The sequence below is a fragment of the Vitreoscilla stercoraria DSM 513 genome, from assembly GCF_000382305.1.
Lineage (GTDB): Bacteria > Pseudomonadota > Gammaproteobacteria > Burkholderiales > Neisseriaceae > Vitreoscilla > Vitreoscilla stercoraria.
The window spans coordinates 1-56,827 of the sequence record NZ_KB908025.1; the positions used below are offsets into that span (position 1 = coordinate 1).

The window sequence follows — 56,827 nt, forward strand, 5'->3', positions numbered from 1 at the left end:
ACAGACGGCTTTCTGATTTTAAAGTTTATGTTTGACGACCATAGCGAGTTGGTCCCACGCCTTCCCATCCCGAACAGGACCGTGAAACGACTTAGCGCCGATGATAGTGTGGATTACCCATGTGAAAGTAGGTCATCGTCAAATGCCCCATTTAAAGCCCTGATGCAAACGCATCAGGGCTTTATTCTATTTATTTTTTCAAATATTCATAATAAATAAAATATATATTGAAGATATTGAAGAGTTTTTTTAAATAACTGATTGTGCACCATGAAGAAAATATTACCTATAGGCTTTACTTTATTCGCACTGTTTTTTGGTGCGGGTAATTTAATTTTCCCTTTAAAATTGGGTTATGAAAGTGGTCCATATTTTTGGCCTGCATTGATTGGTTTTTTAATTACAGGGGTAGGTCTGCCTTTATTAGGTTTGATTGCAGGCTCTTTATCAGGTAAAAGTATTGCTGAAACCCTATCTGAAAGTGTTCATCCGTGGTTTTCTGTGGTGTTTATGGTTGCCATTTATTTGACCATCGGCCCATTGTTTGCCATTCCTCGTACAGCCACTACTTCGTATGAAATTGGTTTGGTTCCAAGCTTTGGTTCATCACCATTGGGTTTGTTTTTGTTTGCCTTAGGTTTTTTTGCAGTGGTTTTGGCATTGAGTTTGAATCGCTCGAAAATGGTCGATATTATTGGCAAATGGTTGACACCTGCTTTATTAATCACCATTGCAATATTGTGTGCCACTGCATATTTCCAGTTTGATCAGGCAGTGTCTGATTCTACGCCTATATTTGTTGAACAATCACCTTGGGGAGTAGGCTTTTTAGAGGGTTACTTGACCTTAGATGCAATTGCAGCGATTGCATTTGCCATGATTGCTTTGTCTGCAGTGAAGGCTGTGGGTATTCATGATAAAAAAGATGTAGTACGTTATTGTTCATTGGCTGCCATCATTGCAGGTGTTGCTTTGGCTGCGGTGTATTTGGCTTTGGGTTGGGCTGGCAATCATTACCCAATTGATGCGGCAACCATGTCCCAAATTGAAGCTGATGGTACGCATTTAGGTGTATATTTATTGGTGAATATTGCCTCAGCGACATTTGGTGTTTTTGGTCCTATTTTGGTTGCCGTTATCGTATTGTTGGCTTGTTTGACAACGGCAATTGGCTTAGTCATTGCTGTTGCTGATTACTTCCATACTCAGTTTCCTGCGGTCTCTTATAAAGCTTATGTGTGGATTTTTACCATCATCAGTTTTGTGTTGGCGAACCAAGGTTTGGCACAAGTCATCAGTTTGTCCATTCCCGTATTGTTGATTTTATATCCAATCGGTATGACAGTGATTGTATTGTTATTGTTGCATCCAGTATTGAATTCTAGTCGCTGTGTGTATCAAGTCACGGTTGCTACAGCGGTAGTGGTGAGTTTGGTGAGTCAATTTGCACCAAATGTGGTGGCATCTTGGCCTATGGCTTCTGCTTCACTGGCTTGGTTATTGCCTGTGGTGGTGGTCTTTGTATTAGCGCAATCATTGAGTAAACTGATGAAGAAGTAAGCATTTGGCTTGATTGTGAACTTTTAAAGCGTTCTGGTTTCTTACAGGACGCTTTTTTATTGTTAAAGGCGCGACTGATGACCATAAACAGGAGTACAAAAATGAACAAATGGGCTAAAGCTTATATTTTAGGTTTAAGTTGTATGTTAGCGCTGGGTGCTTGTAGCAATGTACAAACCAAGGCGATTGAAACCAATGTGACTCAAGCAGATTTGAATCCTTATGAGCGTTGGGTACTGAAAACAGGGACTTGGGTGACTCGCAGTTTGACCAATGTGGACGGCCGTATGTACAGTGGCAAAGAAGAGGCTGTTGCTCGTTTGGCAGGTGTGACTCGTTTTTATAATAATGGTACGTTTCGTATGGTGACGATGGATACGTCTTTGACGTATGAAGGCAATTGGTCGATTTCCGATGATGGTAAGATTTTGACCTTAGTCGGACTGGGCACAGAAGGTCGTCCAGGTTTTCGCATTCAGTCTGAATTGTTAACACTCAATGATGTCGAGTTCAGTTATCGTACTTATCCTGATGCTAATAAACCTCGGCAATATGTGGATGTAAAAATGGCGCCTGCAAGTATTGCAGAGACCCGTATTTTGACCAGACAATCTTCGGTTAATCCGAACAGTTTTTCATCTAGCGCTAATTAAATACCTATGTAAAAGCGTCCTGTAAGAAGTTTACAGGACGCTTTGTAATGCGCCTATTCTTGACCTAATAATTGCTCACGGGTCAATAAGAAGACAAAACCATCGCCGCCACTGGTTTCCATCCACATGAATGGCAATTCAGGGTAAGCGGCTTCTAAGACTTCGCGATTGTGTCCCATTTCTACCAATAATACCCCATGAGGATTCAGGTATTTAGCGGCCTGTAATAATATTTGGCGTGTGGCATCCAAGCCGTCTTCGCCAGAGCCCAAAGCCATTTCTGGCTCATGTAAATATTCTTCAGGCAAAGCTTCAACGCTTTCAGCATCCACATAAGGTGGATTTGAAATAATCAAATCATATGTTTTGTCGATGCCTTCAAATAAATCAGTGTGTATCAATTGCACGCGATCTTCTAAGCCATAACGTTCGATATTAATTGCCGCCACTTCTAAGGCATCTAAGCTTAAATCGACCGCATCGACTTGTGCAGCAGGGTAGTGATGTGCCATTTGAATGGCCAAACAGCCACTGCCAGTACACAAGTCCAAAGCATTGTGTACCAATTCAGGGAATTCAATCCAATGTGCTAACGGCTCACCTAATAATTCATATATGAATGAACGAGGTATCAGAACACGTTCGTCGACATAAAAATCAAACTCGCCTTGGAATGCTTCATTGGTCAAATAAGCCAAAGGCTTGCGTGTATCGATGCGTTCTTGCGCCAAATCTAAAATGGCTTGCTTTTCTTCAGGTAACAATTTGGCATCATAGAAGGTGTCCAAAGTATCCATCGGCAAATTCAAACTGTGTAAAACCAAGTAAGCTGCCTCATCAAAAGCATTGTCATTGCCATGGCCATAGAATAAATCAGCAGCATTGAAGCGGCTGATTAAAAAACGAAACACATCTCGTACTGTGTGTAAGTGCTCAGCAGCAGAAGAGTACATATTCATCAACTTGGTTAATTTTTAGAAGTTCGTATTATAGCTGATGACAAGCTGAGACTCTATCTGAGATTGTTATCATCTTATTTAAATAAATGCAATACCTTTTAGGTTCCAGAATTATGGTAATTTTTGTGTTATCTCAATGTTAATGACATGAAAATTAGGTATACTAAGGGCATAAAATTTGAATATCATCACAATCTATCATGTTGCCAAAGCAATGGGTTTTGTGAAAATAAGGGAAAAAAGCGCTCTAAGCAATTAGAGCGCTTTTTATTTATTAAAATTTGATTTTGATGCTTTTCAGAGCGCGTGTCATGCGTAAATGCTAACGCTGATGGCTTAGGCTCTATTATAATCTGAATGTCTTTTTTGATTTGAAAAGTGGTATCCATGCCAATTCCGACATTGACAGATTTGGGTGTTACCGACAAATGGCAGCAAAAGCTGGCCAAATTGCACATCCATAATGCATGGGATGCCATCTTGCACCTACCTTTGCGTTATGAAGATGAAACCAAAATTACAGCGATTGCTCACGCTAAAATCGGTGAGTCGGTGCAAGTAGAAGGGATTGTTTTACAGCAAGAAGTTCAATTTCGTCCTCGTAAGCAATTGTTGGTACACATTCAGGACGGTATGGGGGCGACTTTGTTTTTGCGCTTTCTTAACTTCTATCCCAGTCAGCAGCAGCAAATGGCCAAAGGACAACGCATTCGTGCATTGGGTGAAATCAAACACGGATTTTATGGCGATGAAATGATTCATCCTAAAATTCGTGCGGCAGAGGGGGCTGTTTTATCCGATACTTTAACGCCTGTTTATCCAACAGTCAGTGGCTTGACACAGCCGACTTTGCGTCGCTTTATACAAACGGCTTTGGAAAAAGTAGACTTGTCTGACACCTTACCTAAAGCCTTATTGCATCGTTTGAATTTACCTGATGTGGCTGCCAGTTTGCGTTTATTACATCAACCTCCATCCAGCATGAACAGTGCACAATTGCACAATGGTCATTTGCCTGCATGGCAACGTTTAAAATTTGACGAATTATTAGCACAACAATTGTCGATGAAGCTGGCTTATCAGCAGCGTTGCCAAGGTTCTGCCACACCTTTAATTGGTAATGGGCGTTATGCACCCATTTTGTTAGAGGCATTGCCGTTTGCGTTGACTGCGGCACAGCAACGTGTGGTGCAAGAAATTGGGCAAGATTTGCAGCAAACCTATCCTATGCACCGTTTGTTGCAGGGCGATGTGGGTAGCGGTAAAACGGTTGTGGCGGCATTAGCCGCGTTACATGCATTGGAAGCTGGGGCACAGGTCGCGATTATGGCTCCGACTGAAATTTTGGCGGAGCAACATTTTCAAAAATTCAAGCAATGGCTAGAGCCTATGGGTATTGAAGTGGGTTGGTTGGCGGGCAGTACGCGTAAAAAGGCCAAAGACCAAATCAAAACAAGTTTGGTTGATGGTTGTTTGCGCGTGGTGGTGGGAACGCATGCTTTGTTTCAGGACGATGTGGTTTTTGCGCAATTGGGTTTGGTGATTGTCGATGAGCAACACCGTTTTGGTGTAGGGCAGCGTTTGGCCTTGAAAAGTAAAGGTCAAGATGTGCATCAATTAATGATGTCTGCCACACCGATACCAAGAACTTTAGCCATGAGTTTTTTTGCAGATTTGGATGTGTCTATTATTGATGAATTGCCACCGAACCGAACACCCATCAAAACCAAATTGATTAATTCAGGGCGGCGTGCAGAAATTGAAGCTTTTGTTCGCCATACGATTAAGCAAGGGCATCAAGTATATTGGGTATGTCCTTTGATTGAGGAAAGTGAAACTTTACAGTTGCAAACTGCGGTAGACACGCATGTGCAGTTACAGGCCGCTTTTTCTGAATATGCCGTGGGTTTATTGCATGGTCGAATGAAAGCAGCAGACAAAGCCGCACAAATGGAAGTTTTCAAAGCCAATGAAATGCAGATTTTGGTGGCTACGACTGTCATTGAGGTGGGAGTCGATGTGCCAAACGCCAGTTTGATGGTGATAGAGCATGCTGAGCGTATGGGTTTGGCACAATTGCATCAGTTGCGTGGGCGTGTTGGGCGTGGACAAGCTGCTAGTGTCTGTGTGCTGATGTTTACTGAGCCTTTGAGCGATTTGGCTAAAGCCCGTTTGAAAGTGATGTATGAATATACCGATGGCTTTGAAATTGCCAGACAAGATTTGGCTATTCGTGGTCCTGGTGAGTTTTTAGGCGCCAAACAAAGCGGTGTGCCTTTACTAAGATTTACTAATTTAGAAGATGATTTGGAGTTATTAGAGCAAGCGAGAGATGTTGCACAATATTTAATTATGCATGATCAAAAAGTGGTTGAAACCCATTTAAATCGTTGGCTGGCCAGCCGTGAGGCATTTTTGGGTGTTTAGTAAAATTAATTTTATTCATATATCTGATATAAAAAAATAATTAAAATAAAGATGTGTTTTTATGCAGCAGCAATATTATTGTGACCTAAGTGATTCATAGCGACCATAAATGCATTTAAAAATATGATGCGCTCATCCGCTTCTAGTAACATAATCAGTTCTAAGCAATATTTTTTATTACCTTCATTTAAGCGTTTGATTTGTTTATAAATAATCTCTTGTAAGCTGAGTTCAGCTTGTTTACCTTGAATTAATTGTAAGTGGTTCATGACATTATCCTCTAAGAGCTTTGGTATTGAGTGATTCTTTTGTTTGTATAGAGCAAAAGCCATGCCAAATTTTTTTATAATGGTTTTTTGATTTGAATCAAGATGTATAAATTCATTTGTGATAAATGATAAATGATTTTTAAGATTTAGAGTGAATATTTTGATATTGATTTAACAAAGGATAAACTACTGTTTAAGTGGCAATCATTGATGCATAAACCACACATTGATCAATAATTTTGTTTCGTATGGAAGAGACAGAATATTGTAGGCTCGACTCGGATATAATCGAAATCTTTGCTTGAAATAAAGGTTTTGAATTCATGGTGATTTCGCGTCGCGGTGTGGTGGCGGTGTTGACGGCCAATGTGTTGTTTGGTGTGATTTATTTATATGGTTCATTCATGCAACCTATGCTTGGAACCGATGTTTTTGCGTGGCGTATGGTGTCGATGTTAGTGGCATTAACAGCATTGATGTTTATGCTGAAAGCTTGGCCAGAAGCTAAGGCGTTTATTGTACGCATGAATGAAAAACCAGTGCAGTGGTTGTTGTTTTTACTGTCAACCGCAGTGGTGGCTGTGAATTTTTGGATATTTATGTGGGGACCTGTCAACGGCTACGGTATTGATGTAGCCTTAGGTTATTTTTTGTTACCATTGACGACTATTTTGATGGCTTTGATGGTGTTTGGTGAGAAATTAAACACTTGGCAAAAATGGGCGATTACATTTGCTGCGATGGGCGTAGGACATGAGTTGTGGGTGGCACAATCTTTGTCTTGGGTCGCGATGTTGTGTTGTTTGTCTTATCCTTTTTATTATGGTATTCGTCGGCATTTGGCAGTGCCTGCATTGGTGGGTTTGTGGTTGGATTTGGTGTTGATTGCACCAGTGGCCATGGTGTATTTGCTGGTATATTCGGATAGCTTTACTTTGTTGGCGGCACAATGGAAATTTATTCCTTTGATTGTCAGCTTGGGCATTATCAGTGCTTTGGCAATGTTTGGCTTGTTGTATGCCATGCGTGCATTGCCCATCACTTTGTTCAGCATGCTGACTTATGGTGAGCCTATTTTGCTATTTGTATTGGCCATCTTATTTATGGGTGCACCATTGACAATCGATGCGATGATGACTTATGGCATGATTTGGTTGGGTTTGTCTTTGATGATGTGGGACAGTTATTTGCAAATGCGCAAATCTACTGGCACAGAAACATTGAAAACCGATGAAGAAGATGATGATTCAGTCGTTGTGGGTTCTAATTGATTATCGAATACAGAAAATAATGGCGGTCTGAAAGCTGCCATTATTTTTTGATGGCAGCTGCAAAAGGTAAAATCCAGATACCTGAAGAGACTAAAGCCATTGTGCCTAAATAGCCACCAGGCAAAGGCAAATAATGGTAAGACAAAGCAAATAAAATGGTATAAATGAGCCAGATGATGTTCACGCTGCGCATATTGACCCATTTGTTATTATTCATGCCACAAAAACTACTGCCTAACCAGAATGCTTGCCAAGTGGTATCGAGTAATTGCCATGAGTTAGGTAATAAAGATGCGATAGCAATAGCACTTAATGTGGCACCCGCTGATGCTGCAACGGGCACGATTTGGTGGCGGTGAATGGCATAGTAACAGCCCAAATTGGCCAAAAATCCCAATAAAGCGATGCTTAAATAAGGTATAAGCATGAGTGTAATCCGATTAATAGACAACAAGTCATAAAAGCTTGCGTACCCAAACGCCCACCCAAACCGACCAAGTAGTGGTTGCTCAACAAGTAAATGCTGCTTGCCAGCATGGCTGCAATGATTAAAATATATGGTTCTTGTAAAGAGACATCCAGCGCGATGAAAGCACCGATATAAGCACAATCTAAAAACAATAAGCGGCTGATTGGGATAAAATTTAACAGTGATATTGGAATGATAAACCAAATCAATGCATTGAGAACGACGCAAGTAATGATATTGAGAGAAGTCAATAAGTGTAATTGGCGTGTGGACAAGCAAGCTATATAAATCAGTAAAGACAAAAGTCCAAATAGCCGCAACGATTGGACACGAGATAAATTAGATATCATGTAAATAAGTATAGCACGCCATAAGGCGTGCCAGTGGTTAAAATGCTTATGATTGAATAGATGAAGTCGTTTTTTGTCCTTGCACAATGTGCATGCCCGCACTGACCAAAGAGCCAATATCCGCCACGTTAGACGGCATGATCAATGTGGTGGATTCTTGAGCTAATTTACCAAATTGTTCCACATATTGTTCTGCAACTTTCAAATTCACCGCCTCCATACCACCGGGTTGACGTACTGCTTCGGCAATCAAATTGATGGATTTGGCTGTGGCTTCAGCGACCAATAACAATGCGTGTGCTTCACCTTCTGCTCGGTTAATTTGGGCGACTTTGTCGCCGTTAGATTCATTGACTGAAGCTTGGGCATCGCCTTCTGATTTTTTGATTTCAGCTTGACGTTGACCGTCTGCCAAGTTGATTTGTTCGATTTTACGACCTTCAGATTCGGCAATGCGTGCACGTTTTTCACGTTCGGCAGTAATTTGCTGCTGCATCGAGCGCAAAATTTCTTGCGGTGGCACCAAATCTTTGATTTCGTAACGCAAGACTTTCACGCCCCAAGACACAGCAGCTTCATCTAAAGCTGCCACCACAATACGATTAATGTCATCACGCTCTTCAAAAGTTTTGTCCAATTCCATACGACCAATCACAGAGCGCAGCGTGGTTTGTGCCAATTGGGTAATGGCTAAAATGTAGTTGCTGCTGCCATAAGATGCCAATTCAGGATCGGTCACTTGAAAATACAGGACGCCATCTACCGTTAATTGGGTGTTGTCACGTGTGATACACACTTGGCTAGGCACATCTAATGGAATTTCTTTCAAAGAATGGCGATACGCCAATTTGTCCATGACTGGTATTAAAAAGCGCAGACCAGGTTCTAAAACGGTATGAAATTGTCCCCAACGCTCGACCACAAATGCTTCTTGTTGTTGCACGACTTTGAAACTTTTGAGACCTAAAAAAACCACGACAGCCGCAATAATCAATAGAAAAATAGAGAAATCCATGTGCAACACTCCTTATGATGTAGAAGAGGGATAGAGGGTGATTGGATGATATTGGTATACAGACTTTATCATGGTGTTTGATGAACAGATTCGATGAGTTGAATGTATAACAGATTGCCTTGGCGAGTATAAATATAAGCTGTTTGATTGGCTTCCGCCTCGCCTTCATTTAATTGTGCTTGCCAAGTGGTACCTCGGTATTTGACTTGATAAATTTGGTGATGCAAATGTTTTTCTATGATGACAGTTTGACCGATGTCCAAAGGTAAGTTAACGGCTTTGGTGCGTTGAGAGCGGTTTTTTTGAAAGCGGCGTGCCAAAGGAATGCCTAGCAAACACAAAACGGCAAACAAACTTAAATTAACGCTCAATGGTGTGCCAAACAGCCATTCGGTCAATCCTACACTGGCCAAAGCGGCAGCGACAACCAAGAGATAAAATGTTCCTATCATGACTTCTAACACAATCAAGACCACTGCTGCGATGAGCCAATACATGATTTCTCCTTTGTGATGGAAGTGACTTTATTTGAGTAGATTGTCGCATAAAATGAGCGATATGCGTTGATTTTCTCAATATCTTAATATTTTTTTTGCATAAACAAGCGTCCTGTAAATAGTTACAGGACGCTTGTTAGACCATATGGTTTTTATTGTGCTGCAGAAGCTGTTGATGCTGCTACTGGCGCAGCAGGGCCGCTGCCTGAAGCGCCATTGTTGGCAATATTCCATTCCACTGGATATTTATAACCTGCAAATTTGACCAAAGCGTATTTTTTGAACTCTTCAGATTTATAAGCATTCACAACATCTTGTGCCCATTTGCTGTCTTTATCTGCGGTACGGAATGCACCCCAGTTGACATAAGCATAGCTTGGCTCTTGGTACAAAGCTTCGGTCAATTTCATGCCGCTAGACATGGCATAGTTACCATTGACAATTGCAAAATCAACGTCTTGGCGTGAGCGTGGCAAGTTGGCCGCTTCCATTTCTACCAAATTGATTTTTTTGATGTTTTCAGCGATATCAGCTTTAGAAGCTTTTAAAGGATCAACATTGTCTTTCAATTTAATCCAGCCCAACTCGTTCAACATCACCAATGCGCGCGCAAAATTAGATGGGTCGTTAGGCACGGAAACAGTCGAACCTTCTTTGACATCGTTCAAAGAAGCCACTTTGCCTGGATACAAACCTAAAGGTGCGGTTGGCACTTGGAAACCTGTAACCAAATCCAATTTGTGTTCTGCAATGAAACTGTCAAAATAAGGTTTGTGTTGGAACACATTGACGTCTACCGCACCTTCAGCCAAAGCTTGGTTAGGAGTCACGTAGTCAGTGAATTCGGTTAAAGTGACTGTATAGCCTTCTTTTTCCAAAATCGGTTTGATGGACTCTTTCACCATATCACCAAAGTCGCCTACGGTCGTACCAATTTTGATGTCTTTTTTCTCAGTATCCACGCTCACAGAGCTGGCTGCGCCAGAAGCGGCAGCAGGTGCAGCTGGAGCGGCTTTTTCACCACCACAAGCGGCCAAAGCCAAAGTGATTAAAGCAGCGCTTACAGTCCAAGTTGTTTTCAAGCTCAACATCTTTTATTTCTCCTAAGTCACGTTTTAACGTTTGTTCAATGCTTTAGATAAACTGTTGCCAGCGGTTTGAATCACCACTACCAAGAATGTCAATAAAATCAATACTGCATACATCACTTCTGGCATGTAACGTTGGTGGCCATAGCGTATGCCCAAGTCACCAATACCACCACCACCAATCAAACCCGATGCAGCGCTTTCGCCCAATACGGCAATGATTAAAATGGTGACGCTTAAAACCAAACCTGAGCGGGCTTCATTCAGCAACACTTTGGTTACGATTTGGCGTGGTGGTGTGCCCATTGCTTCTGCCGCTTCAATCACACCGCGCGGTACTTCATTCAAATTTTGTTCTACCAGTCGCGCAAAATAGAAAATGGCGGCAAGACTTAAGGCCACGGAGGCGGCAAAAGGACCAAACGAAGTGCCGACAATGGCACGAGTCACTGGCATCAACGCAATCATTAAAATCACAAATGGGAAAGCACGCATAAAACTGATGATCCAGTTTAAGCTTTCATTTAAAAGGCGATTTTGAAATAATTGTCTGTCACCTGTTAAATACAACCACACACCCAAAGCACCACCTAAAATAATGCCAATACTAGAGGCGATGCTGACCATAATGGCCGTTTCTGTCATGGCTTTGATGAATTCTTCTCGCAAAGCCCACACGCTGTCCCAACCTGAACCCATAATCAATCCTCCCGTACCAATTCTTGACCCACAGGCGATTGTGGATACAATTGGTTGTTTTCCACATTCACCACTTCCACCAAATGACCATTGTCCAATAAGGCAACACGGTTACAAATACGGCGAATCACGCTCATTTCATGAGTCACGATAACGATGGTAACGTTAAAGCGTTGGTTGATGTCTTGTAGACACTCCAATACGCTGCGTGTGGTAATCGGGTCTAAAGCAGAAGTGGGTTCGTCTGCCAAAATGACGTGCGGACGAGGTGCCAAAGCGCGGGCAATGCCCACACGTTGTTTTTGACCACCTGATAATTGCGATGGGTATTTGTCTGAGTGTTCAGACAAGCCGACAATATTCAAACATTCTTGCACGCGTACATCGATGTCAGCTTTGCTCCAACCGGCTATTTCCAGAGGAAACGCGATGTTGTCGGCAATGCTGCGATTGGACAATAAATTGAATTGTTGAAACACCATGCCAATATTTTGACGGGCTTGGCGTAGGCCTGAAGCACTTAAAGCGGTTAAGTCGTGTTCATCAATGAGCACACGACCATTATCAGGACGCTCAAGCAAGTTGATGAGGCGCAATAAGGTGGATTTACCTGCACCAGAATAACCCATCAGGCCAAAAATTTCGCCTTGTTCAATGGTTAATGACAAAGGATGCACAGCATCGAACCAAGATTTATCACGGCGTTGAAACCGTTTGCTAACTTGGTCTAGAACTATCATGTTGACTCCAAAAATATAGCCCGTTGGGTAAGCAACGGGCTAAAGCAATTGAATTTGCGACACAAATTCAGTCGCTTTAGCAGTTTTAACGCCCGCAAGCTGAATTCAAATCGGCGTTTTAAAAAATTAGACCGATATTAAACAATGGTTAAGGTGTCTTCGTCAATTACCAATTTGTTCTAAGGGATACAATCAATGGTTATATCTTTAATGATATTCTTTAAGCATATCAGCAAAAAATAGCGTTTTAATCTGCAAATTTGGGTTTTAATACAGCGCTGATAGGAAGGTGATCAGACAAACCACTCCAAGGTTCTCCATCATGCACCACGGCTTTGACTACTTCTAAATGGCGCACATACAAACGGTCTAAACTCAAAACAGGCAGTTTGGCAGGGAAGGTTTTAGCCAAATGACCACAATGGCTGACATAGGCTTCGGTTAAACCCAAATGGTGGGCAATGAGGTGGTCGGATTTGAATTTCCAATCATTGAAATCCCCGCCTAAAATCAATGGCCAAGATGGGTCTATGGTATTTAAAACATAATCGGCAATGGCTTGGTATTGCTTGATGCGGTCGTGTTCCAATAAATTCAAATGTGCACACAAAACCACCAGCGGTTTGCTCCAATTGGGCGGATAAATTTCACAATGCAAAACGCCACGGTGTTCGAGGCGGTTAACGCTGATATTGACATTGTGTTTGGGGTCTAGAGGAAAGCGGCTTAAAACAGCATTGCCATGATGGCGATTGGGGTGGATGGCATTTTTGCCATAACTGCTGTTGAGCGATAAAAATTCACCAAAAAATTCATGTTGCGATTGATCGGGAAAATCATTGAATTGTAAAGTGCGTTGCAAATGTTGCCCTTGTACTTCTTGCAACAATAAAATATCTGGATTCAATTGCTTTAAGGCCGCTGCAATACCATTGACTTTGGCATAACGGTTCAAAGGCGACATGCCTTTGTGTATGTTGTAAGTGGTGACGGTGAAAGTATCGCTCATAGCTTGCCTATTGAGAATGGTAAATACTGCTGTGCGTTCGCGCTGAAAATATAAAACATGGCATTGATTGGCATCATCACGTTGGTTTGATATGAAAGCGTCCTGTAAACATTTTACAGGACGCTTTGGATTATTGTGACACCTTATTTTTGCCTTGTTGGATTAATGCGGCAATGGCTTGTTGGTTAGAAGGCGAATAAGCCATGCTTAAAGCTGTGTCGGCATCGACCCATTGGTAGGCGCTGTGTTCGCGTGGGGCAATGGTGATGGTGGCGTTTGGAGCGATATTGACTGAAAAAACATGTTCGGTATTGGTGCGGACATTGGGTGCATAACGATACCAATATTCAGGGTAAATATCATAATCATAGCTTAAATGCCAATCGTCTATGTCCGATGCACTTAAACAGACACCTGTTTCTTCGCACAATTCTCGTACTGCTGTTTGCAGCGGGGTTTCATCCGTTTCCAAGCTGCCGGTAACCGATTGCCAAAATAAAGGATTGTCGCTGCGTTGCAATAATAAAAATTGTTGGTATTGATGGTGGATGACCACCAATACCGATACAGGCCGCTTGAAGGGTTTTGGGGTGGGATTCATTTATTCTTTCGGTGCCTCAGGTTTTTGTTGGATGGCGGCAGGCTCATTGGAAATGGCACTTTCTTTAGAAGTGGGAATAGACACTTTTTGCATCAATTCCAATTCATGTTCATTGTCTTTGACAATGCGTACTTCGCGTTGAGGATAAGGAAATTGAATATTAGCGGCATGAAATTGTTGCCAAACATCCAATAAAATATTGGAATTTAATGCGCCAAAACCATTTTCAGGGTCTTTTACCCAAAAGCCGACATTTAAATTAATGCCGTTTTCTCCAAAATTCACCACAGTGGCCGATGCCTCACCTTCGACACGCTCTTGTTTTTCGACAGCATGTTTTAAAATATTCAAAGCTTCGACCACATTGGTGTCGTAAGTGACTTGAATCGGAATCGAGCGCCACAAAGATTTGCCACTGAAAGATTCGTTAATCACCATGCTGGCGATGAAATTCTCATTAGGCACCAAGGCTTCCGCACCATCGGAATTTTTCACAACAGTATAGCGGGTGGTGATGCGTGTGACATAGCCTGTGAAGTTGTTGACATTGATACGATCGCCCACACGCACCGAACGGTCAAATAAAACAATAAAACCAGATACATAATTACTAGCGACTTTTTGTAAACCAAAGCCCAAGCCTACACCCAACGCACCACCAAATACGGACAAAATGGTTAAATCAATGCCGACCAAAGGCAGGGCAATTAAAAACGACAACACAATTAAAAAGGCTTTGGCAATATTGGACAATGCAATGCGCAAACTCATGTCCATACGCGTGAAGCCCATCAAGCGGTTTTCCAATATTTTGGCCAACCACATCGCCAAAACCATGATGATGGCGAGCCATAAAAGACCATTGAATATATTAAATAAACTCAAGCTGTTTTCGCCCACGCTGAGTTTGATGCTTTGCGTCCAATTGATGGCCACTTCGGTGATGCCTGTAATCCACATCAGGAACAATACCCAAACGGTGGATGAAAAAATGGTTTCGTAGCGTGGACCAAAAAATTTTAAGGGTAAGGTAAAGTGCAATATCGCCGCAATCAGACGAATCATCCCCATCCAAGCTGCCGCGATGATGATAAGACCAAACCACAATAATTGATGGTTAAAATATTCACCGACTTTGAGAACGATGGAGGCGGTCATGCCTAACAATAACGGCCATGCAAGTCGATTGGCCAAATGTCGGAAAAAACTGATTTTAACGGGACCTGCTTGCCCTACATTGGCATCGTTAAGGTGTTTTTTTTGTGCGCGGTCGATTAAAAAATAACCTAGAAACATCAAAGCAGCTGCACACAGAAATTCAATCCAGCCGTGAGTGGAACTCAAGCTGCGCTCAATCAATTGACTGGTCCAATCTCTTCTGGCGATAGAAGAGGTGAATAAATCAAAAATACCCCATTCGCTGATTTGTCGGGTGATTTCACCGAGTTGTTCGGGAATATTTTCAATATTTTCTTGTAAAGTAGGAGGGGTATTGGGTTCAGCCATGTGTAGAATGCCTTTGAGATACGGTAAAACTGGGTCAAAACCAACTAGGAGAGGGCAAAGCCATCGCTGTTGGGAAATGAAACATACATCATTTTAGCAGTGTTTAACCAGGTTCTGTTTGAGGAGCTAGCCAATTAACACAGGCTTACAGGACGCTTTGATAATCAGGTTTGGACAAAGTTCGAGACAAATTGGGTATCAAATAGGGCGAATAGGTCAATTTTATGTGTTCAAGTCTTGTGTTAATTGAGAAGGGGCGCTATAATTTTCGGCTTTACTAACCTTGCCCGCTGCTGAAACGCATGGAAGCGGGATTAAATAGCCACAAGGAGTTAACATGCGTCATTACGAAATCGTGTTTATCGTTCATCTAGATCAAAGCGAACAAGTACCTGCGATGGTTGAGCGTTACAAAAACATGGTGACTGAAGCCTCTGGCGTCATTCACCGTTTGGAAGACTGGGGTCGTCGTCAATTGGCTTACCCAATCGACAAAATCCACAAAGCTCACTACGTTTTGATGAACATCGAAGCGACTCCAGCTGTTGTAGAAGAAATCGAAACTGCTTTCCGTTTCAACGATGCTGTATTGCGTCATTTGACCATCAAAACCAAACACGCTGTGACTGAAGCATCTCCAATGATGAAAGAAGAAAAAGCGAAGAATTTGTTGGACACTTCAGCTAAAACTGAATCTGAGTCTTCTGAAGCGTAAGTGTTCAATCAGCTGACGCTCAGTGCCGAAGTGGGTGAGGCTGCTGATATTCGATATACCCCTGCGGGTATACCGATTTTGATGATGAAGTTAACGCATCAATCCCAGCAGCAAGAAATGGACATCTTAAGACAAGTGACTTGTGAAATAGATGCCAAAATCACCGGCGACATGGCATTGAAATGGCAAAATTCAGTTGGTCAAGTTGTTGAAGTTCAAGGTTTCTTGGCCAAACGCAGTTTGAAAAACAACCAATTGGTTTTGCACATACAACATATTGAAATGAAAAAAGGTTAACGACAATGGCTCGTAATACATTCAAACGTAAAAAATTCTGCCGTTTCTCGGCTGAAGGCATCAAAGAAGTAGATTACAAAGCAGTAGATATCTTGAAAGATTTTGTTGCTGAAAATGGCAAAATCATTCCAGCTCGTATCACTGGTACTAAAGCTAACTACCAACGTCAGTTGTCAACTGCTGTGAAACGTGCTCGTTTCTTGGCTTTGTTGGCTTACACTGATCAACATAAATAAGAATAAAAAGGAATTTAAACATGCAAATTATTCTTCTTGAAAAAGTTGGTAACTTAGGTGGTTTGGGCGATGTAGTAACTGTTAAAAACGGTTATGCTCGTAACTTTTTGATTCCTACTGGTAAAGCTCGTCGTGCTAATGCAGCTAACTTGGCTGAATTTGAAGCTCGTCGCGCTGAATTGGAAGCAAAACAAGCTGAAATCTTGGCTGCTGCTCAAACTGCTCAAGCTCAAATCGACGGTAAAGAATTCACCGTTGAGCAAAAAGCAGGTGTTGATGGCCGTTTGTTCGGTTCAGTAACCAATGCTGACATCGCTGAAGCGATTACTGCTGCTGGTGTTGAAGTGGCTCGTTCAACTGTACGTTTGCCAAACGGCCCATTAAAAGCGGTTGGTGAGTACGAAGTTGAAGTGGCTTTGCACCATGATGCTGTTGCAACTGTAAAAATCATCGTAGCGCCTTTGGCTGCGTAATTTTATTGTTGTGAATTCAAGGCTGCCTGATGATTCAGGCAGCCTTGTTGTTTGTTTGGCGGGCAGATTTTGGTACACTGTCTGACAAGAATGTCTGAAGGTTAATCCGATGAAAAAAATTGCAATTTTAGTCTCTTTGTTGGCCTTGGCTGCTTGTGCGCCAAGAGCAGTCGAAACCACGCAAAGTGGTTCAACTGTCAAACCAGCCCCTCAAATAAACCAACAGCCTGAAATTTTTTCAACGGTGACGTATCCCGCAGGCACTTCATTTTTAAGCCGTCCTGATGTACAGCGTTATATTGACCGCAAAGTCGCATCAGGTCAGTTTTCTCGTGAAGAAATGGAAGCATTTTTCGCCAATGTAGAAAACAAACCCAATATTATCAGTATCATGGATAAGCCAGGTACTTCGCGCCCATGGTATGAGTTTCGTAAAAACAATGTCGCTGGCAATCGCATTTCTGGCGGCGTCAAATATTGGAATGCCAACGAATATGCAGTCACGCAGGCCAGCCGTGTATATGGTGTAGCGCCTGAAATATTGGTGGCGATTGTCGGTATTGAAACCAACTATGCCAGCAATATGGGCTCGTTCCGCACAGCTGATGCCTTGGTGACGTTGGCGTTTAATTATCCACGTCGTGCAGAATTTTTCCGCAAAGAGTTGGATGAATTTTTATTGATGGCGCATGAAGAGCGCCGCGATATGTTCACCTTTAAAGGCAGTTATGCAGGCGCAATGGGTGTGCCGCAATTTATGCCGTCTAGTTTCCGAAAATGGGCAATCGATGCCGATCATGATGGTCAGCGTGATATTTGGAATAACCAGCAAGATGTGATGGCATCTGTCGCTAATTACATGAAACAACATGGTTGGAAAACGGGTGGTAAGATTTCTGTACCCGTAACTTTCCAAATGACCGAAGCCTTGCAAGCCAAATTGGATGAAAACACTCAGTTAACTCACACTGTTGGTGATTTTAAGCGTTTGGGCATGTCTGTTCAGGACGCTTCTGTGTCTGATAATGAAAAAGCGTTTTTATACCGTTTGGAAGTGGCACCGGGTCAATACGATTATTATTTGGGTTTGAACAATTTTTATACCATTTGGCAGTATAACCACAGCCGTTTGTATGTTTCAGCAGTGAAAGAAATTGCTGAAACTGTGGCTCGGAGTCGTTAATCGGTGGCTTATCAAGTTTTAGCCCGTAAGTGGCGTCCGAAAAAATTTGCCGATTTGGTGGGTCAAGAGCATGTGGTCGGGGCTTTGCGCAATGCTTTGGCGCAAGGTCGTTTGCATCATGCTTATTTGCTCACGGGTACGCGCGGTGTGGGCAAGACCACTATCGCTCGTATTTTGGCAAAAAGTCTGAATTGTGAACATCCCAATCAAGGTGAGCCTTGTGGCGAATGTGCGCAATGCGTGCAAATTGATACAGGTCGCCATGTCGATGTGGTCGAAATCGATGCGGCTTCCAATACTGGTATCGACAATATCCGTGAAGTTTTGGAAAACGCCCAATATGCGCCAAGCATGGGACGTTACAAAGTATATATTATTGACGAAGTACACATGTTGTCTAAGTCGGCTTTCAATGCGATGTTGAAGACTTTGGAAGAGCCGCCTGAGCATGTTAAATTCATTTTAGCGACTACCGATCCGCAAAAAGTACCCGTAACGGTATTGAGCCGCTGCTTGCAATTTGTGCTGCGCAATATGACGCCGCAACAAGTGTTGAGCCATTTGCAATATGTTTTAGAGCACGAACATATTGCCTATCAAGGCGATGCTTTGAATTTGTTGTCGCGCGCTGCCAATGGTTCTATGCGTGATGCTTTGAGTTTATTAGACCAAGCGATTGCCTTGGGCAGTGGCCAAGTGCAAGAAGCGACTGTGCGCCAAATGTTGGGTGCGGTTGATCGCCAATTTGTTTATGCTTTATTGGAAGTATTGGCACAAGGCAATGCACAAGCGTTAACACAGCAAGTGCAAGCCATTTTGCAAGAGGGTGCAGGTTTTGCACAAGTATTGCAAGAAATGGCCTTGGTGTTACAGCAAGTGGCGATGGTGCAATTGTTGCCTAGCAGTGTGAATGAGTTACAGGACGCTGTGGCGTTGCAATATTTGGCGCAGCAAATGAGTCCTGAGCAAGTACAATTGTTTTACCAATGCACCATTCATGGTAAAAAAGATTTGCCTTTGGCGCCAGACGAACAAGCAGGCGTGATGATGACGATGTTGCGCATGTTGGCGCTGCGTCCGTTGGGCATGAATGATGTTAAAACCACGCAACAAGTGGTTGTGCCTAATCAGACCGCCGTTCAGATTGAAGCTGCTGTGCCTGTGAGTCGTGAAGCTACTGTGCCTGAGGTGGTAGCGGAAGTTGAGCCTGTAGCGTTTGTGACACCTGCAACTCCTGTCCATGCGGTATCTGTGGTTGAGGCAAAAGCGCCTAGCCCAGAAACTGCAACGATGCCAACATCTTTACAGGCCGCTTTAGAGCCTGATATGGATGAAGTCAACAGCATGTTGAGCGATAGCCATGAGGACAGACCGTGGGAAGACATGTCGTGGCATGAGACGCAAATAGAGTCTGTGCAGGCAGCTGATACACCGCCTTGGGAGGATGAGCGTCCTGTAAAAAAGTCTGAAACAGTAGAAATGGTTGAAGTTGTGGCCACTACACCTGTATTGGCTTTAAATGCAGACAATTGGCCCCATATCGTTCAACATATCGCTCCGCAATTAAGTGTTGCGCGTATGTTGGCACAACATGCCGCTTTTATTGGCTTTGATGACAGCAGTGCCCAATTGCAATTGCAAATTGCCCAAGGTGGTAAATTGATAGAAGAGCGTCCTTATATTGCCAAATTGGCGGAGGTATTGAGCGCTTATTGTGGGCGTGCGATTCATGTGGTGTTGCAAGATTGGCAAGACACAGCGGAAACGCCGCATGCCATGGCATTGCGGCAAGAACAAGAAGCTATTGCACAGGGTTTGGCGATTTTGGCACAAGATGCGACAGCACAACAATTAAGTACTTTGTTTGAGGGCAATTGGTTGCCTGAGAGCGTTCATTTGAAATCGTCATCTCATTAACAGATGACTTGAAGGAGTTAGAGTATGTTTGGTAAAGCAGGTATCGCTGGTTTGATGAAGCAAGCGCAGCAAATGCAAGACAAGATGAAACAAGCCCAAGCTGAATTGGGCAATGTGGAAGTAGAAGGCGAAGCGGGCGCTGGTTTGGTGAAAGTGACCATGACTTGCCATTATGGTGTGAAGCGTTTGAACATTGACCCATCTTTGTTGAGCGATGCGGCTGATGACAAAGAAATGTTGGAAGATTTGATTGCTGCTGCTGTGAACGATGCGGTGCGCAAAGCGGAAGCGACCACACAAGAACGCATGTCTAAATATACCCAAGGTTTGAATTTGCCTGCGGGTATGGGTGATTTCTTTAAGTAAGCATTATGGCCCAACAGGACGCGTTTTCACGTTTGATTGAAGCGTTGAAAGTTCTGCCCAATGTCGGCCCTAAGACAGCACAGCGCATGGCGTACCAATTGTTGCAAAACAATCGGGACGGTGCGCTGTTCTTGCAACAGGCTTTGGCAGATGCTTTGAGCGCCGTACAACATTGTCGCTGGTGCAATACTTTGTGCGAGGGAGAGGTGTGCGCTTTGTGTAGCGACACCCATAGACGCAGCGATGTCTTGATGATTGTGCATCATCCTGTGGATGTGGCAAGCATGGAGGCGGCACATTGTCACGATGGTCTGTATTTTGTGTTGATGGGCATGGTCAATCCAACGCAAGGCATGGATTTGAAAAACATTGCCATAGCCCCATTGGTAGAGCGTTTGAAACACAGCCACATTAATGAAATCATCATTGCGACCAATTTTACCGCTGAAGGCGATGCGACCGCTTATGTCTTGCATCAATTGTTGAAGGATTTGCCATATAAAATCACTCGTTTGGCACGAGGCATGCCTTTGGGTGGTGAATTAGAGTATGTGGATGCAGGGACTTTGGCGCAAGCTGTGTATGAGCGGCGCCATTTAAATCAAGACAATTAATGTCTATACAATACGCGTGAGGCGATTGAAAGCGTCCTGTAATCTTTACAGGACGCTTTGTTATGTGACGATATCAGTCTTGTTGCGTCCACACCAAACGGTTCAAATCATAACCTGATTGTTGCGCAAAGTTGAGGTATTTTTGTTTGACTGAATCAGGCATGGTTTTTTCACGCGATAACAGCCACATATAGTCATTGTTTTCGCCAAAAATCAGCGCATAGCGGTAATCGGGATCCAATTGAACCACATTGTATTCTGAATAAAATGGACCAAAGAAAGACACTTTCAAAGCGCCATTGTTTGCATTGCCATTGGATTTGGCTTTGCCAATACTTTGCTTGCGTTCCAAAGTGGTGATGTCGCTACCTTGATTATCGACTTGAATTCTGCCATCGTTTTGTAAAGTGTAATCTGCGGTAACATTTTTAAGATTTTTTTGCCATTTGAAGTCAAACCGAGCCACTTCATACCATTTGCCCATATAACGCTGGACATCAAAATCCTCTACGGCCAAGGTTTTGAAATCTGTTTTTTGCGTGTTGGTTTGTGTGGATTGGCAAGCACTTAATCCAATGAAAGCCACTGTTGCAATGAGAATGAAAGTAGGAAGTTTCATGGTGACACCTTTATCGTCTGTGATATAGATGGAGTGTGCGAGCGTGAAATAATTTCGTTGTCAGGATAAATTGTAGTGGAAAGAACATATGTAAAAAAGCCTCTTGATTTCTCAAGAGGCTTTTTAAATCTTGGCGGAGAACGAGGGATTCGAACCCTCGATACAGGTTTTGCCCGTATGCACCCTTAGCAGGGGTGTGCCTTCGACCACTCGGCCAGTTCTCCATGTCGCTGTTGGTATTTGCCGTCAGGACAGGTATGCATAATAAGCATTTGCGCCATTTGCGTCAAGTGCTGTGTTGATTTAATTTAAGTGAATGTATTTAACTTACTCATAAATAAAAGAATTAAATTTTAATATTTTGCCATTTTAACGCTTTAAACACTGTGAATTTTGGATAATTGACAGGCGGAGCATGATTGGATTGGACAGAAAATCACAAATAAAGTGTTTTGGCTTGTCAAAATAGCTTCATCATAAGCAATATTGGAGCTGGCTTTGAAAATGGGCGGCTTGAATAGCATTGGTAAATGTATTGGATGAAGTGCCTAATGTTGCATAATCACAAAAAAGCGTCCTGTAAAGATTACAGGACGCTTTAAAATGTGCTGCTCAATGAGTATTAAGCCACAGCCGATAATTTGATTTCAACCAACCATTCAGGATTGGCCAATTGCGCTTGTACGCAAGCACGAGCTGGTGCATGACCTTCAGGAATCCACGCATCCCATGCACGGTTCATCGCATCAAAGTTGGCCAAGTCGGTGATGAACAAAGTGGCTTCCACCAATTTGGTTTTGTCTGAGCCGAAATGTGCTAACAATTCATCTACTTGGCGTAAGATGTCAGCCGTTTGTGCTTCAGCATCTTGTACGGTGATGGTGGGTACTTGGCCTGCCAAGAAAATGAAACCATTGGCTTGAACGGCTTCAGATAAACGGTGATTGGTGATGTGACGTTGAATGCTCATACAATAACTCCTTACAATAGGAGCTTGATATTAGCAGATGAAAGCAGCATATGGCGAAAAATGATTATCCTGTGACACAAGCCGTGCGATTTTTGCGCAGCAAACAAGTCATATTTACCCCACATTTATACGATTATGAAGAACGAGGCGGAACGGCACATTCGGCAGCTTGTTTGGGTGTAGACGAACACATTGTCATTAAGACAATTGTATGTGAGAACGAAAAAAAACAAGGTTTAATCGTGTTGATGCATGGTGACAAACACATTTCCACACGTCAATTGGCACGCGAATTGGGTATGAAACACATTGAACCAGCAGATCCTAAGCAAGCGAACAAATGGACGGGTTATTTGGTCGGAGGGACAAGCCCGTTTGGCAGTAAAATGGTTTTGCCTGTGTATGTGGAGGCGAGTATTTTGGATTTGGAGACGATTTATATCAATGGTGGCAAACGTGGATTTTTGGTGGCGATGCAAGCGCAAGACTTGGCAGTTTTGAACCCCCAAGCGGTGAATGTGGCGGTGGATGCTTGAAACTGAGGGCTTACTAAGTTTACGCTAAGTTTGCTGAGGCATAATCACAGTCGACGAGATGCGCCCATGCTGGGTGCATGATGACAAATCAAATAGGTTTCTTTGCGATGAAGAAAAAAATCAAATGGTTGGTGTTAGCAGTGCTGATTGTGGCAGGTGTTGCGGCGTATTTTTTGTGGTTCAATCAACCTGAAAAAGTGGAATACATTACAGAGCCAGTACAAAAAGGCAATGTTAGTATGACGGTCAATGCCACAGGTGTGGTATCGGCGGCGCAAAAAGTGACGGTGGGTGCACAGGCTTCAGGACAAATTAAAAATTTGTACATCAAAGTGGGTGATGAAGTGCAAAAAGGCGATTTGATTGCACAAATTGATCCGACCACGCAGCAAAATACCTTACAAACGCGTCGCGCGGAATTGTCAGCACAAACGGCACAATTGGAAAATCAGAAAATCCAATTGGAAATTGCCACCAAGCAATACAAACGTGAGCAAAGCTTGTTGGCTGAAGACGCCAGTTCGGCTGAAGCCGTGGAAAATACCAAAGATGCGTGGTCGGCAGCCAAAGCCGCAGTGAAACAAACCGAAGCATCAATGAAGCAAACCAATATTGCGATTAATACAGCGGAAGTGGAATTGGGCTATACCAAAATCATTGCACCGTTTACAGGGACGGTGGTGTCGGTGCCTGTGGAGGAAGGGCAAACAGTCAATGCCAATCAAACCACGCCGACGATTGCGGAAATCGCCGATTTAAGTCAAATGGAAGTGAAGTTGGAAATTGCTGAGGGTGATATTACCAAAGTGGCGGCAGGCATGCCTGTTGAATATACGATTTTATCGGAACCGACTGCCAAATTCAAAACCACTTTGCAATCCATTGATCCGGGTTTGACCAGTTTGACCGATGGCAATTATTCTGAAACTTCTAGCAGTGATGCTGCGGTGTATTATTATGCCAAATTATTGGTACCCAATGAAGAGGGCAAATTGCGCATTGGTATGACCACGCAAAACACCATCATTGCTCAAGAAGTCAAAGATGTATCGGTAGTGCCAACCATGGCTGTACGCAATATCAAAGGCAAAAAAATAGTCCGTGTGCTTAAAAAAGACAATGAAGTTGTCGAAACCGAAGTACAAACTGGTTTGAGTGATGGTTTGAACATAGAAATCAAAAGCGGCCTGAAAGAGGGCGATTTGGTGGTAATGGGCAGCATGAATGCTTCTGAGAAATCCCAAGCCGTTGCACAAGGACAAAATCGTCGTCCTAGCGGCATGGGTCCGAGGTAAGCAGCATGGCGATGATTGAAATCAAAAACCTCAACAAATATTTTGGTGAGGGTGACAATCGGGTACAAATTCTCAAAGACATCAATGTGTCTATTGAACAAGGTGATTTCATTGCGATTATTGGACAATCAGGTTCAGGAAAATCGACGTTGATGAATGCCATTGGTTGCTTAGATACGCCTACTTCAGGCTCGTATCAAGTGGATGGCATTGAAACTTTGAATATGGAAGCCGATGATTTGGCGGCTTTGCGACGCAAAAAATTTGGTTTTATTTTTCAGCGTTACAATTTGCTGTCGAGTTTGTCGGCACGTGACAACGTGGCTTTGCCTGCGGTGTATGCGGGAGTCGATGAGAGTGAGCGCAATGAGCGGGCTGTAAAACTCTTGACTGATTTGGGCTTGGGAGATAAAACTGACCACAAGCCAAGTGAATTGTCTGGCGGTCAGCAACAGCGGGTATCGATTGCACGAGCATTGATGAATGGTGGTGAAATCATCTTAGCCGATGAGCCTACAGGCGCATTGGATTCTGCTTCTGGTGTGATGGTGATGGGCATTTTGCAAGAATTGTATGCCAAAGGTCATACCATTGTCTTGGTGACACATGACCCTAAGATTGCTGATTATGCCAATCGTGTTATTGAAATCAAAGATGGCATCATCATTTCTGATATCAGTAAACAAACAGTCAAAACCCAAACAGCTGAGCCTAAATTAAAAGAAAAGTCCACATTTGGTTTTTACAAAGACCAAGTCATGGAAGCGTTCAAAATGGCGGTTCAGGCGATTGTGGCGCATAAAATGCGTTCGTTGTTGACCATGTTGGGCATCATTATTGGTATTGCTTCGGTGGTGTCGGTGGTGGCGTTGGGGCAAGGCTCTCAACAACAAATTTTGAATAATATTTCTTCTATGGGTACCAATACCATTTCCATTTATCCGGGCAGTGGTTTTGGTGATCGTACCAGCAACCGTATCAGAACTTTGAATGTGGCCGATGCACAAGCTTTGGCGGGACAATCGTATGTAGACAGCGTGACACCGAGCATGTCTTCTAGTGGTTTATTGGTGTTTGGAAACAAATCTTTGAATGCTTCTTTAACGGGTGCTGGATCACAGTTTTTTGATGTCAATGGTAAAAAATTGGCCGCAGGACGCTTTTTTACTGAAGACGATGTGCGCAATAATGAATCTGTCGTGGTCATCGACCCTAATACTGTCAAACAGTTATTTGGCGAAGGAGAACGACCTTTGGGCAAAGTGATTTTGTTTAAAAATGTGCCTTTAAAAGTGATTGGTATTACTGAGGCGGACACAGGTTTTGGTGGTGCGAGTGAGAACTTGAATTTGTGGACACCATACACCACGATGATGAACAAAATCACTGGCGCACGCCACATTGGCTCGATTACTGTCAAAATCAAAGATGACATTTCCACTCAAGTAGCAGAACAAAGCATTACCGCTTTGATAGAAGCACGTCATGGTAAAAAAGATTTTTATACCCGCAACAGCGATTCCATCAAACAAACCATTGAATCGACCACAGGCACGATGACGATGTTGATTTCCAGCATTGCATTGATTTCTTTGGTGGTCGGTGGGATTGGTGTGATGAATATTATGTTGGTGTCGGTGACTGAACGTACCAAAGAAATTGGTGTGCGTATGGCGATTGGTGCGCGACAAATGAATATCTTGTCACAATTTTTGATTGAAGCGGTATTGATTTGTTTGTTGGGCGGCTTGATTGGCATTGCTTTGTCCGCAGGCATTAGTTTTATGTTCAATCAATTTGTCGAAAACTTCCCGATGAGTTTGTCCAGTAGCTCCATTATTTTAGCATTGGCTTGCTCTACCATTATTGGTGTGGCATTTGGTTTTATGCCCGCACGCAATGCTTCCAAATTGAATCCGATAGATGCTTTGGCACATGATTAATATGCAAAAATTTTCTCGTTTACAGGCCGCTTGTGCGGCAGCCTCGATGGCTTTGTTTTTAAGTGCTTGCCAAACAGCACAAATGCCTGCTCCAACCACAGTGAAAGCTGCGGTGGCATGGCAAGAAGATGTGGCAGCGCAATATTCGGTGGATGAAGCGTGGTGGCAACAATACCAAGACACGCAATTAAACCAATTGGTCGATGCGGCGCTGCGCAATAATGTGGATTTGCAACAAGCGGCTTTGACCGTACGTCAAGCCATGTATCAGGCTAATGCCGAAGGGGCGGGTTTGTTGCCATCGGTTTCGGGCAGTTTGTCAGGCTCGACTTCTAAAAATATCAAAGAAGGTGGTTCAAGTGGTCGCAGCTATGGCGGTCAGTTGGGTGTGAGTTATGAAATTGATTTGTGGCAGCGTTTGCGTGACAGTGCGGATGCCAAAGTATGGCAATTTCGTGCGACAGAAGCCGATTTGGCGACCGCTCGCTTGAGCTTGATTAACAGTACAGTCAATACGTATTTTGAATTGGTGTATTTACAGGCCGCTATTGATCATGCGCAAAACAACATTCGCTCTTATCAACAATTGTTGAATATTAGTAACAGTAAATACCGTCATGGCAAAGTGGCATCCATTGAGCCTGCACAAGCTCAGCAAGCTTTGAGCAATGCTGAGGCAAGTTTGCTGAATTTACAAAGCCAACAGCAAGCCGCTGAACAAACTTTGCGCACATTGCTTCATCTTAAGCCCAATCAAGCTTGGAATCTGAATGTGGCCAAGCTAGACCAAATCAAGGCTTTGGGGGTGAATACCCATGTGCCTTTAAGTGTCTTGGCCAATCGTCCTGATTTGCGTGCAGCCGAATACCAATTGCGTGCTTCATACAAAGATTGGGCAGCGATGCAAAAATCAGTGTATCCAAGTGTGACATTGGGTGCGAATTTGTCCTCATCGTCTAGAAACATAGGACAAGCTTTGAATGTGCCGATTTTAGGTGGCAATGTGGGTATTTCGTTGCCATTTTTAAATTGGAATGAACTTAAATGGAATATTCGTATTTCAGAAGTGCAATATCAAAGCCAATTATTGGCGTTTGAACAAAGCATCAACCAAGCTTTGAATGAAGTCGATGGTTTGTATTTTGCTTATCAACAAGCCTTGCAAACTGAAAAAAATACCGCTGCCAAATTGGCAGCTGAGGCCAAAATCAGACACTATTACCAAACCCGTTATGAGCGAGGTGCGGCTGAATTCAAAGACCATATCAATGCACAATCTTCTTACGACAGTGCTTATTTGGATTGGTTAAACAGTCGTTATGTGAGATTGCAGGCTGAAAATAAGGTCTATCAATCGATGGCTGGCTATTATCGTTAAGCAATGATACGCAAAATACAGTAGAAATAAAAAGCATTACAATATGATTTTGTAATGCTTTTTGATATTATTTTATCATATTGATTATTCTTTAATAATCGCCATCAATATAAAACCATTGTCCATATTCTTGGATAAATGAGCTGCATTCATGCATTTTAAAGGCCTTGCCATTGACTTTATAGCGGGCACTGAATGTCACTTGAGCGTGGGTTTCATCCGATTGTGTATGAGAATGAACGGTTAATCCTATCCACTTGGTAGGTTCAAAATCCAATTGCATAGGACGGGTAGATGGATGCCAAGTCTGTAATAGGTATTCTTGGTTTTCCATGACATAAGCGGTATATCTGGAACGCATTAATATTTCTGCATTCATCGGTATTTGTTTTTGATCAATATAAAGCCCACAACAATGAGGATATTCTAAATTAGTGTCTTTTTGACAAGGGCAGTGGGTATGGTGTGATTTTTGGCTCATTGATCAACTCGCTTAAATAATAAATCTTATTATAAATTTTTTTATATCAGGGCGTACTGGTTTTAAGGTCAGATTCATTGTGCAAGATGGTATTGTAGGTAGGCATTAAATATATTTTTTGGTAATAAGGGGATTAAAGATGGAATGGGGGATGTATACGTTGACAATGGCTGATAAGGAACGTTTGAAAGATTATGCTTTAAAGCTAATTGGTACTGATAAGGTTAATACCAAAGAGCAGTTGTATACAAGAATTCGTACAGTGGCAAAATTATTGAGTGATATTAATGAAACCCAAGTGAAAGAGATGCATGGGTCAGCCGTAGCCAGCTCGCGTACTGACAAACCTAGATAAATAATTTTTAAGATGCCATATAGGTAGATTGATATAGCATACGATTTTGTTATTCATTGACCAATACTAAGGAAATAACATGCAAAAATATATTTTGATGAGTATGACTATGATGCTTTGTGGTCATGTGGCTTGGGCGAGCCCTTTATCTAATTTTGGTAAGCAAGCGTGTTTGGATGCGGTGAATGGAAAAATATCAGGATTTGACAGTGCACAATATCGAAAAAATCTTGCAGAAGATGGTTTGAGTCGGGACGAGTTTTGCCGCTGTACAGGGACTCATTTTGAAAACAATGCACTGTATCAAATGCCATTATTGCAGCAAGCCCAAAATGAACAAGAAGAAGCGCAAGTTATGGCGGATATTTTAAAAACCAATATGGCAGGTTGTTTTGTATCGCGTGGTGGCTAACGCGATTGCTTGACAGAGGAATATTGAAAGCGTCCTGTAGTGTTTACAGGGCGCTTTGTGATGATATACAAATCGTATATTGAATCTTGCCACATGCCTCTATATAACAAAACACCTGAGAAGTCTCAGGTGTTTTTTAGTCTGGCAAACGGATGAAAATCACTGTTTGTTGCGGAACTCTTCACCAATTTCTTTCCAGATTGGCGCATTGTCCACGCCGTTTTCTTCTGGAACATAGATTGGATCTTTACCTTGTGCTTTTTGACGTTCATAGTCTTTCAAAGCGGCGATGGCTGGTTTTTGCAAAATCAAGATGGCAATCAAGTTCAACCATGCCATCAAGCCTACGCCCACGTCACCCAAGGCCCAAGCCAAGTCTGCACTTTTGATACAACCAAATACCACCATGACAATCATCGCCAATTTCAAAACTTGCATCAAAAGAGAGCGCAATTTGGCATTGTTTTTAACCAAGTAAGAAATGTTGGTTTCTGCAATGTAGTAGTACGCAATGATGGTGGTGAAAGCGAAGAACAACAAAGCAAAGGCCACAAACAATGAACCAAAACCTGGCAATACGCTTTCCATTGCCGTTTGCGTATAGCCTGCACCTGTCACACCTGGTACACCATGGTGTAAGAACACACCTTCATTGACTGGGTCTTGTGTGTTGTACATGCCAGTGATGATCAACATGAAGCCTGTTGCAGAGCATACCAATAAAGTGTCTACATACACAGAGAATGCTTGCACCAAACCTTGTTTTGCAGGGTGAGATACGTTCGCAGCACCTGCAGGATGAGGGCCTGTACCTTGACCGGCTTCGTTTGAGTAAACACCGCGTTTCACGCCCCATTCAACGGCCAAACCTAATACTGCACCAAAAGCGGCTTCTGCTCCGAACGCTGATTTGAAAATCAAAGCCAATACATTTGGTAATTCACCGATGTTCATGATAACAATCACCAACGCGATGATGATGTAAGCCAATGCCATAAAAGGTACAACGATTTCGGCAAATTTGGCAATGCGTTTGACACCACCAAAAATGATGAAGCCTAAAATGACTGCTAAAATAGCAGCAGTGACCGCAGTATCAACGCCTATAGCGTTGTTAATGGCTCCAGCAATAGAGTTGGCTTGAATGCCGGGTAATAACACACCACAGGCTAAAATGGCAGAAAAAGCAAATATGATGGCATATATTTTACCAAAACCTTTGTTTTTAAAACCTTTTTCGATATAGAAAGCCGGGCCGCCACGGAATTGACCATCATGACGTTCTTTGTAAATCTGTGCTAAGGCTGACTCAATATAAGCAGTACTTGCACCTAGGAATGCCACCGCCCACATCCAAAACAAAGCACCAGGACCGCCGAAAGTAATGGCTGCTGCCACGCCTGCAATATTACCTGTACCGACACGACCTGCCAAAGCCATGGTCAAGGCTTGGAATGATGACACACCTGCATCAGAACTTTTACCGTCCATCATTAAGCGCAACATGCCAAAAAAATGTCGCACCTGCGCAAAGCGGGTACGAATGGAAAAGTAAAGGCCAATGAGCAAACAACCGTAAATCAACGGCAAGCTCCAAATCAGCCCATTGAGAAAATCAACAATTGCTTGCATAAATCTGACTCCTTGAAGTATGTAATGGCGACTACTTTTTTAATTGTGGCATTGATCCGTGATACAACTGATAATTTACAAGCTCATTGTAAAGTCATATTTACAAAAATTAAAACATATTTTTTCATGTTTTTACGTATAACGAAATTATGTGCCAATTATTTGGATTTTTGTTAAATTTAAAACTATGAATATTGCATGAGTGGTTGTGATTCAGCAATTTTTTGCCAATTTAATCATTTAATTGTTTAAAAGCGACATATATTAATAATTTTATAATTTTATTCTATATTTTTTATAAAAATTAATATTTATTAGGTTAATTTATATTAATTATGAATTTTTAATTCAAATTAATTTTTTTGTCATTTTCGTATGTGTGTTTTGTTTGGTTGTCAGCATGGTTTTTAATTTAGTGTTAATATTTTTTGTCAAAATCATGTCTTTAAATATTTATCTTAATAAAAAGTGACTTATAAGATTATTATGAGATTTTAAATTTGATATTAATAAGTGAGTTTGTGATTTTTAGATGATGGATGGTGTGAATACGGTAAGTCGTTTTTAGAACATTTTTTCTATGTTAATAAAATAATGGGTCTAAGCTATTAAAAAATGATATTTAAGCCTAATAGCAGCAGATTGTGGCTTAATGACAGTGTTTACCATAAATAAAGCGCCATTAAGGCGCTGAGTCAAGATAACCGTAGAGTGATGGCTCTGTGATGCATTTTAAGGCTTGTAGCGTTGGTCTATGCTGAAACACTCAGGATATTTGGGATGGATATTTTGGTAAAAAGCCATGATTTCGCGCATATCGGCTTCAAAGTCCCCGCTTGGATAAATGATTTTACCCACGCCTGCAATTTTCTTTTCATAATCCATATATGCCAAAGCAATTGGTACACCTGCACCGATTGCCACGTAGTAAAAACCAGTTTTCCAATTTTCTTGGCGCGCGCGCGTGGCTTCTGGTGTCACCAACATACATAATTTGGGATGTTCTTGAAACAAGTTAATCATCACTTGTACCATGCTGGGACGTTCTTCGCCAGCTTGCTTGGGACGGCGATCGATGCCAATACCACCTAATGCACGGATGAATGGACCCATCGGGAATTTCATATAGCTGTCTTTGATGGTGATGCGCACGTTGACGCCCATGGCTTTTAAAGTGAGGCGAGCGTACAAAGCATCCCAATTGCTGGTGTGAGGCGCAGCAAGCATCACACATTGTTGAATGTCGCTTGGAAATTGATTGTCGATAGACCAGCCTAAGGCTTTAACACTGCTTGCTGCAAGAGATTCTAACATCGGCAAATACCACTAAAAAAGACGCCAATTGTAGCAAAATTGCGATTTTTTTGTTTTGGTTTATCGGCAAAACAATATGAAATATAGATTGAGAGAGTTTCTTTTAAAATAAGCGTCCTGTAACTTTTACAGGACGCTTGAGCAGCATTGCATCATAAGTTTATTGTAAACAATCTTTTAAACGATACCAACCCATACCCAAAACCAAAGACGGTGTTCTAAAGACAGGACCGCCTGGGAAACTGCGATGTGAAATGCGACTGAAAGCATTCAAACGTTCCGTATTGCCCAAGATGTTTTCTGCGGCCATTTGTCCTGCCAAACCTGTTAATGCCACGCCATGACCTGAAAAGCCTTGTAAAAAAATGAGGTTGGGGGCAAGTTGACCAAAATGCGGTGCGCGGTTCATGGTGATGTCGACAAAGCCGCCCCAAGCGTAATCGATTTTGACATCGGCCAAATGTGGAAATACCCGCAACATGTCGCTGCGCATGGCGTTGGCCAAATCTTTTGGCGTTTGTCCTGAATAGCTGACTTTGCCACCAAACAACAAACGTGTGTCACCGCTCAAGCGGTAATAATCCAATACAAAATTGGTGTCACACACTGCCATATTGTTGGTAATCACATCTTGGCTGCGTGCACCCAAAGGCTCTGTGGCGATGACATAAGTGCCTACGGGCATGATTTTGTCGGACAAGGTTTTTAAGTATTCAGATTGTTTCAGGACGCCTGCAAACACATTGCAAGCCAAAACCACATGTTTGGCTAAAACTTCGCCTTGCGCGGTTTTAATCAGCCATTTGTCGCCTTGCGGTTGAAAATCGGTCACAAAGGATTGTTCAAAGATGTGTGCGCCATGTTCAGCGGCAGCTTTTGCCAAACCCAAACAATAATTCAATGGGTGAATATGCCCTGAATCGGTGTCAAATACACCCCCTACATAACGATCGCTTTTGAGATGTTGTTTGAGTTGTGCGCGGGTTTGTTCTTGATAACCCGTATAACCATAGTTTTGACGCATATACTCGCTGTATTCAAGCAAAGCATCGAGTTTTTTGGGGCTGACGGCAACTGAAGCATAACCACGTTGCCAATTGCAATCGATTTGGTAATCTTGTACTTGTTTTTCAACCAAATTGACCGCATCAACCGACCATTGCCACATTTTTTGTGCGGTCTCTAAACCCAATTGATGGTGTAAAAATTCCATTTCGCATGCGTAAGAGGTGATGACTTGACCACCATTGCGTCCTGAAGCGCCAAAACCAATGCGTGCAGCTTCTAAAACAGCCACGTTTTGCCCTGCTTGCACCAAAGGCAAAGCCGTTCCAATTCCAGCCAAGCCGCCACCAATGATGCAAGTATCAACTTCGATTTTTTCTGTTAGGGTGGGGTATTGCTGGTGCAAAGTGCGTGTGGCGGCATAATAAGAATCAACGTGTTCAGCTTGTGCAGGAGAGGTCAACATAAATAAGCCTTTAAAATAGAAAAAGCCCTGTATCGGTTGATACAGGGCGCATGAGTCCAATCAAGCAGTTTTCTTTTCTTGCTCTGCTACTTGGCGATAAGCATTGGCCATTTCACGCTCACGGCGTGTGGTTTGGCGCATCATCAACCAATTGAGCAAAATCACAATCGTACCAACAATGGCAATCATGATGGTTGCCAAGGCGTTCATTTGTGGATCCAAACCCAATTTGATTTTGGAGAAAATCACTTGTGGCAAGGTGGAAGAACCTGGACCTGACAAGAATGAAGTGATGACCACATCATCTAAAGACAAGGTCACGCCCAATAAAAAGCCCGAAGCCAAAGCAGGTGCAATCAATGGCAAAGTAATCAAAAAGAAGATTTTAAATGGACGTGCGCCCAAGTCCATCGCCGCATCTTCTAAGTTTTGATCCAATTCCATCAAGCGGGCTCGAATGACGACTGTGACATAAGCCAAACACAAAGTGGTGTGTCCCAACCAAATGGTGAATAAGCCGCGGTCAAAATACAACCATTCTAATGCAGGTGTTGATTGCAACAACATTTGCACTTGAATAATCAAGAGCAACATCGATAAGCCTGTAATCACATCAGGCATCACCATCGGTGCTGAAACCATACCAGCAAACAAGGTAGAGCCTTTAAAACGCTTAATTCGTGCCAAAGCATAAGCGGCCAAAGTTCCCAAGATGACTGCTGCCAAAGACGAGAAGGCTGCCAATTTAACCGATAACCACGCGGCGTTTAAAATGACATCGTTTTGCATCAAAGTGCCATACCATTTGGTTGAAAAGCCGCCCCAAATGGTCACCAATTTGGAATCATTGAACGAGTACACCACCAAAATAATCAATGGAATATACAAGAACAATAAGCCTAAAAACAACGATGCTTTCAAGAACCAAGAGAGTTTTCCTGTGCTCGCACTCATACAGATTCTCCCTCAATTTCACGGTTTTCATAATGGTGGAAGATGGCAATCGGTACCACTAACAGCAATACCATAATGACCGCCACGGCTGATGCCAAAGGCCAGTTGTTTTGGTCAAAGAACGCTTGCCACAACACTTTACCAATCATTAAATTTTCAGGACCACCGACCAATTCTGGAATCACATATTCACCCACCGATGGAATAAATACCAACATCGAGCCTGCAATGATACCAACTTTGGACAAAGGCAAAGTGATGGTCAAAAACGCTTTGATAGGAGAGGCGCCCAAATCATTGGCCGCTTCCAATAAACGTCCATCCAGTTTTAACAATTGTGTGTATAAAGGCAAAATCATGAATGGCAAATAAGCGTATACCATCACCAAAATCAATGAAAATTGGTTGTAAAACAAATCCAACGGTGCATTGATGATGCCTAATTTTTGCAACCAAGTATTCACCAAGCCTGTGGTACTTAAAATGCCCATCCACGCATAAACACGCAATAAAAACGATGTCCAAAATGGCAACATGATGAGTAATAACACGCCATTGCGAATGTCTTCACGCATGCGTGAAATCGCGTAAGCAATCGGGTAACCAAAAATCAAACACAAAATGGTTACAATGACTGCGGTTTTCAAAGACGACCAATACGTTTGTAAGTAAATATTGTCGCCATTGCCTGAATGAAATGGATTCAAAATTTGCATCAATGAAGAGCCAAAATCTTTGAAGATGTCAGCGTAATTCATATAAGACGCTTGAACAATGACACGTCCCATATCGCTGTCAGTGGTGACCAATGGCGTATAAGGTGGAATGGCAATTTCTTGCTCGGCGAAACTGATTTTGAAAACAATCAAAAAGGGAATCAAAAATAAAATCAACAGCCACACATAAGGCACGGCAATGACAAACCAGCGACCTAATGCGCTGCTTATATTGAGTGGCTTCATGACGCAGCTCCTAACGGGTTAATGGTACAGGCAAATTGTCGCGCCAAGTCACATATACGGTTTCATCCCAAGTGGGTGCAGTTTCATCTGCCAGATACCAACGAGAAGAAGCAACAGTGGCTTTGATGACTTTGCCGCTAGGCAACAACACATGGAAAATAGCGAAACTGCCCAAATAAGCAATTTCTTTGACCTTGCCTTCAGCCCAGTTAAAGTCTGCTGTTGGTTTATTGCGTGTTAAACCCACATCTTCAGGACGCAAGCTGACCCAAATGTCTTGGTCGCTAGGACCTGTAATGCCATGACCTAAGCGAATTGGGTGGGCTAAATCAGGGCTGTTGATGATGCAATAATCTGGTGCATCTTCGACCACTTCGCCAGCAATGATGTTGGTTTCACCAATAAATTCAGCCGTAAATCGGCTGTTTGGGTAATCGTAAATTTCGCTTGGTGTTCCGACTTGGCGAAGTTTACCGTCCGACATGATGGCAATTCTGGTTGCCATTGTCATGGCTTCTTCTTGGTCATGCGTCACCATAATACAGGTCGCACCGACTTGCTCTAAGGTGTTGACCAACTCTAATTGGGTTTGTTGGCGCAATTTTTTGTCCAATGCACCCAAGGGTTCATCCAATAACAATAATTTTGGACGTTTGGCCAAAGAGCGTGCCAAAGCAATACGCTGTTGTTGACCGCCAGATAATTGATGCGGTTTGCGTTTGGCGTATTTGGTCATTTGTACCAATTTCAACATGTCTTCGACGCGCGCATCGATTTCACCTTTGGCCATTTTGTCTTGCTTTAAGCCAAAAGCAATGTTTTGTTCTACTGTCATGTGTGGAAACAAGGCATAGCTTTGAAACATCATGTTGATTGGGCGCTCGTAGGGTGCTTGGTAAGTCACGTCCAAGCCGTCCAGTAAGATTTTACCTGCGCTTGGCTTTTCCATACCTGCTAACATGCGCAGCAAAGTGGATTTACCACTGCCTGAGCTGCCTAATAATGCAAAAATTTCGTTGCGTTCAATGTTCAGGTCTACATGATCAACAGCGAGGTTGTCGCCGAATTTTTTTACCAACCCTTGTATTTGTAAATACGGTTGTTTGGTGGTTTGAGTGACAGTATCGGTCATAATCGGGCCATGCTCCAGTTTATGCGTCAATGACAAAGTAATAAATTTAAACAATCAAAAGATGCTTGTCTTGCTCGTTATCATATATTCTATATATGTTTTCAGAGCGGATTGTATGCGACCCCGCTAGACAGGGCAATGCACAAATCCCAATCGTTTGGCTAAATAAAGCGCTTAAAAATCACCACCATTAAAAAGTTGAATAATATGAAAACATTATCAAACAGCTTCTGTAAATCACAATACACGAAATTTATGCTTATTTGCCAATGAAATCGGTGTTGCGTAGCACAATGACCACAAGCCAAACCACATCTTGAATGATTTGGTATTTGTGTTCAAATTGACTAAAAAATATAGGATTGAAATAGAGGCGTATGACTGGGTTAAATAATATGGTTGGAAAACCGTCACATTGGGCAGCAGCGGTGTCGATGATGATTGTGTCGTGGGGCAGTGCCGTTGTCATTATTTTTCAGGCCGCTCAAGCTTTGGATGCCACAGAGGCTCAAACGGCATCTTGGTTGACCATCATTGCTTTGAGCAGCGGTGTGTTGAGCATGGCATTGTCTTGGCGTTATCAAACACCAATTTATATTGCTTGGTCGACGCCCGGTGCTGCGATGATAGCATTGACCACTGATATCGCTTTGTCGGATGCCATTGGTGCGATGATATTTGCGGGCTTACTGAATGTGGTTTTAGGGGTCAGTGGCTTGTTTGCATGGATGGTCAAACACATTCCAGCGAGCATTGCTTCAGCGATGCTGGCGGGTATTTTGATTGGTTTTGGTACCAATGTTTTTGTCAGTATGCAAACGGATTTGATTTTGGTTGCCTTGATGTTGTTAGCGTTTTTAATCAGTAAAGCGTATGCGCCTAAATACAGTTTGTTGTGGATGTTGGCTTTGGGTTGTGTTTATGCCTATTGCAGCGGTCATTTCACAGTGGATGCTGTGCAATGGCAATGGCCAGCATTGCAATGGATTGATCCTACTTTCAATTGGCAAACGATTATCAGTTTGGGTATTCCCTTATTTTTGGTGACTTTAAGCACACAATACATTCCGGGGGTAGCGGTATTGCATGCACATGGTTACAGGCCGCCTGTATCTCCCATTATTGGCAGTACAGGACTGGCAACGGTTTTATTGGCACCTTTTGGCTTGTTCATGTCTAATTTAGCGGCTATCAGTGCCGCCATTTGTATGGGAAATGATGTGGATGAGCGGCCTGAAAAACGTTATCAAGCTGTGATGATTCATGGTGTGTTGAGCTTGGGCTTGGCGGCGATGGGTGCGATGGTGGTGGTGGTGTTTGGCGCTTTACCTAAAGCGTTGTTGGTGACATTGGCGGGTATGGCCATTTTGGGCACTTTGACCGACAATTTGGTGACCGCCATGAGTGATGCAAGGGTCAGAGATGCGGCAATATTGACTTTATTGGCATCGGCTTCAGGCATACAATTGTTTGGTATCAGCAGTGCGTTTTGGGGCTTGCTCATCGGCATGAGCGTCTACCATTTTAATATTAGAGTGGCTTTAAAAAAATGAGCTTGGCATTGAAATAATCGGTATGATGTTGGGCTTAATAACGGCCAGCGTATTTTGAAAAAGGATAAAAAAATGATCAAACAATGGGCAGCGGCGGTATTGATCGCCATCAGTTTGTCAGGTTGTGGCTACAACACCATGCAAAGCCAAGATGAGGCAGCCAATGCCGCTTGGGCTGATGTGTTGAACCAATACCAACGTCGTGCAGATTTAATTCCGAATTTGGTTGCGACGGTACAAGGCTATGCCAAACACGAACAAGAGGTGTTGACTGAAGTTACCGAAGCGCGTGCCAAAGTCGGTCAAGTGCCAGTGAGTGCGGATATGGCCAATAACCCAGAACAACTGAAGGCTTTTAGCGATGCACAAGGTCAATTGACAGGGGCTTTGTCGCGTTTGATGGTGGTGGTGGAAAAATACCCTGATTTAAAAGCCAATACCAATTTCTTGGATTTGCAAAAGCAATTGGAAGGTACAGAAAACCGCATTTCTGTGTCGCGCAATACGTATATTGCATCTATTCAAGCTTATAACACCACAGTACGCACGTTTCCGAATAATTTGACTGCCAAGGTTTTTGGTATGACCGTGCGTCCGAATTTTAGTGTTGAAAACGAAAAAGCCATCAGCACTGCGCCGAAAGTGGCATTTTAAAGTTGCGGACAATTTATTGGTTCTCTTGGACAATAGGGTACAACATGGCACAAATCATGGATGTCAGAGTGTGGCAACAAGGCTGGGTACGGCTTTTTTTGAGCGTCTGTTTAGTGATGGTGATGCCTTGGGCTTGGGCAGACAATTTGCAACCCATACCTGATTTAACAGGTCCTGTGATTGATCAAGCCCAAATCATGTCGCCTGAAAGGCGTGAGCAATTGAACCAAGAGTTGCGCCAATATACACGCGAAAAAGGCAGTCAGGTGGTGGTGTTAACTGTCAATACTACGGCGCCTGAGGATGTGTTTTCTTATGGCATCCGTGTCGTTCAAGCTTGGAAATTGGGACGTGCGCAAGAGCAAGACGGCGTGTTGTTATTGATTGCCAAAGACGACCGCAAAAACCACATTTTGGTAGGGCGTGGTTTGGAAGGGGCGATTACCGATGTGGATGCGCACCGAATTTTAAGCGAAGTGGTACGCCCCCAATTTCAACAAGGTGATTTTGACCAAGGGATTTTAGATGCGGTTGCCAAAATTCAAGGCCTGATTGCAGGTGAAGCTTTGCCTGAAGCGAATATGGAAGAAAGCTTTGAGTCAACTTGGGACATTTTATTGGCCTTGTTATTGCCGTTGTTGATTTTTACAACGGTAATGAAAAAAATATTTGGTAAGCAGTTTGGCAGTTTGCTCAGCGCAGGTTTGGTGGCAGGATTGTTCAGTTTGTTTGGCATGGGGTGGCTTATCTTGTTGGCAGTGAGTGCGGGCGTATATTTGTTCAGTATTTTGGTGAATGTGAATTTGGCCAATAGCGGTGGCGGTGGTTGGCATGGTGACAGCGGCGGTTGGCATGATAGCGGTAGCAGTGGTGGCGGTTGGAGTAGTAGCGACAGTTATAGTGGTGGTGGCGGTGGCTTCAGTGGTGGTGGTGCTTCGGGAGATTGGTAATGCACACAACAAATCGTTTTCAACGTTTGTGGCGTCATGCCACAGCATCTCATAAAAAATGGCAACAACAGTTTCCCAAGTCGCTTTTAACACGCATTGAAACCTTGATTGCGGCGTCTGAACCAAAACATTTGGGTCAAATACGGGTGGTGATTGAAAACAATATGCCTTTGTCCGATGTGTGGGCGAACGTGTCACCACGTGAGCGAGCATGGCAATGTTTTGGTGAATTGGGCGTATGGGATACGGAATACAATACAGGTGTGTTGCTGTATATTGGTTGGAGCGATCGTGCTTTGGAAATTGTGGCCGACCGGGGCATCGCTCGCCAAGTGGATGAGCAAGTTTGGCAAAAAATTTGCCAACAATTGTCACAAGCTTTTGTCGCGCAACAATTTGAAACGGGTACTGAAACCGCGTTGCAACAATTGACCGATGTCTTGCAAGCACACATTCCACGCGATGGCAGCCATATAGCGGACAATGAACTGAGTGATGAAGTGGTGGTTCGTTAAACATTTACAGGACGCTGTGATAAGCGTCCTGTAAAGTTTCAGATAACTGTTACAATAGCGATTCATGAATACCATGGCACCCACATGAAGTACGATGCAGCCACACCAGAAGCCCGTTTGAAAAAAAGCCCGTACCATTGCCACATCTTTATTGGTTTTGGCGGCGATTATCTTTGTCATCAGCACCTTATTGTTGAAGCAATATCCGTGGCTTGCGTATGTGAAAGCGTTTTCAGAGGCGGCGATGGTGGGTGCTTTGGCAGATTGGTTCGCTGTGGTGGCATTGTTTCGGCATCCTTTGGGCTTGCCGATTCCGCACACGGCGATTTTGCCAAAAAACCAAGAGCGAATTGCCGATAATTTGGGGCAATTCATCCAAAATAATTTTTTAGACCAAAAAGCGATTGCCAAAAAAGTGTATTTTTTAGAACCCAGCCGCAAAGGTTTGGATTGGCTGTCTAAGCCAGAAAACCAAGCTTTCATTGCGCCATTCATTGTGAAGCAGATTCCTGCTTTGCTCAAATCTGTCAAACCAGAACAAATGGCACTGTTTTTAGGGCAATTGCTACAACGCCAATATGATGGCAAAAGCATAGGCACCACTTTGGCGCAAATGCTGAGCATGTTGCAAGCCAATGGTTACCATCACATTGCTTTGGTAGGTGTGTTGGAGCAAATTCGAGCATGGTTGAAAAATGAGCACACGCGAACATTGCTTGAAGACAATATCAATGCGTGGGCAGCCAAAATCAAAAGTGACAGCCCATCCAAATGGGACAAATTGGTTGCTGCTTTCAAAGGCAGTGCGGTCGAAATGGTGGATGGTTGGGTCGCGCGCAAAGTGCTCGATTGGGCGGATGATTATTGCCAAGAAGTCATCAACAACGATGACCATGCGATGCACCAAAGTATGGACCGCAAAGTCAGCCAATTGGTGTGGGCTTTGCAGCATTCAGACATCATGCACCGTCGCTTAAATCAAGTCAAAGATGGTTTGATTGAATCCGAAGCGGTACAAGGTTTTATTCAACATTCATGGCAAGGTTTGCAAAATTGGGCGCAAGAAGACGCCGAGAAAAACGATTCGATGTTGATGCAACAAGTGTTGAAAGTGTTGAATCAAATGTTGATTCAAGGCGCGGCACAGCCTGAAGTGTTGAGACGTTTTGATGCGCAATTATCATTGTGGGTGCGCGAATTGGTGGAGCAATACAAATTCAAAGTGTCTGATTATGTGGCCGATAAAGTCAAATCTTGGGACAGCGAGGAGTTGGTGGAAAAATTAGAGCTTAGCGTGGGTAAGGATTTACAATATATTCGCATCAATGGCACTTTGGTGGGTGGTTTGGTGGGATTGATCATTCACACCGTATCGGTTTGGCTCAGCTAATGAGGCGTCCTGTAAGTATTTGGTATAAAAATTTGGTAAAAATACGATTAGCCATGATGATGTAAATGAGAATAGGTTACAATTGGTGACAAACAGTCGTGTGTTGGCGGCTTGTTATTTTCTCATTTCATGAAACGACACGATTGATTATGGCTTTATTTTTCATCAAAAGACCGGTTTTTGCGTGGGTATTGGCAATTTTTATCACATTTGCAGGTGCCCTTTCTATTTTCTCATTGCCTTTAGAGCAATATCCCGACATCGCACCACCACGAATTTCTATTTCCGCCAACTACAATGGCGCCTCTGCTGAAACGGTTAATGACTCAGTTGTACAAGTGATAGAGCAGCGTCTCAAAGGCTTAGACAACTTGATGTACATGCAGTCAACCAGTGATTCTTCAGGACGCGCACGCATCACTTTAACTTTCTCTCCGGGCATCGATATCGATATTGCCCAAGTGCAAGTACAAAACATGTTACAACAAGCCGTTCCGCGCTTGCCTGAATCGGTGCAAAGCCAAGGCGTGACCGTGACCAAAGGTGGCCAAGACAGCTTGATGACCTTGGTGTTCACATCGGACGACCCTAAAGTGAGCAAAGTCGACATAGGCGATTATTTGTCGAGCAATGTCAACGATGTGATTGCTCGAATCGATGGCGTGGCGGAAGTTGAGCTTTATGGCAGTCCTTATGCCATGCGAGTGTGGTTAGACCCCAACCGTTTAGAACAATACCAATTGATGCCATCGGATGTCAGTGCTGCGATTAATGTGCAGAACAATCAAGTTTCTGCTGGCCAATTAGGACAATTGCCATCGCTGGCTGAGCAAATGTTGAACGTGCCCATTCAAGCACGTACCAAATTGCAAACAGTCGACCAATTTGAAAACATCATTTTAAAAAGCAAGCCAGATGGTTCTGTGGTGACAATTAAAGATGTTGGGCGTGTGGTTTTGGGTGCAGAATCTGAAAACGTCCAAACCAAAATTAATGGTCAAACGGGCGCATCAGTAGGCATTATTTTGGCAGATGGTGCCAATGCTTTGGATGCATCGGACGCCATCATGCAAAAAATTCAAGCATTGGAACCCAATTTTCCTTTGGGTATGAAAACATATGTCAGCCAAGACTCGACGCCTTTTGTGCGTGCTTCTGTCAATGCGGTAATCAAAACCTTGTTGGAAGCCATCGTTTTGGTGGTGGTGGTGATGTATGTGTTCTTGCAAAATTGGCGCGCCACTTTGATTCCGACTATTGCCGTGCCTGTGGTATTGATGGGAACATTTGGCGTGTTGGCGCTGTTTGGTTATTCCATCAATACGTTGACCATGTTTGCTTTGGTGTTGGCAATTGGCTTGTTGGTTGATGATGCGATTGTGGTGGTGGAAAATGTGGAGCGGGTGATGCATGAAGAGGGTTTAGATGCCAAAGCTGCCACGCAAAAATCCATGCAAGAAATTTCATCGGCTTTGATTGGTGTGGGCATGACTTTGTCGGCAGTATTTGTACCGATGGCATTTTTCCCCGGCTCAACAGGTGTGATTTATCGTCAATTTGCAGTGACCATCATTGCTGCGATGGCGTTTTCGGTACTGGTGGCGTTAACGCTGACACCTGCCATGTGCGCGACCATGCTCAAAGCCAAAGCACATTCGCATCATTCTTATGGTTTGTTTGGACGCTTTTTCATATGGTTCAATCGCATGTTTCACAATGTGTCTGTGCGTTATCAAACGATTGTTCAGGCATTGCTGCAGCGCTCTAAACTGATGTTTGCCGCATTTGTCAGTATTTTAGCCTTGTGTGCAGGGCTCTTTTGGTATTTGCCATCTTCGTTTTTACCGGAAGAAGACCAAGGCTCTTTGAGTGTGAACATCACTTTGCCCGCAGGTGCAACCGATGTCCGTGTGCAGCGCGTTGTGTCTGAAGTCAGTACTTATTTGGAAGCGCAGCCTGAAGTGGAATTGGTACATGCCATTACTGGTTTGGGCGGCAATCAAGGTTCGGCTCGTTTGTATGCCCGTTTGAAGTCTTGGGATGAACGTACAGGCAAAGACCAATCGGCTTCTGCTTTGGAGCAACGTGTTAGCCGTGAATTGAAAAAACGCAGCGATGCCAAAATTTTTGTCAGCTTGCCATCGACAGTGCGAGGTTTGGGCTCAGCAACGGGCGTGAGTTTTGTGATTAAAGACATGAATGGTGGAGGCTATGAAGCTTTGGTCGCGGCGAAAGACAATTCATTGCGTTGAGCCAACAAAGCCCATATTTGCGCGGTGTGCGTGCGACCAACCAAGATGACCGTACCCAATTGCAAGTGATTTTTGATGATCAAAAAGCCGTTGCCCATCAAATTAACACACAAGATGTGAATCGTTTGCTCAGTGAAGCTTTGGGTGGCTCTTACGTGAATGACTTCATTCACAATGGCCGTATCAAACGGGTTTACATTCAAGCCGATGCACAGTATCGCATGGCGCCTGAAGACATTGGGCAATGGAAAGTACGCAATGCCTTGGGACAAATGATTCCTTTGTCGACTTTTACCCATTTAGAATGGACGCTTGCACCGCCACAATTGATGCGTTTCAATGGCAATTTGTCTATGGAAATGATGGGCAATATTGGTGAGGGCGTGAGTTCGGGTGAGGCGATGGCAGAAGTGGTTCGCATCATGGCGCAATTGCCTAATGGTTTTGATTTTGAATGGATAGGCGGCTCTTTAGAAGAGCAAAAAGCAGGCAGCCAAGCGCCATTGTTGTATGCCTTGTCGATTGTATTTGTGTTTTTATGTTTGGCGGCTTTGTATGAAAGTTGGAGCATTCCATTGGCCGTGATTTTAGCGGCGGCTTTGGGTATTTTAGGTGCGCTGCTGGCAACGTTTGTGCGTGGCTTACATAATGATGTATTCTTTCAAGTCGGTTTGTTAACCACTGTGGGATTGGCGGCAAAAAATGCCATTTTGATTGTAGAATTTGCCGTGCAATTGCAAGAACGTGGTATGAAACTGTGGGAGGCAACAACCGAAGCTGCCCGCTTGCGTTTGCGTCCCATCATCATGACTTCGCTGGCGTTTGGCTTGGGTGTGTTGCCTTTAGCAATCAGCACAGGACCAGGGGCTGCCAGTCGCATTGCTATTGGTACAGCGGTTTTAGGGGGTACGGTAGTTTCTACCCTATTAGGCTTATTGTTTGTGCCTTTGTTTTTTGTGTGGATCAGAAGTCTAATCAAGCGTCCTGAAAGCAAGGTGTCTTCGTCATCATAATCATTTGGATACTGAGCTTGGACTTATTTTGAATGAACAGAGGAAGTGTGGTCAATGCAGTCTGAAGTGAAATTACATTTGCAGTCTCAAGCTCATTTTCATGCCCGTGCGCAATATTGGCGGGTGTGTGAAGTGGAATCATTGTATGACTTGCCGTTCATGGATTTGGTGTTTCGTGCCGCGCAAGTGCATCGTGAACATTTCAATCCCAATGAAATTCAATTGTCCAGTTTGTTATCCATCAAAACTGGGGGTTGCCCTGAGGACTGTGCTTATTGCCCTCAGTCTGCACATCACGATACTGGTTTAGAAAAACAAGCTTTTTTGCCTGTGGATGATGTGGTGGCCAAAGCCAAAATTGCCAAAGAACGCGGTGCAAGCCGTTTTTGTATGGGCGCAGCGTGGCGCGGACCACACCAACGAGACATGTCGCGATTGACCGAGATGATTGCAGCGGTCAAAGCTTTGGGTTTGGAAACATGTGGGACGTTTGGGTTGCTCAAAGAAGATATGGCGGCGCAGTTACAAGCCGCAGGTTTGGATTATTACAACCACAATTTGGACACCGCGCCAGATAAATATGCTGATATTATTTCCACTCGCCAATACGAAGACCGTTTGGATACCTTAGGGCAAGTCAGACATTCGGGTATGAAAGTGTGTTGTGGTGGGATTATTGGTATGCAAGAAATGCGCAAAGACCGTGCGGGCTTGTTAGCCAGTTTGGCCAATTTAGAGCCGCAGCCTGAATCGGTACCGATTAATCAATTGGTCAAAGTCGAAGGCGTGCCATTGGCGGACGCTGACGATTTGGATTGGACCGAATTTGTGCGCACCATTGCTGTGGCACGCATCATCATGCCAACAAGTTATGTGCGTTTGTCGGCAGGTCGCAGTGGCATGTCAGAATCCACACAAGCTTTGTGTTTTATGGCGGGCGCCAATTCTATTTTTTATGGCGATGTATTGTTGACCACAGAAAATCCTGCGGACGATGTGGACAGAATATTGATGGACAAATTGGATTTGCAGCCACAAACCAGAACTGAGTGATGTTGGCAGCAAACAAGATAATCTGTAAACGCAAATCATGGAGCAAACAATGGCATGGGTATTATTGACAGTGGCAATCATCGCTGAAGTGATTGCGACTTCGGCTTTGAAAGCCTCCAATGGCTTTAGCAATTTGTGGCCATCGATTTTGGCGGTTGTTGGCTATTGTGTGTCGTTTTACTTTTTGTCTTTGACGATGAAAACCTTGCCTACAGGTGTGATTTATGCCATTTGGTCGGGCATGGGCATTGTCTTGATTTCAGCGGTGGCGTGGGTTTTTTTCAAACAACGCTTGGATTTACCTGCTTTGCTGGGCATGGGCTTGATTTTGGCGGGCGTCATTGTCATTCAATTGTTTTCTAAAGCAGGACATTGATTTTATCTTGCTAAAGCCATCAAAAAGCGTCCTGTAAACGTTTACAGGACGCTTTTTGATGGTGCTTAATAGGCTTTGATTTGTGCAATGCGATAACTTCGCTCATTCGACAATGGCGCACCTGTTTGTCGGTTGCGAGCTTCGGCATAGCCTTCACCAATGAAAAAAATGCGTTGCGCCGCTTGAGCATCAAGGCGAATGAGTGAAGGTTGTCTGGCATCGAATTCAAAGCGTCCTGTAAATTGTTGTTGGTGATGAATTCGATTTTCGGTGAGATGTTGTTCTTGTAAATGATAGGTTTTGTCAGGGCGCAGTTCCAAATCAATGCGGATGGAATCACACTCAGGACAAGGAATGTGACCGACATATAAACCTGCCCAATCCAAGCTGTTTTCTGCGGTGTCACCTGTCATGGAATAGGCAAGGTGTTCACGCATGTAGTCGTGGTCTTGGTGGCGGGCGTGATTGGCGGCGATTTGGGCATGGGTGCGGTATTGGCAGGCGGCTAAAAAGAAGCTGCAAGCCAGTGCAAAAGACAAGGTTTTCATGGCTTCTTCTCACAAAGATAAGCATTCATTTAAACCCAAATCATAGTCAAAAGTTCGATGGTTTGCAGCTGCTTATAAAAAAGTGTCCTGTAAAGTTTACAGGACGCTTATTGTATGCAAAATCAATGGCTGATTATTCTAAAACCAAAATCGCTTCCGCTTCAACCAACACGCCTTTAGGCAAGCTAGACACGCCAATAGCGGCACGAGCTGGATAAGGTTGGTTCATGTATTTGGCCATGGTTTCGTTGAAAGTGGCAAAGTTAGACAAGTCGGTCAAGTAAGCATTCACTTTCACCACTTGGTCAAACGTGCCGCCAGCCGCTTCAATGACTGCTGCCAAGTTTTTGAACACTTGTTCGGTTTGTTCTGCAAAGCCGCCTTCAACCACTTCACCGGTTGCTGGAACCAAAGGGATTTGACCTGAAATCCAAACAGTGTTGCCAGCGCGAACGGCTTGAGAATAAGCACCGATGGCTGCAGGGGCATTTTCAGTGTGAATGATTTGTTTGCTCATGTTCATTCCTTTAAAAAGGGATTATAAAAATAACTGCAATAAGTCGTTTAAAAAGCGCTGCCCCAATGGCGTTGCTTGCAAACGTGTAGGGTTGGCTTCTAGCAAGCCTTGTTCGGTGGCTTGCTTGAGGGCATGGGCGATTGTACCAAAGTTTAAGCCTGTGCGTTCGGTGTACAAATGACTGGGTACACCTTGTTGTAAGCGCAAAGCATTCATCATAAACTCAAACGGCAAAGCGGCTTTGTCGATTGCGTCACGTTTGGTTGCAGAACCGTCTTTGATGCCATTGAAATAATCTTTGGGATGGCGCACACGCACAGTGCGCTCAATGCGGTCGTGGTAAGAAATCTTGCCATGTGCACCTGCGCCAATGCCGATGTAGTCGCCAAACTGCCAATAATTGACATTGTGGCGTGCCATTTTACCATCGCGCTGAAACGCTGATGTTTCATAACGTGTAAACCCATGTTCAAACAAAGCACCATGCACCGCTTCTTCAATGTCAATCAAATGATCGTCATCAGGCATGTTCGCAGGCGGCGTATGGCCAAAAGCGGTGTTAGGCTCTAGTGTCAATTGGTAGGCGGAAATGTGTGGCGCACCCAAAGCCATTGCCGTATTCACATCGTTTAAAGCTTGGGCTATGCTTTGATTGGGCAAGGCATACATCAAATCAATATTGATGCGTTCAAACAGTTTCAAAGCGGCTTCGATGGCAGTCTTGGCTTGTTTGTCATCGTGAATGCGCCCTAGGATTTTTAAATGTTCAGGGTGAAAACTTTGCACGCCCAAAGACAAACGATTGATGCCAGCATCGGCAAAACCTGCAAAACGTTCTTGTTCAAACGTGCCTGGATTGGCTTCCATCGTGATTTCAGCCGTTGGCAACACTTTGATACGCGCGCGCACGCCTGCTAGCAAACGGTCAATAGAAGCGGCCTGAAACACGCTTGGTGTGCCACCACCGATGAAAATCGTTTCTACTGAACGACCCCAAACGTAAGGCAATTCTTGTTCTAAGTCTTGCAACAAAGCATCGACATACGCATCTTCTGGTAAAGCGGCACCTGAAAACTGGTGTGAATTGAAATCACAATACGGACATTTTTGTACGCACCAAGGTGTGTGTATGTACAAAGACAAAGGCGGCAGGGCTTTCAGGCCGCTGCCTAAAGGGTGAAACTCAATCATTGAAAAACGCTTTTTCTGGAACATCCAAACCGTGGAAATGGTATAACTCATCCATTTTTTGCATCAAAGCCAACATCGCACGACCACGATGGCTGATGCGATTTTTCAAAGTAGTCGATACTTCTGCGGCAGTTTGTTTGTATTCGGTGACTAAAAAATGAGGGTCGTAGCCAAAGCCATTTTCGCCTTGGGCTTCTTCTTGCCAACAGCCTTCCCACACGCCATCAACAATAATCGGTTGTGGGTCTTCAGGTGAGCGCACCAACACCAACACGCAAGCATACCAAACGTTTTTGTTGCTGTGTTCGCGCAAAGCTTCAGACAGTTTGGCATTGTTATCCAAATCGCTTTTGTGTTCGCCTGCATAGCGGGCTGAAAACACGCCCGGTGCACCATTCAAAGCGGCAGCACAAATGCCTGAATCATCCGCTAAAGCTGGGCGTCCTGTAAGCGCACTGGCATGGCGGGCTTTGGCCAACGCATTTTCCACAAACGTATGGTATGGTTCAGGGCAATCGGGCACATCAAATTGGCTTTGTGGCAATACGGTGATGCCATAAGGTTCAAAAAAAGCTTTGAACTCACGCAATTTGCCGGCATTGTTGCTGGCCAAAACGATTTCATTGTGATTGAGCATTTTGATTTTCCTTTTGCTTGCGTGCCATCGCTTGCAATTGCTTGTGGCGCACAAATAACATGAAACTGCCGATTTGACACAACATGGCGATGAAGGCGGCAATAAAACACACCATTGCCATGCGTTGGCCATCGTGCGTCCACAAATAAGCCGCTGTCACCATCAACAGTGCAAATAAAATGGTGAACAATAAAACGGCCAATAAAGCGCGTCTAAGTGGATTGATTTTCATAAAGTTAAAAAAGGCAGCATGACGCTGCCTTGTATTTCTGGGTTAAGAATTAACGCAATTCCGTTTGCAAACGGCTCAAAATTTGGCTCAAATCGCTGCCTTGATACGGTGAGCCTTGACGGTCTAAGACTACTAAGCGATCACCACCTTCAATGGCAGTTAATTTGACAACCAAGTTTTCACGTGCAGGTGCTGCTGCTTTGGCTTTGCTGCCAAACATGCGTTTGAGCATGCCAGGTTTTTCAGTGCTGACGGCTTCGCTTTCGGCTGAAGTCGGTTGCACAATATAAATGCGTTGTGATGGTTCAATGTCACGAACGGTTAAACCGACACGATCTAAAGCCAAGCCAATGCGGCGCCAATTGCGTTCAGCATCGCCACGCACAATCAAGCTTTTACCCTCGATGCGTGCAAACTCTTGAATGGGATTGGTTTGAGTTTGTTCTAATTGCTGTTTGATTTGGGCTTCATTTTGACCAAAACGGTGCATGAAGCGACCTAAAAATGCCGCTTCCAAATTCACATCGCTGTTGCGAGGCTGCCATACCGTGTTGTCTTTGTTACGGCTGTTATAAACTTCTTCCATGCCTTTGTGAACAAATGCCACACGGATGCCCTTGTCAGTGCGCTCCATGCGAGAAATGAATTTGTCACGCTCAGAAGTTGAATAAATGCTACCCAAGCCGACTTTTTCTAACAAGAAGCGGAAACCATCATTGGGCAGCTTGGCACGGTTTTCAGCCCAATCGGTTTCCATAAAGCCAATGGCAGGCTCTTCGTTGCCGATGGTGAAGCCCATTTCTTGCCAGAAAACTTTCAGTTGAGGCCAGATTTCTTGAGCATTGACGCCATCCATCACCAACCAGCGTTGAGCACCATCGCTGACCATATGGACATTGGCCACTTGTGCCAAAATGCGTGAGTCAGCTTGAGTGGTTTGGCCTTGGCTGCGATTTAAGTCGCTGGCACGAACTGCACCAGAACCGGTTGGAATGACATAGCGGTCACCTTGATTGGGATTGGTTAAATCAGGTGGCACATCTAAGCGAACTTGGTTTGCTTTGACGGTCGATTCATATTTTAATGTGTCTTTGTTGCTATTTGAGCAAGCCGTTAAACTCAATAATACAGTCGCTGCGACAGTCAGTTGTATGGTTTTTTTCATCTATGCCTCTAAATTGGGATTAAATTAAACCAGCTTCTTGCATGGCTGCACGTACTTTTTCTTCGCCTGCAGCTGTCATTGGCAAGATAGGCAAACGCACATGAGGTTCGATAATGTTCAATTGACTCATGGCCCATTTGGCAGGCGCTGGGCTGGCTTCACAGAACATGTCCACATGCATCGATTGCAATGGGTTGTTCAATTGGCGCGCTTTATTGACATCACCTTCTAAAGCTGCTTGGCACATATCGCTGAATTCACGTGGGGCAACGTTGGCACAAACGCTGATGATGCCATCGCCACCACACAATAAAAATGCTAAGGCGCTAGAATCATCGCCTGAGTACAAAGCAAAGCCTTCAGGTGCACGTTTGATCAAATCACAAGCACGGCCAATATCGCCTGAAGCTTCTTTGACACCCACGATATTGTCAATTTCTGCCAAACGTAAAATGGTGTCATTGCTCATATCTACTACTGTGCGTCCTGGAACATTATAAATGATCATAGGAATGGCAGCCGCTTGTGCAATGGCTTTGAAATGTTGGTAAATGCCTTCTTGTGAAGGTTTGTTGTAATAAGGAACCACTGACAAAGTGTAATCTGCACCCAAACGTTCACATTCTTTAGACAAATGAATCGCTTCTGCAGTGTTGTTGGCGCCTGCACCAGCAATGATAGGGATGCGTTTATTGGCGTGCTTGACTGCGCATTCTACCACAGCCAAATGCTCTTCCATGCTCAATGTGGCAGTTTCACCAGTGGTGCCTACTGGGACGATGGCTTGAGTACCATTGTCAATGTGCCAATCAATCAAGGTTTTAAAACGTTCAAAATCCACTGCACCATCTGCATGCATCGGGGTAACGATGGCAACAATACTGCCTTTAATCATGTTGTAAGCCTTATAACAACCAAATAATGGGGTTAGAAACAATCGAATTGATAAAATAAATGTGGGCAATTGTAGCGTATTTTTGAATCTTGCCACACATTCAAAGCATTATTAATGGTTTAAGTTAAGTTAAAAAACACAAGAACTTTGCTTAAACAGTTGATTTATTTTATCTAAGAAGCATACGTCAAAACACCTATATACCGCAATATTCAGATATAACGTGGTAAAATACGCCGTTATATTGATTAACCGTTTTTTGAAGGACACTCTCACGTGATCAGCACGAATAATTTGACCATGCAGTTTGGCGCTAAGCCCTTGTTTGAAAATGTATCGGTGAAGTTTGGCGAAGGCAATCGCTATGGTCTTATCGGTGCCAATGGCTCTGGTAAGTCTACTTTTATGAAAATCTTGGGTGGCGATTTAGAGGCGACCGGCGGTGAGGTGGCCATTGAAAACGGTGCTCGTTTGGGTAAATTGCGCCAAGATCAGTTTGCTTATGAAGACATGCGCGTGTTGGATGTGGTGATGATGGGTCACACTGAAATGTGGGCTGCCATGACCGAGCGCGATGCCATTTATGCCAATATGGAAGCGACCGAAGACGATTACATGCACGCGGCTGAGTTAGAGGGCAAGTTTGCCGAATACGATGGCTATACCGCAGAAGCGCGTGCGGGTGCATTGCTTTCAGGTGTGGGCATTGAAGAAGCATTGCACAATACAACCATGAGCGAAGTGGCTCCTGGCTTTAAATTGCGTGTGTTGTTGGCGCAAGCTTTGTTTTCTAAGCCTGATGTATTGTTGTTGGATGAGCCGACCAATAACTTGGACATCAACACCATTCGTTGGTTGGAAGATGTATTGAACCAATACGAATCGACCATGATTATTATTTCGCATGACCGCCACTTTTTGAACGAAGTGTGTACACACACTGCGGACGTCGATTATGGCACAGTGACGGTTTACCCAGGTAATTACGACGAATACATGTTGGCAAGTGCCCAATCTCGCGAACGCGCGATGAAAGACAATGCCAAAGCCAAAGAAAAATTGCAAGAATTGCAAGAGTTTGTGGCGCGTTTTTCAGCCAACAAATCCAAAGCCCGTCAAGCGACTTCTCGTTTGAAACAAGCAGATAAGATTAAAGATGAAATGGTCGAAGTGAAACCTTCTACCCGTCAAAATCCATTTATCCGCTTTGAAGTAGACGAAAAAGCCAAGCTACACCGCCATGCCGTAGAGCTAGATGGCGTGAGCAAGGCATTTGATAAAACCTTGTTTAACAAAGTCAACTTTATTATGGAAGCGGGCGAGCGTTTGGCGATTATCGGCCCTAACGGTGCGGGTAAATCGACTTTGCTCAAATTGTTGGCAGGTGCGTTTGATGAAGAATATGCAGATGGTGTGACACCTGATGCAGGTATCATTAAATGGGCGGAAAAAGCCAATATCGGTTACTACCCACAAGACCATGAAAAAGACTTTGATACCAATGATGACTTGACTTCGTGGATGCGTGAATGGGGTTTAGAAGGCGATGACGAACAAGTGATTCGTGGTACTTTAGGTCGCTTGCTGTTTGGTAGCAATGATGTGACCAAAAACGTGCGCGTGTTGTCAGGTGGTGAAAAAGGTCGCATGTTGTATGGCAAATTGATTTTGCAAAAACCCAATGTCTTAATCATGGATGAGCCGACCAACCACATGGACATGGAAAGCATCGAGTCTTTGAACATGGCTTTGGAAAAATTCCCAGGCACGTTGATTTTTGTATCGCATGACCGTCAATTTGTGAGCTCTTTGGCGACACAAATTTTGGAATTAGACGGTGAAGGTGGTCACGATTACTTCATGGGTGATTACGAAACCTATTTGTCTAAAAAAGGCATCGTGTAAGTTTTGCCCAAAGCGTCCTGTAACATGTTTACAGGACGCTTTTTAAGAAAGCTGAGGTGAGAATGATTAGCACTAAAAATAAGCCGCAACGCATCCGTTACGATATCAAAATTCGCCGTTTGCAAGTGGCTAAAATTGAAGATTTAAGCCAAAGTCTGCGTGCCATTACCTTTACTGGTGAGGCTTTGGACACGTTTCAAAGCGATGGCTTTGATGACCATATCAAAGTATTTTTTCCCAATGCCGATGGTCAATTGGTATTGCCACAAATTGGTGAGCGTGGCGTGGCGTATCCTGAGGGCGTGGAAAAACCTGCGGTGCGTGAATACACGCCGACCGGCATTGATTTGGTCGGTCAAACTTTGCGTTTAGAGTTTGCCATACATGATGCAGGTCCTGCGACCACATGGGCGAAAAATGTGCAGTTAGGACAAGAAATCGCCATTGCAGGTCCTCGTGGTGCTTTGGTTTTGCCAATGGAAGTGAATCATTATGTGTTGGTAGGCGATGAAACAGCGTTGCCTGCGATTCGCCGCCGCTTGAGCGAGTTGTCACAAGGCAGTACTGCGTATGTATTTGCTGAAATCAACAGCGAAGCAGACGAAGTGCCTTTGCCAAGTGCGGCTGATGTGAAAGTCGTGTGGGCGTATCGTCGTGGTGCTGCGGTGACCAGTGCGCACTTTTTGTTAGAGCAAGTTCAGCAAGCGACTTTGCCAACGGATGATGTGCAAGTATGGATTGGCTGTGAGCGTGAGCAAGTGCGTGCTTTGCGTGAGTGGTTTTGGAACAATGGTTGGGACAAAGACGATGTCAAACATGCCAGCTATTGGAACAAAGGCACGGCGGCTTATCATGAGCCGCATGATTGATACCATCGAATGACTTCGATGATAAGCGTCCTGTCAATCTTACAGGAGGCTTTTTTGTGGCCCAAACAAGAGACATCAAGCGTCCTGTAACAATTTATTCAATAAAGGTTGCCATTGCGCTTGAATGTCGGTGTATTGTTTTTGTGGCTTATCGAATAAGGCCAAGCCTTGTTGCGCCAATTGGTCGTAACAGCTGCGTTCTAAAATCAAAGCGGCAGGTATTTGCTCGATTTGTTGGAAAAAGGCTTTGATTTGCTCGGCACTGTGGGTATTGGGGCGCAAACGGTTGCCCAACAATAAAATCTGCACTTTGCCTTTGCGAATGCGCTTGATGTCTTTCAAATGTTTTAAAAAGCGTTTGGTGCTGTCGATGTCAAAGACAGACGGTTGCAAAGGTGTGACAATGGCATGGCTTTCACTGATTAATTGTTCGGCATGCTCGCCTGATAAAGCACCGGGCGCATCGACTATCAAATAATCCAAATTTTCAGGCGCATGACCAATAGATTTTTCATTGCGCCAATCCACCGCCACAATTTTAGCCGCGCTTTCAGGACGGTATTTGAGCCATTGCAAAGACGATTTTTGAGGATCGGCATCGGCAAGTCCGATGCGCAAGCCTTGTTGAGCGAAAGCCGAGGCTAAGGTAATGGCGGTCATGGTTTTGCCACAGCCACCTTTTAAATTTGCTACCAAAATCGTTTTCATGCGCAAACTCATGTTTTTGTCATTAATAAAGCAAGAGTAGCATTGATTGAAGCTGTCAAGCCAGTGGGCTGTCTGTTTTCTTGCAAGGGGATGTGACATCTTTTGGATTTGTCGTAGCCAAGAATGTGTTCAAAACAGCGTCATCAGACGGTCATTGATTTCATGACAAATGTGTCGAGTCGATTGATGGCGAATGCCAATATTGGGATTTAATTTGTTTAAGGCTTGAAAAAGCAGTTGCCATTAGTCTCAGCTTTGCTATGATGCGCCGCAAGGAGCGAGTATGGAAATATTAAAACAACAATTTCCCATGTGGGTGCAAGATGGGTTATTGGTATTAGAGGTGGCCATCATTGTATTGCTTGCATGGTTGCTGCGTCGTGGTTTTCGCAAGGTCGCTGACCGTTTGGTCAAGCGTCATGATATGCCCATTGATATTTTAGTACCTTTGAAAACCATCGCAGGTTGGGTAATTTTTGTCGTTGCGTTGCTGATGATATTAGAGCGTTTGGGCGTTTCTGGACAAGTGTTGTGGACGGCCATTACAGGTTTTACCGCGGTAGCGGCGGTGGCGTTTTTTGCGGCATGGAGCGTGTTGTCCAATACATTTTGCGCCTTTTTGATTTTCACCACCCAACCTTTTCGCATTGGTGACGAATTGGAAATTTTAGATGCTTCTGACAAAATCGGCATACATGGGCGGGTGATTTCGATTCATTTGCTTTATACTGTTTTGCAAGAAATGGGGCGTGAAGATGGGCGTTATACTTTGATTCAAGTGCCTAATAGCGCCTTTTTTCAAAAAACAATTCGTCGTTGGAAAAGCGGCAATGACATGGATCCCAGCATTTGACTGGGATGTTCAGGAACACTGAGAAGGACAGATGATGTCAGAAAAAATTTATGGTGATGCGGCGTTTCGCCGTCAAGGTTTGTTTGGTTCCGCCACGGAGATGACTTACAGTGGCGCTTTGAGCTTTATGCGTCGCAATTATTCACGTGATTTGACCGATGTGGATGTGGTGGTGTCGGGCGTGCCTTTGGATTTGGCCACGACATTTCGCTCTGGTGCACGTTTGGGTCCTGCGGCAATTCGTGCTGCCAGTGTGCAATTGGCTGAATTGTTATTATTTCCGTGGGGTTTTGATCCGTTTGATGATTTGGCGGTGATTGATTATGGCGATTGTTTTTTCGATGCGCACAATCCTTGGACGATTCATGATTCTATCGTAGAACATGCACGCGGTATTATTCAGAACAGCAACGCCAAAATGTTGACTTTCGGTGGCGATCATTACATCACATATCCATTATTGAAAGCACATGCTGAAAAATATGGCAAACCTTTGTCATTGTTGCATTTTGATGCCCATTGCGATACTTGGCCTGATCCTGATGCGGATTCATTGAACCATGGTACCATGTTTTACAAAGCGATTCAGGACGGTTTAATCGATCCGAAAACTTCCGCACAAGTGGGCATACGCACATGGAACAGCGATTTTATGGGCATGAATATGTTGTTTGCACCATGGGTGAATGAAAACGGCATCGACAAAACTGTGGAGCGCATTTACGAAGTGGTGGGCGATAATCCGGTTTACATTACGTTTGACATTGACTGTTTGGATCCCGCTTTCGCACCAGGCACAGGCACGCCAGTAGCGGGCGGTTTGAACAGCCATACGGCTTTGGGGATTTTGCGCAAATTGGAAAACCTAAATATTGTCGGTGCCGATGTGGTGGAGGTATCTCCCGCGTATGACCAAAGCGAAATTACTGCGATTGCAGCGGCACACGTTGCGGCGGATTTGTTGTGTGTGATGCGCAATCGAAAAGTGGCAGGCAAACTGTAATGGCGGCTGATTAAGCACAAGTGATATGGCCAAAAAGAAGCGTCCTGTAAACTTACAGGACGCTTCTTTAAAATGGACTTATTGTGAAACCAAAATTGGCGGCGGCGCATCAATGGCATGGCTGCGCATCACTTTGCGCTCGCTGGCATTGTATTTGTTTGGACCAGAAGGACTGTTTTT

59 protein-coding genes, 1 tRNA gene, 1 rRNA gene and 1 pseudogene (1 of these 62 cut by a window edge) are annotated in these 56,827 nt (G+C 43.8%); 32 read left to right on the top strand and 30 right to left on the bottom strand.

Annotated elements, in window-relative coordinates; all coding sequences use genetic code 11:
• Window positions 1–30 precede the first annotated feature (30 nt).
• From rrf to H150_RS14765, 3 genes are all read left to right on the top strand, one after another.
• A 5S ribosomal RNA gene (gene rrf, locus H150_RS0107030) occupies window positions 31–144 on the top strand.
• Window positions 145–270: 126 nt separating this feature from the next.
• Window positions 271–1,560: a branched-chain amino acid transport system II carrier protein gene (gene brnQ / locus H150_RS0107035; RefSeq protein WP_019958347.1), complete on the top strand. Its 1,290-nt coding sequence runs from the start codon at window positions 271–273 to the stop codon at window positions 1,558–1,560.
• Window positions 1,561–1,661: 101 nt separating this feature from the next.
• Window positions 1,662–2,213: a DUF4822 domain-containing protein gene (locus H150_RS14765; RefSeq protein WP_019958348.1), complete on the top strand. Its 552-nt coding sequence runs from the start codon at window positions 1,662–1,664 to the stop codon at window positions 2,211–2,213.
• A gap of 53 nt (window positions 2,214–2,266) precedes the next feature.
• Here the strand turns inward: H150_RS14765 and prmB are convergent, their stop codons facing one another.
• Window positions 2,267–3,172: a 50S ribosomal protein L3 N(5)-glutamine methyltransferase gene (prmB, locus tag H150_RS0107045; protein ID WP_425316044.1), complete on the bottom strand. Its 906-nt coding sequence runs from the start codon at window positions 3,170–3,172 to the stop codon at window positions 2,267–2,269.
• Window positions 3,173–3,360: 188 nt separating this feature from the next.
• On the bottom strand, window positions 3,361–3,561 hold the full coding sequence (locus H150_RS0107050; protein ID WP_019958350.1) for a hypothetical protein: 201 nt from the start codon (window positions 3,559–3,561) through the stop codon (window positions 3,361–3,363).
• On the opposite strand from H150_RS0107050, the gene recG reads away from it, so the two are divergent.
• On the top strand, window positions 3,560–5,599 hold the full coding sequence (gene recG, locus H150_RS0107055; protein ID WP_019958351.1) for an ATP-dependent DNA helicase RecG: 2,040 nt from the start codon (window positions 3,560–3,562) through the stop codon (window positions 5,597–5,599). The genes H150_RS0107050 and recG overlap by 2 nt on opposite strands.
• A gap of 59 nt (window positions 5,600–5,658) precedes the next feature.
• Here the strand turns inward: recG and H150_RS0107060 are convergent, their stop codons facing one another.
• Window positions 5,659–5,868 (bottom strand): hypothetical protein, encoded by a 210-nt coding sequence (locus H150_RS0107060; RefSeq protein ID WP_019958352.1) that lies wholly within the window; start codon window positions 5,866–5,868, stop codon window positions 5,659–5,661.
• Window positions 5,869–6,191: 323 nt separating this feature from the next.
• Here H150_RS0107060 and rarD point away from each other — a divergent pair, with 323 nt between their 5' ends.
• Entirely contained in the window at window positions 6,192–7,139 is a 948-nt protein-coding gene (rarD, locus tag H150_RS13945) for an EamA family transporter RarD (RefSeq protein WP_019958353.1), read from the top strand.
• A 40-nt stretch (window positions 7,140–7,179) separates the two neighbouring features.
• Here the strand turns inward: rarD and H150_RS0107070 are convergent, their stop codons facing one another.
• The 9 genes from H150_RS0107070 to H150_RS13960 form a co-directional block, all read right to left on the bottom strand.
• Window positions 7,180–7,566 carry a hypothetical protein gene (locus H150_RS0107070; RefSeq protein ID WP_019958354.1) on the bottom strand — a complete coding sequence of 129 codons (387 nt, stop codon included), beginning with the start codon at window positions 7,564–7,566 and terminating at the stop codon, window positions 7,180–7,182.
• Window positions 7,567–8,004: 438 nt separating this feature from the next.
• Window positions 8,005–8,973, bottom strand: coding sequence for an SPFH domain-containing protein (locus tag H150_RS0107080; RefSeq protein WP_019958356.1), 969 nt, complete (start codon window positions 8,971–8,973; stop codon window positions 8,005–8,007).
• 68 nt (window positions 8,974–9,041) lie between these two features.
• Window positions 9,042–9,470 carry an NfeD family protein gene (locus H150_RS0107085; protein ID WP_019958357.1) on the bottom strand — a complete coding sequence of 143 codons (429 nt, stop codon included), beginning with the start codon at window positions 9,468–9,470 and terminating at the stop codon, window positions 9,042–9,044.
• Between the two features lie 152 nt (window positions 9,471–9,622).
• The gene (locus H150_RS0107090) at window positions 9,623–10,561 is read right to left on the bottom strand and encodes a MetQ/NlpA family ABC transporter substrate-binding protein (RefSeq protein ID WP_019958358.1); all 939 of its coding nucleotides are present in this window, start codon (window positions 10,559–10,561) and stop codon (window positions 9,623–9,625) included.
• A gap of 24 nt (window positions 10,562–10,585) precedes the next feature.
• Entirely contained in the window at window positions 10,586–11,257 is a 672-nt protein-coding gene (locus H150_RS0107095; protein WP_019958359.1) for a methionine ABC transporter permease, read from the bottom strand.
• A 2-nt stretch (window positions 11,258–11,259) separates the two neighbouring features.
• Window positions 11,260–11,997, bottom strand: a complete 738-nt coding sequence (locus H150_RS13955) for a methionine ABC transporter ATP-binding protein (protein ID WP_019958360.1) — start codon at window positions 11,995–11,997, stop codon at window positions 11,260–11,262.
• A gap of 247 nt (window positions 11,998–12,244) precedes the next feature.
• Complete coding sequence (locus H150_RS0107105; protein WP_019958361.1) at window positions 12,245–13,006, bottom strand: endonuclease/exonuclease/phosphatase family protein; 762 nt, start codon at window positions 13,004–13,006, stop codon at window positions 12,245–12,247.
• 130 nt (window positions 13,007–13,136) lie between these two features.
• Window positions 13,137–13,607 (bottom strand): dihydroneopterin triphosphate diphosphatase, encoded by a 471-nt coding sequence (nudB, locus tag H150_RS0107110; protein ID WP_019958362.1) that lies wholly within the window; start codon window positions 13,605–13,607, stop codon window positions 13,137–13,139.
• Entirely contained in the window at window positions 13,608–15,113 is a 1,506-nt protein-coding gene (locus H150_RS13960; protein WP_019958363.1) for a mechanosensitive ion channel family protein, read from the bottom strand.
• 337 nt (window positions 15,114–15,450) lie between these two features.
• Between H150_RS13960 and rpsF the strand changes: the two genes are divergently transcribed.
• From rpsF to recR, 8 genes are all read left to right on the top strand, one after another.
• Window positions 15,451–15,828 carry a 30S ribosomal protein S6 gene (rpsF, locus tag H150_RS0107120; protein ID WP_019958364.1) on the top strand — a complete coding sequence of 126 codons (378 nt, stop codon included), beginning with the start codon at window positions 15,451–15,453 and terminating at the stop codon, window positions 15,826–15,828.
• Window positions 15,829–16,125 (top strand): primosomal replication protein N, encoded by a 297-nt coding sequence (gene priB, locus H150_RS0107125; protein WP_019958365.1) that lies wholly within the window; start codon window positions 15,829–15,831, stop codon window positions 16,123–16,125.
• A 5-nt stretch (window positions 16,126–16,130) separates the two neighbouring features.
• Window positions 16,131–16,361, top strand: a complete 231-nt coding sequence (rpsR, locus tag H150_RS0107130; protein WP_019958366.1) for a 30S ribosomal protein S18 — start codon at window positions 16,131–16,133, stop codon at window positions 16,359–16,361.
• 20 nt (window positions 16,362–16,381) lie between these two features.
• Complete coding sequence (rplI, locus tag H150_RS0107135; protein WP_019958367.1) at window positions 16,382–16,834, top strand: 50S ribosomal protein L9; 453 nt, start codon at window positions 16,382–16,384, stop codon at window positions 16,832–16,834.
• Window positions 16,835–16,943: 109 nt separating this feature from the next.
• Window positions 16,944–18,017 carry a lytic murein transglycosylase B gene (gene mltB / locus H150_RS0107140; RefSeq protein ID WP_019958368.1) on the top strand — a complete coding sequence of 358 codons (1,074 nt, stop codon included), beginning with the start codon at window positions 16,944–16,946 and terminating at the stop codon, window positions 18,015–18,017.
• A gap of 3 nt (window positions 18,018–18,020) precedes the next feature.
• Complete coding sequence (gene dnaX / locus H150_RS0107145; RefSeq protein WP_019958369.1) at window positions 18,021–19,934, top strand: DNA polymerase III subunit gamma/tau; 1,914 nt, start codon at window positions 18,021–18,023, stop codon at window positions 19,932–19,934.
• A 24-nt stretch (window positions 19,935–19,958) separates the two neighbouring features.
• Window positions 19,959–20,300, top strand: a complete 342-nt coding sequence (locus H150_RS0107150; protein WP_019958370.1) for a YbaB/EbfC family nucleoid-associated protein — start codon at window positions 19,959–19,961, stop codon at window positions 20,298–20,300.
• Window positions 20,301–20,302: 2 nt separating this feature from the next.
• On the top strand, window positions 20,303–20,914 hold the full coding sequence (gene recR / locus H150_RS0107155) for a recombination mediator RecR (RefSeq protein WP_425316053.1): 612 nt from the start codon (window positions 20,303–20,305) through the stop codon (window positions 20,912–20,914).
• Between the two features lie 73 nt (window positions 20,915–20,987).
• Here the strand turns inward: recR and H150_RS0107160 are convergent, their stop codons facing one another.
• The 3 genes from H150_RS0107160 to H150_RS0107170 form a co-directional block, all read right to left on the bottom strand.
• Window positions 20,988–21,533, bottom strand: coding sequence for a lipocalin family protein (locus H150_RS0107160; RefSeq protein ID WP_019958372.1), 546 nt, complete (start codon window positions 21,531–21,533; stop codon window positions 20,988–20,990).
• A gap of 131 nt (window positions 21,534–21,664) precedes the next feature.
• A tRNA-Ser gene (locus tag H150_RS0107165) sits at window positions 21,665–21,757 on the bottom strand.
• A gap of 398 nt (window positions 21,758–22,155) precedes the next feature.
• Window positions 22,156–22,503 (bottom strand): RidA family protein, encoded by a 348-nt coding sequence (locus tag H150_RS0107170; protein WP_019958373.1) that lies wholly within the window; start codon window positions 22,501–22,503, stop codon window positions 22,156–22,158.
• A 50-nt stretch (window positions 22,504–22,553) separates the two neighbouring features.
• Here H150_RS0107170 and ybaK point away from each other — a divergent pair, with 50 nt between their 5' ends.
• The 4 genes from ybaK to H150_RS0107190 all read left to right on the top strand — a co-directional run bounded on the left by ybaK (window position 22,554) and on the right by H150_RS0107190 (window position 27,655).
• On the top strand, window positions 22,554–23,039 hold the full coding sequence (gene ybaK, locus H150_RS0107175) for a Cys-tRNA(Pro) deacylase (RefSeq protein ID WP_019958374.1): 486 nt from the start codon (window positions 22,554–22,556) through the stop codon (window positions 23,037–23,039).
• 77 nt (window positions 23,040–23,116) lie between these two features.
• Window positions 23,117–24,334, top strand: a complete 1,218-nt coding sequence (locus H150_RS0107180) for an efflux RND transporter periplasmic adaptor subunit (RefSeq protein ID WP_019958375.1) — start codon at window positions 23,117–23,119, stop codon at window positions 24,332–24,334.
• 5 nt (window positions 24,335–24,339) lie between these two features.
• Window positions 24,340–26,277 (top strand): MacB family efflux pump subunit, encoded by a 1,938-nt coding sequence (locus tag H150_RS0107185; RefSeq protein WP_019958376.1) that lies wholly within the window; start codon window positions 24,340–24,342, stop codon window positions 26,275–26,277.
• Window position 26,278: 1 nt separating this feature from the next.
• Complete coding sequence (locus H150_RS0107190) at window positions 26,279–27,655, top strand: efflux transporter outer membrane subunit (RefSeq protein WP_026353556.1); 1,377 nt, start codon at window positions 26,279–26,281, stop codon at window positions 27,653–27,655.
• A 91-nt stretch (window positions 27,656–27,746) separates the two neighbouring features.
• Here the strand turns inward: H150_RS0107190 and H150_RS0107195 are convergent, their stop codons facing one another.
• Window positions 27,747–28,136: a YchJ family protein gene (locus H150_RS0107195; protein WP_026353557.1), complete on the bottom strand. Its 390-nt coding sequence runs from the start codon at window positions 28,134–28,136 to the stop codon at window positions 27,747–27,749.
• Window positions 28,137–28,287: 151 nt separating this feature from the next.
• Here H150_RS0107195 and H150_RS0107200 point away from each other — a divergent pair, with 151 nt between their 5' ends.
• Complete coding sequence (locus H150_RS0107200; protein WP_155970476.1) at window positions 28,288–28,491, top strand: hypothetical protein; 204 nt, start codon at window positions 28,288–28,290, stop codon at window positions 28,489–28,491.
• A gap of 79 nt (window positions 28,492–28,570) precedes the next feature.
• A complete protein-coding gene (locus H150_RS0107205; RefSeq protein ID WP_019958380.1) occupies window positions 28,571–28,903 on the top strand; it encodes a hypothetical protein in 333 nt (110 codons plus the stop codon).
• A gap of 159 nt (window positions 28,904–29,062) precedes the next feature.
• Here the strand turns inward: H150_RS0107205 and H150_RS0107210 are convergent, their stop codons facing one another.
• The 6 genes from H150_RS0107210 to H150_RS0107240 form a co-directional block, all read right to left on the bottom strand.
• On the bottom strand, window positions 29,063–30,535 hold the full coding sequence (locus H150_RS0107210; protein ID WP_019958381.1) for an alanine/glycine:cation symporter family protein: 1,473 nt from the start codon (window positions 30,533–30,535) through the stop codon (window positions 29,063–29,065).
• 732 nt (window positions 30,536–31,267) lie between these two features.
• Window positions 31,268–31,849 (bottom strand): 1-acyl-sn-glycerol-3-phosphate acyltransferase, encoded by a 582-nt coding sequence (locus H150_RS0107220; protein WP_019958383.1) that lies wholly within the window; start codon window positions 31,847–31,849, stop codon window positions 31,268–31,270.
• 160 nt (window positions 31,850–32,009) lie between these two features.
• On the bottom strand, window positions 32,010–33,320 hold the full coding sequence (locus H150_RS0107225) for an NAD(P)/FAD-dependent oxidoreductase (protein WP_019958384.1): 1,311 nt from the start codon (window positions 33,318–33,320) through the stop codon (window positions 32,010–32,012).
• Between the two features lie 60 nt (window positions 33,321–33,380).
• The gene (locus H150_RS0107230; protein WP_019958385.1) at window positions 33,381–34,274 is read right to left on the bottom strand and encodes an ABC transporter permease subunit; all 894 of its coding nucleotides are present in this window, start codon (window positions 34,272–34,274) and stop codon (window positions 33,381–33,383) included.
• A complete protein-coding gene (locus H150_RS0107235; protein WP_019958386.1) occupies window positions 34,271–35,236 on the bottom strand; it encodes an ABC transporter permease subunit in 966 nt (321 codons plus the stop codon). The genes H150_RS0107230 and H150_RS0107235 overlap by 4 nt, the downstream gene beginning before the upstream one ends.
• A 10-nt stretch (window positions 35,237–35,246) precedes the next feature.
• Window positions 35,247–36,368, bottom strand: coding sequence for an ABC transporter ATP-binding protein (locus H150_RS0107240; RefSeq protein WP_019958387.1), 1,122 nt, complete (start codon window positions 36,366–36,368; stop codon window positions 35,247–35,249).
• A 395-nt stretch (window positions 36,369–36,763) separates the two neighbouring features.
• Here H150_RS0107240 and H150_RS0107245 point away from each other — a divergent pair, with 395 nt between their 5' ends.
• From H150_RS0107245 to H150_RS0107280, 8 genes and pseudogenes are all read left to right on the top strand, one after another.
• Window positions 36,764–37,921: a benzoate/H(+) symporter BenE family transporter gene (locus tag H150_RS0107245; protein WP_019958388.1), complete on the top strand. Its 1,158-nt coding sequence runs from the start codon at window positions 36,764–36,766 to the stop codon at window positions 37,919–37,921.
• Between the two features lie 72 nt (window positions 37,922–37,993).
• The gene (locus H150_RS0107250) at window positions 37,994–38,575 is read left to right on the top strand and encodes a LemA family protein (RefSeq protein WP_019958389.1); all 582 of its coding nucleotides are present in this window, start codon (window positions 37,994–37,996) and stop codon (window positions 38,573–38,575) included.
• Window positions 38,576–38,619: 44 nt separating this feature from the next.
• Window positions 38,620–39,525, top strand: a complete 906-nt coding sequence (locus tag H150_RS0107255; protein WP_019958390.1) for a TPM domain-containing protein — start codon at window positions 38,620–38,622, stop codon at window positions 39,523–39,525.
• The gene (locus tag H150_RS0107260; RefSeq protein WP_019958391.1) at window positions 39,525–40,040 is read left to right on the top strand and encodes a TPM domain-containing protein; all 516 of its coding nucleotides are present in this window, start codon (window positions 39,525–39,527) and stop codon (window positions 40,038–40,040) included. The genes H150_RS0107255 and H150_RS0107260 overlap by 1 nt, the downstream gene beginning before the upstream one ends.
• A gap of 151 nt (window positions 40,041–40,191) precedes the next feature.
• Window positions 40,192–41,430 (top strand): DUF445 domain-containing protein, encoded by a 1,239-nt coding sequence (locus H150_RS13965; RefSeq protein ID WP_019958392.1) that lies wholly within the window; start codon window positions 40,192–40,194, stop codon window positions 41,428–41,430.
• Between the two features lie 149 nt (window positions 41,431–41,579).
• A pseudogene (locus H150_RS13970) lies at window positions 41,580–44,695 on the top strand (efflux RND transporter permease subunit).
• Window positions 44,696–44,749: 54 nt separating this feature from the next.
• Window positions 44,750–45,748, top strand: a complete 999-nt coding sequence (bioB, locus tag H150_RS0107275) for a biotin synthase BioB (RefSeq protein WP_019958393.1) — start codon at window positions 44,750–44,752, stop codon at window positions 45,746–45,748.
• Between the two features lie 49 nt (window positions 45,749–45,797).
• Complete coding sequence (locus H150_RS0107280) at window positions 45,798–46,124, top strand: DMT family transporter (RefSeq protein WP_019958394.1); 327 nt, start codon at window positions 45,798–45,800, stop codon at window positions 46,122–46,124.
• Between the two features lie 65 nt (window positions 46,125–46,189).
• Here the strand turns inward: H150_RS0107280 and H150_RS13975 are convergent, their stop codons facing one another.
• The 7 genes from H150_RS13975 to dapA all read right to left on the bottom strand — a co-directional run bounded on the left by H150_RS13975 (window position 46,190) and on the right by dapA (window position 51,309).
• Complete coding sequence (locus H150_RS13975) at window positions 46,190–46,672, bottom strand: copper resistance protein NlpE N-terminal domain-containing protein (RefSeq protein ID WP_051083010.1); 483 nt, start codon at window positions 46,670–46,672, stop codon at window positions 46,190–46,192.
• A 133-nt stretch (window positions 46,673–46,805) separates the two neighbouring features.
• Window positions 46,806–47,189, bottom strand: coding sequence for a RidA family protein (locus H150_RS0107290; RefSeq protein ID WP_019958396.1), 384 nt, complete (start codon window positions 47,187–47,189; stop codon window positions 46,806–46,808).
• 21 nt (window positions 47,190–47,210) lie between these two features.
• The gene (gene hemW, locus H150_RS0107295) at window positions 47,211–48,380 is read right to left on the bottom strand and encodes a radical SAM family heme chaperone HemW (protein WP_019958397.1); all 1,170 of its coding nucleotides are present in this window, start codon (window positions 48,378–48,380) and stop codon (window positions 47,211–47,213) included.
• Window positions 48,373–49,017: an RdgB/HAM1 family non-canonical purine NTP pyrophosphatase gene (rdgB, locus tag H150_RS0107300; RefSeq protein ID WP_019958398.1), complete on the bottom strand. Its 645-nt coding sequence runs from the start codon at window positions 49,015–49,017 to the stop codon at window positions 48,373–48,375. The genes hemW and rdgB overlap by 8 nt, the downstream gene beginning before the upstream one ends.
• Window positions 49,001–49,249 (bottom strand): NGO_0222 family membrane protein, encoded by a 249-nt coding sequence (locus H150_RS0107305; protein WP_019958399.1) that lies wholly within the window; start codon window positions 49,247–49,249, stop codon window positions 49,001–49,003. The genes rdgB and H150_RS0107305 overlap by 17 nt, the downstream gene beginning before the upstream one ends.
• A gap of 49 nt (window positions 49,250–49,298) precedes the next feature.
• Window positions 49,299–50,414, bottom strand: a complete 1,116-nt coding sequence (gene bamC, locus H150_RS0107310) for an outer membrane protein assembly factor BamC (RefSeq protein WP_019958400.1) — start codon at window positions 50,412–50,414, stop codon at window positions 49,299–49,301.
• Between the two features lie 19 nt (window positions 50,415–50,433).
• Entirely contained in the window at window positions 50,434–51,309 is an 876-nt protein-coding gene (dapA, locus tag H150_RS0107315; protein ID WP_019958401.1) for a 4-hydroxy-tetrahydrodipicolinate synthase, read from the bottom strand.
• A 276-nt stretch (window positions 51,310–51,585) separates the two neighbouring features.
• Here dapA and H150_RS0107320 point away from each other — a divergent pair, with 276 nt between their 5' ends.
• Both H150_RS0107320 and H150_RS0107325 read left to right on the top strand, forming a co-directional pair.
• Window positions 51,586–53,214 carry an ABC-F family ATPase gene (locus tag H150_RS0107320; RefSeq protein WP_019958402.1) on the top strand — a complete coding sequence of 543 codons (1,629 nt, stop codon included), beginning with the start codon at window positions 51,586–51,588 and terminating at the stop codon, window positions 53,212–53,214.
• A gap of 62 nt (window positions 53,215–53,276) precedes the next feature.
• Complete coding sequence (locus tag H150_RS0107325) at window positions 53,277–54,083, top strand: siderophore-interacting protein (protein WP_019958403.1); 807 nt, start codon at window positions 53,277–53,279, stop codon at window positions 54,081–54,083.
• A gap of 75 nt (window positions 54,084–54,158) precedes the next feature.
• On the opposite strand, the gene H150_RS0107330 is transcribed toward H150_RS0107325, so the two are convergent.
• Window positions 54,159–54,803 carry a ParA family protein gene (locus H150_RS0107330; protein ID WP_019958404.1) on the bottom strand — a complete coding sequence of 215 codons (645 nt, stop codon included), beginning with the start codon at window positions 54,801–54,803 and terminating at the stop codon, window positions 54,159–54,161.
• Between the two features lie 271 nt (window positions 54,804–55,074).
• Here H150_RS0107330 and H150_RS0107335 point away from each other — a divergent pair, with 271 nt between their 5' ends.
• The 3 genes in view from H150_RS0107335 to H150_RS0107345 are tightly spaced (at most 34 nt apart) and all read left to right on the top strand, a layout consistent with a single transcriptional unit that may run on beyond the window.
• Window positions 55,075–55,644: a mechanosensitive ion channel family protein gene (locus H150_RS0107335; protein ID WP_019958405.1), complete on the top strand. Its 570-nt coding sequence runs from the start codon at window positions 55,075–55,077 to the stop codon at window positions 55,642–55,644.
• Window positions 55,645–55,678: 34 nt separating this feature from the next.
• On the top strand, window positions 55,679–56,647 hold the full coding sequence (gene speB, locus H150_RS0107340; RefSeq protein ID WP_019958406.1) for an agmatinase: 969 nt from the start codon (window positions 55,679–55,681) through the stop codon (window positions 56,645–56,647).
• A gap of 25 nt (window positions 56,648–56,672) precedes the next feature.
• On the top strand, window positions 56,673–56,827 hold the 5' portion of the coding sequence (locus tag H150_RS0107345; protein WP_019958407.1) for a hypothetical protein. The gene runs 82 nt beyond the window's last position; 155 of the gene's 237 nt are visible here — the first part of the coding sequence; it begins with the start codon at window positions 56,673–56,675; the stop codon falls past the right edge of the window.

Excerpts from the sequence above, each read along its gene's own strand:
- brnQ (WP_019958347.1), top strand. The coding sequence starts at position 271 with ATGAAGAAAATATTACCTATAGGCTTTACTTTATTCGCACTGTTTTTT.
- H150_RS14765 (WP_019958348.1), top strand. The coding sequence starts at position 1,662 with ATGAACAAATGGGCTAAAGCTTATATTTTAGGTTTAAGTTGTATGTTA.
- prmB (WP_425316044.1), bottom strand. The coding sequence starts at position 3,172 with ATGAATATGTACTCTTCTGCTGCTGAGCACTTACACACAGTACGAGAT.
- recG (WP_019958351.1), top strand. The coding sequence starts at position 3,560 with ATGCCAATTCCGACATTGACAGATTTGGGTGTTACCGACAAATGGCAG.
- H150_RS0107050 (WP_019958350.1), bottom strand. The coding sequence starts at position 3,561 with ATGGATACCACTTTTCAAATCAAAAAAGACATTCAGATTATAATAGAG.
- H150_RS0107060 (WP_019958352.1), bottom strand. The coding sequence starts at position 5,868 with ATGAACCACTTACAATTAATTCAAGGTAAACAAGCTGAACTCAGCTTA.
- rarD (WP_019958353.1), top strand. The coding sequence starts at position 6,192 with ATGGTGATTTCGCGTCGCGGTGTGGTGGCGGTGTTGACGGCCAATGTG.
- H150_RS0107070 (WP_019958354.1), bottom strand. The coding sequence starts at position 7,566 with ATGCTTATACCTTATTTAAGCATCGCTTTATTGGGATTTTTGGCCAAT.
- H150_RS0107080 (WP_019958356.1), bottom strand. The coding sequence starts at position 8,973 with ATGGATTTCTCTATTTTTCTATTGATTATTGCGGCTGTCGTGGTTTTT.
- H150_RS0107085 (WP_019958357.1), bottom strand. The coding sequence starts at position 9,470 with ATGTATTGGCTCATCGCAGCAGTGGTCTTGATTGTGTTAGAAGTCATG.
- H150_RS0107090 (WP_019958358.1), bottom strand. The coding sequence starts at position 10,561 with ATGTTGAGCTTGAAAACAACTTGGACTGTAAGCGCTGCTTTAATCACT.
- H150_RS0107095 (WP_019958359.1), bottom strand. The coding sequence starts at position 11,257 with ATGGGTTCAGGTTGGGACAGCGTGTGGGCTTTGCGAGAAGAATTCATC.
- H150_RS13955 (WP_019958360.1), bottom strand. The coding sequence starts at position 11,997 with ATGATAGTTCTAGACCAAGTTAGCAAACGGTTTCAACGCCGTGATAAA.
- H150_RS0107105 (WP_019958361.1), bottom strand. The coding sequence starts at position 13,006 with ATGAGCGATACTTTCACCGTCACCACTTACAACATACACAAAGGCATG.
- nudB (WP_019958362.1), bottom strand. The coding sequence starts at position 13,607 with ATGAATCCCACCCCAAAACCCTTCAAGCGGCCTGTATCGGTATTGGTG.
- H150_RS13960 (WP_019958363.1), bottom strand. The coding sequence starts at position 15,113 with ATGGCTGAACCCAATACCCCTCCTACTTTACAAGAAAATATTGAAAAT.
- rpsF (WP_019958364.1), top strand. The coding sequence starts at position 15,451 with ATGCGTCATTACGAAATCGTGTTTATCGTTCATCTAGATCAAAGCGAA.
- rpsR (WP_019958366.1), top strand. The coding sequence starts at position 16,131 with ATGGCTCGTAATACATTCAAACGTAAAAAATTCTGCCGTTTCTCGGCT.
- rplI (WP_019958367.1), top strand. The coding sequence starts at position 16,382 with ATGCAAATTATTCTTCTTGAAAAAGTTGGTAACTTAGGTGGTTTGGGC.
- mltB (WP_019958368.1), top strand. The coding sequence starts at position 16,944 with ATGAAAAAAATTGCAATTTTAGTCTCTTTGTTGGCCTTGGCTGCTTGT.
- H150_RS0107150 (WP_019958370.1), top strand. The coding sequence starts at position 19,959 with ATGTTTGGTAAAGCAGGTATCGCTGGTTTGATGAAGCAAGCGCAGCAA.
- H150_RS0107160 (WP_019958372.1), bottom strand. The coding sequence starts at position 21,533 with ATGAAACTTCCTACTTTCATTCTCATTGCAACAGTGGCTTTCATTGGA.
- H150_RS0107170 (WP_019958373.1), bottom strand. The coding sequence starts at position 22,503 with ATGAGCATTCAACGTCACATCACCAATCACCGTTTATCTGAAGCCGTT.
- ybaK (WP_019958374.1), top strand. The coding sequence starts at position 22,554 with ATGGCGAAAAATGATTATCCTGTGACACAAGCCGTGCGATTTTTGCGC.
- H150_RS0107180 (WP_019958375.1), top strand. The coding sequence starts at position 23,117 with ATGATGACAAATCAAATAGGTTTCTTTGCGATGAAGAAAAAAATCAAA.
- H150_RS0107185 (WP_019958376.1), top strand. The coding sequence starts at position 24,340 with ATGGCGATGATTGAAATCAAAAACCTCAACAAATATTTTGGTGAGGGT.
- H150_RS0107190 (WP_026353556.1), top strand. The coding sequence starts at position 26,279 with ATGCAAAAATTTTCTCGTTTACAGGCCGCTTGTGCGGCAGCCTCGATG.
- H150_RS0107195 (WP_026353557.1), bottom strand. The coding sequence starts at position 28,136 with ATGAGCCAAAAATCACACCATACCCACTGCCCTTGTCAAAAAGACACT.
- H150_RS0107200 (WP_155970476.1), top strand. The coding sequence starts at position 28,288 with ATGTATACGTTGACAATGGCTGATAAGGAACGTTTGAAAGATTATGCT.
- H150_RS0107205 (WP_019958380.1), top strand. The coding sequence starts at position 28,571 with ATGCAAAAATATATTTTGATGAGTATGACTATGATGCTTTGTGGTCAT.
- H150_RS0107210 (WP_019958381.1), bottom strand. The coding sequence starts at position 30,535 with ATGCAAGCAATTGTTGATTTTCTCAATGGGCTGATTTGGAGCTTGCCG.
- H150_RS0107220 (WP_019958383.1), bottom strand. The coding sequence starts at position 31,849 with ATGTTAGAATCTCTTGCAGCAAGCAGTGTTAAAGCCTTAGGCTGGTCT.
- H150_RS0107225 (WP_019958384.1), bottom strand. The coding sequence starts at position 33,320 with ATGTTGACCTCTCCTGCACAAGCTGAACACGTTGATTCTTATTATGCC.
- H150_RS0107230 (WP_019958385.1), bottom strand. The coding sequence starts at position 34,274 with ATGAGTGCGAGCACAGGAAAACTCTCTTGGTTCTTGAAAGCATCGTTG.
- H150_RS0107235 (WP_019958386.1), bottom strand. The coding sequence starts at position 35,236 with ATGAAGCCACTCAATATAAGCAGCGCATTAGGTCGCTGGTTTGTCATT.
- H150_RS0107240 (WP_019958387.1), bottom strand. The coding sequence starts at position 36,368 with ATGACCGATACTGTCACTCAAACCACCAAACAACCGTATTTACAAATA.
- H150_RS0107245 (WP_019958388.1), top strand. The coding sequence starts at position 36,764 with ATGGTTGGAAAACCGTCACATTGGGCAGCAGCGGTGTCGATGATGATT.
- H150_RS0107250 (WP_019958389.1), top strand. The coding sequence starts at position 37,994 with ATGATCAAACAATGGGCAGCGGCGGTATTGATCGCCATCAGTTTGTCA.
- H150_RS0107255 (WP_019958390.1), top strand. The coding sequence starts at position 38,620 with ATGGCACAAATCATGGATGTCAGAGTGTGGCAACAAGGCTGGGTACGG.
- H150_RS0107260 (WP_019958391.1), top strand. The coding sequence starts at position 39,525 with ATGCACACAACAAATCGTTTTCAACGTTTGTGGCGTCATGCCACAGCA.
- bioB (WP_019958393.1), top strand. The coding sequence starts at position 44,750 with ATGCAGTCTGAAGTGAAATTACATTTGCAGTCTCAAGCTCATTTTCAT.
- H150_RS0107280 (WP_019958394.1), top strand. The coding sequence starts at position 45,798 with ATGGCATGGGTATTATTGACAGTGGCAATCATCGCTGAAGTGATTGCG.
- H150_RS13975 (WP_051083010.1), bottom strand. The coding sequence starts at position 46,672 with ATGAAAACCTTGTCTTTTGCACTGGCTTGCAGCTTCTTTTTAGCCGCC.
- H150_RS0107290 (WP_019958396.1), bottom strand. The coding sequence starts at position 47,189 with ATGAGCAAACAAATCATTCACACTGAAAATGCCCCTGCAGCCATCGGT.
- hemW (WP_019958397.1), bottom strand. The coding sequence starts at position 48,380 with ATGATTGAGTTTCACCCTTTAGGCAGCGGCCTGAAAGCCCTGCCGCCT.
- rdgB (WP_019958398.1), bottom strand. The coding sequence starts at position 49,017 with ATGCTCAATCACAATGAAATCGTTTTGGCCAGCAACAATGCCGGCAAA.
- H150_RS0107305 (WP_019958399.1), bottom strand. The coding sequence starts at position 49,249 with ATGAAAATCAATCCACTTAGACGCGCTTTATTGGCCGTTTTATTGTTC.
- bamC (WP_019958400.1), bottom strand. The coding sequence starts at position 50,414 with ATGAAAAAAACCATACAACTGACTGTCGCAGCGACTGTATTATTGAGT.
- dapA (WP_019958401.1), bottom strand. The coding sequence starts at position 51,309 with ATGATTAAAGGCAGTATTGTTGCCATCGTTACCCCGATGCATGCAGAT.
- H150_RS0107325 (WP_019958403.1), top strand. The coding sequence starts at position 53,277 with ATGATTAGCACTAAAAATAAGCCGCAACGCATCCGTTACGATATCAAA.
- H150_RS0107330 (WP_019958404.1), bottom strand. The coding sequence starts at position 54,803 with ATGAGTTTGCGCATGAAAACGATTTTGGTAGCAAATTTAAAAGGTGGC.
- H150_RS0107335 (WP_019958405.1), top strand. The coding sequence starts at position 55,075 with ATGGAAATATTAAAACAACAATTTCCCATGTGGGTGCAAGATGGGTTA.
- speB (WP_019958406.1), top strand. The coding sequence starts at position 55,679 with ATGTCAGAAAAAATTTATGGTGATGCGGCGTTTCGCCGTCAAGGTTTG.